This window comes from Bradyrhizobium sp. 155, assembly GCF_023101105.1.
GTDB classification, from domain to species: Bacteria; Pseudomonadota; Alphaproteobacteria; order Rhizobiales; family Xanthobacteraceae; genus Bradyrhizobium; species Bradyrhizobium canariense_D.
The window spans coordinates 57,672-115,342 of the sequence record NZ_CP064706.1 but is presented as its reverse complement, the minus strand read 5'-3'; the positions used below and the strand labels follow the sequence as shown (position 1 = coordinate 115,342).

General features: G+C 59.8%; 44 protein-coding genes, 17 pseudogenes and 1 other annotated feature (1 of these 62 only partly in view). Of the genes and pseudogenes, 32 read left to right on the top strand and 29 right to left on the bottom strand.

What is annotated here, in order from left to right; all coding sequences use genetic code 11:
• Positions 1 to 757: 757 nt before the first annotated feature.
• Both IVA93_RS40060 and IVA93_RS40055 read left to right on the top strand, forming a co-directional pair.
• On the top strand, positions 758 to 1,015 hold the full coding sequence (locus IVA93_RS40060) for a WGR domain-containing protein (protein ID WP_247790173.1): 258 nt from the start codon (positions 758 to 760) through the stop codon (positions 1,013 to 1,015).
• A gap of 133 nt (positions 1,016 to 1,148) precedes the next feature.
• Positions 1,149 to 1,316, top strand: coding sequence for a hypothetical protein (locus IVA93_RS40055; protein WP_247790172.1), 168 nt, complete (start codon positions 1,149 to 1,151; stop codon positions 1,314 to 1,316).
• A 508-nt stretch (positions 1,317 to 1,824) separates the two neighbouring features.
• On the opposite strand, the gene IVA93_RS40050 is transcribed toward IVA93_RS40055, so the two are convergent.
• Complete coding sequence (locus IVA93_RS40050) at positions 1,825 to 3,102, bottom strand: glycosyltransferase family 4 protein (RefSeq protein WP_247365802.1); 1,278 nt, start codon at positions 3,100 to 3,102, stop codon at positions 1,825 to 1,827.
• Positions 3,103 to 3,621: 519 nt separating this feature from the next.
• Here IVA93_RS40050 and IVA93_RS40045 point away from each other — a divergent pair.
• From IVA93_RS40045 to IVA93_RS40035, 3 genes are all read left to right on the top strand, one after another.
• Positions 3,622 to 4,521, top strand: a complete 900-nt coding sequence (locus IVA93_RS40045) for a hypothetical protein (RefSeq protein ID WP_247790104.1) — start codon at positions 3,622 to 3,624, stop codon at positions 4,519 to 4,521.
• Position 4,522: 1 nt separating this feature from the next.
• Entirely contained in the window at positions 4,523 to 7,003 is a 2,481-nt protein-coding gene (locus IVA93_RS40040; protein ID WP_247365813.1) for a glycosyltransferase family 2 protein, read from the top strand.
• A gap of 86 nt (positions 7,004 to 7,089) precedes the next feature.
• The gene (locus IVA93_RS40035; RefSeq protein WP_346771692.1) at positions 7,090 to 9,348 is read left to right on the top strand and encodes a glycosyltransferase family 2 protein; all 2,259 of its coding nucleotides are present in this window, start codon (positions 7,090 to 7,092) and stop codon (positions 9,346 to 9,348) included.
• A 60-nt stretch (positions 9,349 to 9,408) separates the two neighbouring features.
• On the opposite strand, the gene rfbD is transcribed toward IVA93_RS40035, so the two are convergent.
• Entirely contained in the window at positions 9,409 to 10,359 is a 951-nt protein-coding gene (gene rfbD, locus IVA93_RS40030) for a dTDP-4-dehydrorhamnose reductase (protein WP_247365816.1), read from the bottom strand.
• Positions 10,359 to 10,913, bottom strand: a complete 555-nt coding sequence (gene rfbC, locus IVA93_RS40025) for a dTDP-4-dehydrorhamnose 3,5-epimerase (protein WP_247365818.1) — start codon at positions 10,911 to 10,913, stop codon at positions 10,359 to 10,361. The genes rfbD and rfbC overlap by 1 nt, the downstream gene beginning before the upstream one ends.
• 108 nt (positions 10,914 to 11,021) lie before the next feature.
• Between rfbC and rfbA the strand changes: the two genes are divergently transcribed.
• From rfbA to IVA93_RS40000, 5 genes are all read left to right on the top strand, one after another.
• Complete coding sequence (rfbA, locus tag IVA93_RS40020) at positions 11,022 to 11,900, top strand: glucose-1-phosphate thymidylyltransferase RfbA (RefSeq protein WP_247365820.1); 879 nt, start codon at positions 11,022 to 11,024, stop codon at positions 11,898 to 11,900.
• 22 nt (positions 11,901 to 11,922) lie between these two features.
• Positions 11,923 to 12,990, top strand: a complete 1,068-nt coding sequence (gene rfbB, locus IVA93_RS40015; RefSeq protein ID WP_247365822.1) for a dTDP-glucose 4,6-dehydratase — start codon at positions 11,923 to 11,925, stop codon at positions 12,988 to 12,990.
• Positions 12,991 to 13,045: 55 nt separating this feature from the next.
• Positions 13,046 to 13,897, top strand: coding sequence for a class I SAM-dependent methyltransferase (locus IVA93_RS40010; RefSeq protein ID WP_247365825.1), 852 nt, complete (start codon positions 13,046 to 13,048; stop codon positions 13,895 to 13,897).
• Between the two features lie 3 nt (positions 13,898 to 13,900).
• Positions 13,901 to 14,854: an alginate O-acetyltransferase AlgX-related protein gene (locus tag IVA93_RS40005; protein ID WP_247365826.1), complete on the top strand. Its 954-nt coding sequence runs from the start codon at positions 13,901 to 13,903 to the stop codon at positions 14,852 to 14,854.
• A 409-nt stretch (positions 14,855 to 15,263) separates the two neighbouring features.
• On the top strand, positions 15,264 to 16,187 hold the full coding sequence (locus tag IVA93_RS40000; protein ID WP_247790171.1) for a glycoside hydrolase family 71/99 protein: 924 nt from the start codon (positions 15,264 to 15,266) through the stop codon (positions 16,185 to 16,187).
• Between the two features lie 325 nt (positions 16,188 to 16,512).
• Here IVA93_RS40000 and IVA93_RS39995 read toward each other — a convergent pair.
• Positions 16,513 to 17,618 (bottom strand): annotated as a pseudogene (locus tag IVA93_RS39995) (IS3 family transposase); the annotation flags it as partial.
• 85 nt (positions 17,619 to 17,703) lie between these two features.
• Here IVA93_RS39995 and IVA93_RS39990 point away from each other — a divergent pair.
• Positions 17,704 to 17,876 (top strand): annotated as a pseudogene (locus IVA93_RS39990) (IS630 family transposase); the annotation flags it as partial.
• Between the two features lie 39 nt (positions 17,877 to 17,915).
• Here the strand turns inward: IVA93_RS39990 and IVA93_RS39985 are convergent.
• The 9 genes from IVA93_RS39985 to IVA93_RS39945 form a co-directional block, all read right to left on the bottom strand.
• Positions 17,916 to 18,200, bottom strand: coding sequence for a helix-turn-helix domain-containing protein (locus tag IVA93_RS39985; protein WP_346771691.1), 285 nt, complete (start codon positions 18,198 to 18,200; stop codon positions 17,916 to 17,918).
• Positions 18,201 to 18,354: 154 nt separating this feature from the next.
• Entirely contained in the window at positions 18,355 to 19,455 is a 1,101-nt protein-coding gene (locus IVA93_RS39980; protein WP_247365830.1) for a polysaccharide pyruvyl transferase family protein, read from the bottom strand.
• Between the two features lie 130 nt (positions 19,456 to 19,585).
• Complete coding sequence (locus tag IVA93_RS39975; RefSeq protein ID WP_247365832.1) at positions 19,586 to 20,029, bottom strand: hypothetical protein; 444 nt, start codon at positions 20,027 to 20,029, stop codon at positions 19,586 to 19,588.
• A 40-nt stretch (positions 20,030 to 20,069) separates the two neighbouring features.
• Positions 20,070 to 24,032, bottom strand: coding sequence for a glycoside hydrolase family 99-like domain-containing protein (locus IVA93_RS39970; protein WP_247365833.1), 3,963 nt, complete (start codon positions 24,030 to 24,032; stop codon positions 20,070 to 20,072).
• A gap of 44 nt (positions 24,033 to 24,076) precedes the next feature.
• Positions 24,077 to 26,143, bottom strand: a complete 2,067-nt coding sequence (locus IVA93_RS39965) for an SEL1-like repeat protein (protein ID WP_247790170.1) — start codon at positions 26,141 to 26,143, stop codon at positions 24,077 to 24,079.
• Positions 26,140 to 27,483, bottom strand: a complete 1,344-nt coding sequence (locus tag IVA93_RS39960) for an HlyD family type I secretion periplasmic adaptor subunit (RefSeq protein WP_247365845.1) — start codon at positions 27,481 to 27,483, stop codon at positions 26,140 to 26,142. Before IVA93_RS39960 ends, IVA93_RS39965 begins: the two co-directional genes overlap by 4 nt.
• Complete coding sequence (locus tag IVA93_RS39955; protein WP_247366033.1) at positions 27,473 to 29,707, bottom strand: peptidase domain-containing ABC transporter; 2,235 nt, start codon at positions 29,705 to 29,707, stop codon at positions 27,473 to 27,475. Before IVA93_RS39955 ends, IVA93_RS39960 begins: the two co-directional genes overlap by 11 nt.
• 92 nt (positions 29,708 to 29,799) lie before the next feature.
• Positions 29,800 to 30,453 carry a class I SAM-dependent methyltransferase gene (locus IVA93_RS39950; RefSeq protein WP_247365847.1) on the bottom strand — a complete coding sequence of 218 codons (654 nt, stop codon included), beginning with the start codon at positions 30,451 to 30,453 and terminating at the stop codon, positions 29,800 to 29,802.
• A 178-nt stretch (positions 30,454 to 30,631) separates the two neighbouring features.
• On the bottom strand, positions 30,632 to 31,588 hold the full coding sequence (locus IVA93_RS39945) for a calcium-binding protein (RefSeq protein ID WP_247365849.1): 957 nt from the start codon (positions 31,586 to 31,588) through the stop codon (positions 30,632 to 30,634).
• A 364-nt stretch (positions 31,589 to 31,952) separates the two neighbouring features.
• On the opposite strand from IVA93_RS39945, the gene IVA93_RS39940 reads away from it, so the two are divergent.
• The 8 genes and pseudogenes from IVA93_RS39940 to IVA93_RS39905 all read left to right on the top strand — a co-directional run bounded on the left by IVA93_RS39940 (position 31,953) and on the right by IVA93_RS39905 (position 38,009).
• Positions 31,953 to 32,222, top strand: a complete 270-nt coding sequence (locus IVA93_RS39940; RefSeq protein ID WP_247790169.1) for a ParA family protein — start codon at positions 31,953 to 31,955, stop codon at positions 32,220 to 32,222.
• Between the two features lie 2 nt (positions 32,223 to 32,224).
• Positions 32,225 to 32,554 (top strand): P-loop NTPase family protein, encoded by a 330-nt coding sequence (locus IVA93_RS39935; protein ID WP_247790168.1) that lies wholly within the window; start codon positions 32,225 to 32,227, stop codon positions 32,552 to 32,554.
• 198 nt (positions 32,555 to 32,752) lie between these two features.
• Positions 32,753 to 33,124 (top strand): annotated as a pseudogene (locus tag IVA93_RS39930) (transposase); the annotation flags it as partial.
• A gap of 84 nt (positions 33,125 to 33,208) precedes the next feature.
• Positions 33,209 to 33,682: an IS66-like element accessory protein TnpA gene (tnpA, locus tag IVA93_RS39925; protein ID WP_247371484.1), complete on the top strand. Its 474-nt coding sequence runs from the start codon at positions 33,209 to 33,211 to the stop codon at positions 33,680 to 33,682.
• The gene (gene tnpB, locus IVA93_RS39920; protein ID WP_148750250.1) at positions 33,663 to 34,016 is read left to right on the top strand and encodes an IS66 family insertion sequence element accessory protein TnpB; all 354 of its coding nucleotides are present in this window, start codon (positions 33,663 to 33,665) and stop codon (positions 34,014 to 34,016) included. Before tnpA ends, tnpB begins: the two co-directional genes overlap by 20 nt.
• Positions 34,017 to 34,068: 52 nt before the next feature.
• Positions 34,069 to 35,640: an IS66 family transposase gene (tnpC, locus tag IVA93_RS39915; protein WP_247790167.1), complete on the top strand. Its 1,572-nt coding sequence runs from the start codon at positions 34,069 to 34,071 to the stop codon at positions 35,638 to 35,640.
• Between the two features lie 82 nt (positions 35,641 to 35,722).
• A pseudogene (locus IVA93_RS39910) lies at positions 35,723 to 36,703 on the top strand (IS701 family transposase); the annotation flags it as partial.
• An 85-nt stretch (positions 36,704 to 36,788) separates the two neighbouring features.
• Positions 36,789 to 38,009 (top strand): IS701 family transposase, encoded by a 1,221-nt coding sequence (locus tag IVA93_RS39905; RefSeq protein ID WP_247285483.1) that lies wholly within the window; start codon positions 36,789 to 36,791, stop codon positions 38,007 to 38,009.
• A 182-nt stretch (positions 38,010 to 38,191) separates the two neighbouring features.
• Here IVA93_RS39905 and IVA93_RS39900 read toward each other — a convergent pair.
• A pseudogene (locus tag IVA93_RS39900) lies at positions 38,192 to 38,952 on the bottom strand (IS5 family transposase).
• 238 nt (positions 38,953 to 39,190) lie between these two features.
• Positions 39,191 to 40,411, bottom strand: coding sequence for an IS701 family transposase (locus tag IVA93_RS39895; RefSeq protein WP_247285483.1), 1,221 nt, complete (start codon positions 40,409 to 40,411; stop codon positions 39,191 to 39,193).
• A gap of 308 nt (positions 40,412 to 40,719) precedes the next feature.
• Here IVA93_RS39895 and IVA93_RS39890 point away from each other — a divergent pair, with 308 nt between their 5' ends.
• Complete coding sequence (locus tag IVA93_RS39890) at positions 40,720 to 41,007, top strand: hypothetical protein (RefSeq protein ID WP_247790166.1); 288 nt, start codon at positions 40,720 to 40,722, stop codon at positions 41,005 to 41,007.
• Positions 41,008 to 41,028: 21 nt separating this feature from the next.
• Entirely contained in the window at positions 41,029 to 41,385 is a 357-nt protein-coding gene (locus tag IVA93_RS39885) for a hypothetical protein (RefSeq protein WP_247365861.1), read from the top strand.
• Between the two features lie 361 nt (positions 41,386 to 41,746).
• On the opposite strand, the pseudogene IVA93_RS39880 reads toward IVA93_RS39885, so the two are convergent.
• The 3 genes and pseudogenes from IVA93_RS39880 to IVA93_RS39875 all read right to left on the bottom strand — a co-directional run.
• Positions 41,747 to 42,067: pseudogene (locus IVA93_RS39880) on the bottom strand (transposase family protein); the annotation flags it as partial.
• Between the two features lie 86 nt (positions 42,068 to 42,153).
• Positions 42,154 to 42,312: a topoisomerase DNA-binding C4 zinc finger domain-containing protein gene (locus tag IVA93_RS41515; RefSeq protein WP_524536898.1), complete on the bottom strand. Its 159-nt coding sequence runs from the start codon at positions 42,310 to 42,312 to the stop codon at positions 42,154 to 42,156.
• A gap of 62 nt (positions 42,313 to 42,374) precedes the next feature.
• Positions 42,375 to 42,839 (bottom strand): annotated as a pseudogene (locus IVA93_RS39875) (IS110 family transposase); the annotation flags it as partial.
• A 222-nt stretch (positions 42,840 to 43,061) separates the two neighbouring features.
• Between IVA93_RS39875 and IVA93_RS39870 the strand changes: the two are divergent.
• From IVA93_RS39870 to IVA93_RS41510, 3 genes and pseudogenes are all read left to right on the top strand, one after another.
• Positions 43,062 to 43,632, top strand: a pseudogene (locus tag IVA93_RS39870) (DDE-type integrase/transposase/recombinase); the annotation flags it as partial.
• Between the two features lie 82 nt (positions 43,633 to 43,714).
• A complete protein-coding gene (locus tag IVA93_RS41090; RefSeq protein WP_346771690.1) occupies positions 43,715 to 44,203 on the top strand; it encodes a hypothetical protein in 489 nt (162 codons plus the stop codon).
• 679 nt (positions 44,204 to 44,882) lie between these two features.
• Positions 44,883 to 45,281 (top strand): avidin/streptavidin family protein, encoded by a 399-nt coding sequence (locus IVA93_RS41510; RefSeq protein WP_524536897.1) that lies wholly within the window; start codon positions 44,883 to 44,885, stop codon positions 45,279 to 45,281.
• Between the two features lie 195 nt (positions 45,282 to 45,476).
• Here IVA93_RS41510 and IVA93_RS39860 read toward each other — a convergent pair.
• Positions 45,477 to 45,717, bottom strand: a pseudogene (locus IVA93_RS39860) (tyrosine-type recombinase/integrase); the annotation flags it as partial.
• Here IVA93_RS39860 and IVA93_RS39855 point away from each other — a divergent pair.
• Positions 45,708 to 45,881, top strand: a pseudogene (locus tag IVA93_RS39855) (tyrosine-type recombinase/integrase); the annotation flags it as partial. The pseudogenes IVA93_RS39860 and IVA93_RS39855 overlap by 10 nt on opposite strands.
• 145 nt (positions 45,882 to 46,026) lie before the next feature.
• Here IVA93_RS39855 and IVA93_RS39850 read toward each other — a convergent pair.
• The 5 genes and pseudogenes from IVA93_RS39850 to IVA93_RS41505 all read right to left on the bottom strand — a co-directional run.
• Positions 46,027 to 46,371: pseudogene (locus IVA93_RS39850) on the bottom strand (tyrosine-type recombinase/integrase); the annotation flags it as partial.
• A 49-nt stretch (positions 46,372 to 46,420) separates the two neighbouring features.
• Positions 46,421 to 46,591, bottom strand: a complete 171-nt coding sequence (locus IVA93_RS39845) for a hypothetical protein (RefSeq protein WP_247790165.1) — start codon at positions 46,589 to 46,591, stop codon at positions 46,421 to 46,423.
• Between the two features lie 132 nt (positions 46,592 to 46,723).
• Positions 46,724 to 46,921 (bottom strand): tyrosine-type recombinase/integrase, encoded by a 198-nt coding sequence (locus IVA93_RS40715; protein WP_253075726.1) that lies wholly within the window; start codon positions 46,919 to 46,921, stop codon positions 46,724 to 46,726.
• Positions 46,861 to 47,298 carry a tyrosine-type recombinase/integrase gene (locus IVA93_RS40710; RefSeq protein ID WP_253075725.1) on the bottom strand — a complete coding sequence of 146 codons (438 nt, stop codon included), beginning with the start codon at positions 47,296 to 47,298 and terminating at the stop codon, positions 46,861 to 46,863. The genes IVA93_RS40715 and IVA93_RS40710 overlap by 61 nt, the downstream gene beginning before the upstream one ends.
• 175 nt (positions 47,299 to 47,473) lie before the next feature.
• Complete coding sequence (locus tag IVA93_RS41505) at positions 47,474 to 47,944, bottom strand: hypothetical protein (protein ID WP_524536896.1); 471 nt, start codon at positions 47,942 to 47,944, stop codon at positions 47,474 to 47,476.
• Here IVA93_RS41505 and IVA93_RS41500 point away from each other — a divergent pair.
• A complete protein-coding gene (locus tag IVA93_RS41500) occupies positions 47,943 to 48,146 on the top strand; it encodes a tyrosine-type recombinase/integrase (protein ID WP_524536895.1) in 204 nt (67 codons plus the stop codon). The genes IVA93_RS41505 and IVA93_RS41500 overlap by 2 nt on opposite strands.
• Positions 48,147 to 49,131: 985 nt before the next feature.
• Here IVA93_RS41500 and IVA93_RS39825 read toward each other — a convergent pair.
• Entirely contained in the window at positions 49,132 to 49,413 is a 282-nt protein-coding gene (locus IVA93_RS39825) for a replication initiation protein RepC (protein WP_247790182.1), read from the bottom strand.
• On the opposite strand from IVA93_RS39825, the pseudogene IVA93_RS39820 reads away from it, so the two are divergent.
• Positions 49,360 to 50,283, top strand: a pseudogene (locus IVA93_RS39820) (IS256 family transposase); the annotation flags it as partial. The gene IVA93_RS39825 and the pseudogene IVA93_RS39820 overlap by 54 nt on opposite strands.
• A gap of 289 nt (positions 50,284 to 50,572) precedes the next feature.
• Here IVA93_RS39820 and IVA93_RS39815 read toward each other — a convergent pair.
• A pseudogene (locus IVA93_RS39815) lies at positions 50,573 to 51,506 on the bottom strand (IS110 family RNA-guided transposase); the annotation flags it as partial.
• A gap of 238 nt (positions 51,507 to 51,744) precedes the next feature.
• On the opposite strand from IVA93_RS39815, the pseudogene IVA93_RS39810 reads away from it, so the two are divergent.
• The 4 genes and pseudogenes from IVA93_RS39810 to IVA93_RS39795 form a co-directional block, all read left to right on the top strand.
• Positions 51,745 to 51,946: pseudogene (locus tag IVA93_RS39810) on the top strand (transposase); the annotation flags it as partial.
• A 284-nt stretch (positions 51,947 to 52,230) separates the two neighbouring features.
• Positions 52,231 to 53,103, top strand: coding sequence for a nodulate formation efficiency C protein (locus IVA93_RS39805; RefSeq protein WP_247790164.1), 873 nt, complete (start codon positions 52,231 to 52,233; stop codon positions 53,101 to 53,103).
• Entirely contained in the window at positions 53,000 to 53,329 is a 330-nt protein-coding gene (locus IVA93_RS39800; RefSeq protein ID WP_247790163.1) for a phage portal protein, read from the top strand. The genes IVA93_RS39805 and IVA93_RS39800 overlap by 104 nt, the downstream gene beginning before the upstream one ends.
• Before the next feature lie 48 nt (positions 53,330 to 53,377).
• Positions 53,378 to 54,312 (top strand): annotated as a pseudogene (locus IVA93_RS39795) (IS3 family transposase); the annotation flags it as partial.
• Positions 53,662 to 53,778: a sequence feature (AL1L pseudoknot), on the top strand. (Overlaps the previous pseudogene by 117 nt.)
• 40 nt (positions 54,313 to 54,352) lie before the next feature.
• Here the strand turns inward: IVA93_RS39795 and IVA93_RS39790 are convergent.
• A pseudogene (locus IVA93_RS39790) lies at positions 54,353 to 55,725 on the bottom strand (IS30 family transposase).
• 43 nt (positions 55,726 to 55,768) lie between these two features.
• Here IVA93_RS39790 and IVA93_RS39785 point away from each other — a divergent pair.
• A pseudogene (locus IVA93_RS39785) lies at positions 55,769 to 56,071 on the top strand (integrase core domain-containing protein); the annotation flags it as partial.
• Between the two features lie 147 nt (positions 56,072 to 56,218).
• Here IVA93_RS39785 and IVA93_RS39780 read toward each other — a convergent pair.
• The gene (locus IVA93_RS39780) at positions 56,219 to 57,382 is read right to left on the bottom strand and encodes an LPD7 domain-containing protein (RefSeq protein WP_247790162.1); all 1,164 of its coding nucleotides are present in this window, start codon (positions 57,380 to 57,382) and stop codon (positions 56,219 to 56,221) included.
• Positions 57,366 to 57,671 carry the 3' portion of a type IV secretory system conjugative DNA transfer family protein gene (locus IVA93_RS39775; RefSeq protein WP_247365885.1) on the bottom strand. 1,641 nt of this gene lie beyond the right edge of the window, so 306 of the gene's 1,947 nt are visible here — the last part of the coding sequence; its start codon lies beyond the right edge, outside the window; it ends in the stop codon at positions 57,366 to 57,368. Before IVA93_RS39775 ends, IVA93_RS39780 begins: the two co-directional genes overlap by 17 nt.

Sequence of the window (57,671 nt, the reverse complement as noted above, 5' to 3'; positions counted from 1 at the left end):
GTGCTGATCGTTCAGACACGGCGAATAGTGTCTTCGTGGAAGGCCCGAGCTCCCTGATCACGTTGCTGTTGCCAAGGAGACAAGGCGAGTCGACGGCGGTAGAAGAACTTGCCTCAGTTCTCGCCCAGGACGAGGTCCGTCAGTCTCGGCTCATACGCTACCAGATTCGCGGGATTGCCTGCCAAGTGGCGCTTGATCCAACAACGGCATGGAGCTCAGAGGCTATGCGCAATGCGATCCGATCACTTCGACGAAGTCACGGTTCTAGCCACAAGACATTTCGAAACGGAAGCCGACCGGAGCCATCGCAGGCGCTCTTCGACGCAGCCAAGGGATTTCAATGATCTTCCGGGTGCGATGAGTCCGCGGAACGAGAAGCTCACTGGTCCCCTGTCGCAAAGGTTTCGGGCCGTGGAGCCCTCCACATCATAGCTACACGCTGAAGACGCCCGCCTGGTGGGACTGAGGTATCGAGAGAATGAACCGTTTGGGCTCTGATCGATTCATAAAAACTCATTGGACCTCGCTTCCACAGTAGGTTTGGGTCAGATGCTTCAGCCTCCACAGCTTGATGCTGCGAAGCTTACCACGGACCACGGAGCTAACCTCGTAGTCCGTACCATTCCACAGACGCGCCATGGTTCTCGCTCTCGTCGTCCGATGTCGCATCGCCAGCGTCTTCACGAGGCTGCGGAACACAACAAGCTCCAACAGCCCCAAGGCGCCCTGAAGTCATCACGAAAGCGAGTATCCATGCATGTCGAACCTCAAGCTAGGGCCACTTTGCCTTCGCAGCATCGACCCAACCCGCAACATGCGGCGATTTTACATGCTTTCGACCCAATCGACCTTGTTCGGCGGAGTCTCGCTGATTCGCAACTGGGGCCGGATCGGGACGACCGGCCAGGCGAGGGTGAAGACTTTCGATGCCAGCGCGGAAGCCGGCGAAGCATTCGGACGGCTGGAGCGCGCCAAGCGCGGGCGCGGATACAACTCTGTGGAGGAAAAAGTCTGAGCTTTCGTCAGTTTCCCGGGGTCCGGATGGGAATGAAGGTGTGGAGGGCGAGGCGACGCCGGATAGGTTATCTAATCTTCTCATGCGCGACTCGCGCATCGCACCTTGCGACTGCGGGAGCGAACAACCCGAAATGGCGATCGTGGCCGTCACGCACGCGCTTGCAGCGAAAATCGTCTATCTGGGAGCGCATATGCATTTCGTCGCTATTCAGCCCATCAGAACCGACCGTGCCGGTGATGTAGAGCCCGACCGTCTGCGCCGCCGGCTGCAAGACGTCCAGGGCCTGCCGGCAGCTTAGCAGTCGTTCTGGCAGCGCTTTGCCGGTCCGGAGTTCTGCTTCATCTTCGCTCCTGGTGGCTACGATGAGCCAAAAATATCCTCGGTAAAACCTTCAATGTGTCTCAAGAACGCTGCGGCGAAGAGGTCGGTTTGATTTACGTGGCAGATGACCTGCCCCTTGTCAGAAATTGTGCCGGGACTTAGTGTCACATTAACCGAACAAGCGGCAATCGCCTCGCCTCGCCGCCGGATATTGCAGACCATTCCTCAGTCTCGGCTCGTTACTGGGAAGTCCGCCCATTAGGCCGGCACGTCGTCCCAAAATCGGGGTCCACTTCAACGCGTCGCGTTGATCTGGGATGGTTGCAATGCTCAACGCGGGCGAATGCCGAAAGCTCGCCAACGTTCAGCCGAACTGTCGGCGCTGCGCAGCTCCGGATACGTTGGCGCGGCTCCTGTGGAGATGGCGGGCTGGCCCCAATTAGACGGCGCGTGAGCTTGGAGGTCTGGTCAGAAGTGCGGCTCGTTCAACCGGCTTCATTGCAACCGGCCGGTGCGTAGCCGCAAATGCCACCCGGAGGAGGCACACCCCTTCTTTGATTCAGAAGAAGACGCATCCGCGGCACGCAGACCTGCTCCGCATCATAATGATCGATCACGTAGTGGCGGGCGGTCGCGCGCAGCTCGGAGAACCTTGTCGGCTGTGTCAGCGCTTCAATAATCCGTTCGGAAAGTTCGTCCACCGCGAAGAATGGGACAAGCAAACCGTTTTCGCCGGGGCGGATGATTTCGCGTACTGGCGCCGTGTCAGAACCGATCACTAGGCATCCTGCACTCATCGCTTCCAACATCGACCAGGACAGTACGAAGGGATACGTAAAATAGACGTGTGCGGATGAGACCTGAAGGGCGGTAACAAAGGTGTCGTACGGGACGCCGCCCACGAAATGTACACGGGACAAGTCGAGGCGATCACGCACCTCAGCAAGGAACGTTGACTTCCAGGTCGTACCCGTCGGTGGCGGCAGACCGTAGGACACGCCGGTCCTGCCGATGATGATGATCTGCGCGTTCGGCCGCCGTCTCAAGATCTCCGGCAGTGCCCGCATAAAGATATGGTAGCCCCTTAACGGCTCGAGATTTCGCGCGACAAACGTCACAACCTCGTCGGAAGGGCGAAGGTACTGGCCATTCGGTAGTGTCAGGCGCGCATGGGGGTTCGGCCGCATGCGGGCAGTGTCGATGCCCTCATGGATCACGTCGATCTTGCTTTGATAATGTGGGGGAAAGGTCGATTTTTGCCATCTCGTTGGCGAGATCCCCATTTCGCAATCCTCGAGCGCGAGCAGAGTCGTCGCATTCTTCACATCAAGACCAATATGGCCATCAACTCCGGGCACCGGAAATTCCGGGTCAAACCCGACGTCACGCCCCTCGGGCCCGTAGAAAAATTCGCAATAGATGAGCAAACGTGCCTTGGGAAACATCGTACGCAGCGGCAGCGTCTCGCCCCATCCGGGATGGGCGAGGATCATATCCGGCGAAAACCCGGACGTTTGTAAGCTCGAAAGACTGTACAGCACCTGCTCTGCGCGTCGGCACTCAAGATCGAAGCGTCGCGCAAACGGATGCGTTCCCGACACCTCAGCTTTTGGAAGTGCATATCGGACCAATCTTACGGATGGCATCGGTCTTGAAGTCGGTGCGCCGATGGCAACGAGCTCGAAGCCAGGCTCCCTGGCCAAGGCAGCCGCTATGTTGCGGTACTGCGCCGGAAAATTGTTGTGAACGAAAAGAATTTTCATTGGCAAAAGCTCTGGGCGTGATCAACGCAAACAGGTGCGTCCGGCAGTTTCCGATTCGAGGGCTTAAATTGTATTCTGCTGTCACAGATTAAGTGAACGTGACAAACGCATGACAGCTTTGGTTGTTTCCCTGCCGTGTTGTCTATGATAAGCTGCTTAAATGCGCGTTAAATTGTGAGCATTCTGATGAGCACCAAGCAATTCCGCGTCAACTCTGAGTCACAAAGCCGCCGTTCCGATTTGATCGACCCCGATGATATCCCGGGCGTTATCGTGCTGCTGAGGCACGAGAACGAAAGGCTTCGTCAGATACCGGAGCGGCTCAGTGCAGAAGCCGAATGCATACGCCGATCTCTATTGCCCGGGTTGGCGTCCCGCCGCTCGCTTGAGAAGCGTTCCCTAAGGCATCTTGTTCGCGGACCGGTCGTCGCAGCGACGCTCCGAATCTCAGGGGATCACGCAAGATCGTCAAGCGAGAAGAAAAACTCTTTGGTTCATCGAATCTGATTGGGGGCAACGATGGATGATGTTGAGCAGCAGAAGGTCGTAAGTTTAGATCGGGGACTCTTCTTCGTGAGCTACAAGAGTGCGGACGATCTCGCTTCGCCGCCGCACGTGACAGTTGTACCGACGCAGGGACATGAAGGGCGCATGGAGTTCATCATGCATCCCGACGCAACCGAGCCGACACTTTGGGAGCCGAATTCGGGCCTGATGGTCCGGGTCAACACACCTGGCACGTTGCAGATTCAGGTTCAGCCGAAGCGACCCGGGGGATCGCGCGCGGCCATGGTTCGTATCGAGCCGATTCAGTCCGGCCGAGCGCCGCTCGCTGCGCAAGGTGAGAGCGCGGCCATGCACGCAAATGTTGCAATGGACGGTCTCAAGATCCTCGGACACGTCGCAGGTCGCGGCGATGTTGTCGTCGCGCCTAACGCATGGATTGCAGGTCCAACGGCCCCATCGCGCATCGAAGGAATTGCCCTTGAATGGCCGGAGAAGCCGGCGGGTCTCGATATTCGCTATGCGGTCCAAGTCCCCATTGGCCAGGCAGGGAGTGGCAAAATGGTGTCGCTCGGGACCTATGCCGGTACGCGTGGACGAGCCTTGCCTATTACAGGCGTCGTGCTGGAAATTAGTGGAGCCGCGGGATTCGAGTGCGTGGCGGAAGCGACGTTCTTGAACGCGCCGACCTTGCGCGCCGTCGGTAAACGCGTCGTTCTGTCGGGGCCGACCAGCCGCGAGCCTCTGGTTGGCATTCGAATCGGCGTCAACCGATTAGCAGCCCCGGACAATGTCCTCGTTCCCGCAAAACCGTCTCGAAAGCCGGTCGGCTCCAGCCGGGTCCGCGTCTTCCGCAGCCGGGCGCGCCAAGAGAGCTCCATCGGCCAGGGGCAATCCGAAAATGGAGCCGCGTAGCGTGGGTGAGCGATCGGCTGGGTCGGACCACCATCGCAAGATTCGCGATGTTTCCTTCCTTGTCGGGCCTCACGCGCATATCGCCCTCGAACGCCTCGCAGCCGAGGCGTTGACCACGAAGGAGTTCGCGACGGCGCTCAAATACGCCGATCGACGCATTCGAGTTTCGCCTCCACCAGCAGCTCACTGCTTCGTTCTCCGCGCCGAAGCCGCTTGGAGGCTTGGACATAGCGAAGCTGCGCTGTCCGATCTTGCGCGGGCGCTTCTTGTCGATCCTTACGATGTCGGCGCCAACCGCCGGATGCTGGCATGGGCTGCCGACGAACGGCGACTGGCCGCAGCCGCTCAACTCATATGCCGCGAAAGCAGTCCGGCTATCCTTCGAGCTGCCATCGCGGAGCTGCGGCGTGCCGGGGGCCGCCATTGGGCGGCCTGCTCTGTATTCGACAATCACGTGACGGGCTGGGTCGCCTGGACCAACGCCATTTCCGTCGAAGTGAGCCTTGCAACCGAAGACGGCACGCTGACGAGCATTTTCGAACCCAATCCGTTTCACCCCCTGGCGAGCGCAGATGTGCAGGCAACAACCTTCTTGGTTCGGCGGCCACCGTCCACTACAGCTCAAATCGTGACGCTGAGATGCGGCGAAGACCTCGTCCAGGTTCGACGCGTGGCGCCCAACCTCACCTCGACGATGAACCTCCGAGCCGCTCGCGATCCTTCCATCAGACTCGGAGCGAACGTCGACCTGCCGACCGTTATTGTCCCCGTCTATGCGGATGCGCGGGCAACGATCGAATGCTTCGAGAGCCTCGACAAGGCAAGGCGTCCACGAGGGACTGATAAGGACGCCTTTCAGGTTCTCGCCATCGACGATGCTAGTCCGGAAGTGGAGCTGCAGCGCCATCTGAGCGAGCTTGCAGCGGCAGGCAAGATTCGTCTCCTCGTGAACCCGGTCAATCTCGGCTTTGTCGGCGCGATCAATCGGGCGCTGAACGAGATCCAGAGGGGCGACGTAGTACTGCTCAACTCCGACACGCTCGTTCCGCCCGGCTTCGTCGATCGGTTAGCCGACGTGGCATATTCGGCGCCAAACATCGGAACCGTCACACCACTTTCCAACAACGGCGACATCTTTTCCTTTCCAACGCCAAACGACGTTAATCCGATGCCGCGCTATGACGAGATTGTCGCAATCGATCGCGTCGCCAGCGCAGCTAATGCGGGGAACGCGATCGACGTCGCAAGCGGCATCGGATTCTGCCTCTATGTTACACGCGCCTGCCTCGACAGTGTGGGCCAGCTCTCGGACAATTTCGATCGCGGTTATCTCGAAGACATCGATCTCTGCCTCCGCGCGCGGACCAACGGCTTCCGGAATGTTTGCGCGCCGTCGGTCTATGTCGGACATCACGGCTCGAAATCTTTTCAAGAGGAGAAGCGCGGCCTCGTGCTTCGCAATCTCAGCGTTTTGGACCAGCGATTCCCGGACTACCGGGGGGAATGCCGCGCCTTTGAAATCGCCGATCCGTTACAGCCGGCGCGCGCCGCGCTCGAGCGTGCGCTGCCATGGCCGGCTGAGCCATCGGTACTAGTTCTCGCGGGCGAGCGGACCTGCCCTGCCGTGACCGACGCGCGGATTCGCCATCTCCGCCTGCATGGCGAGCGCACGGTCCTGCTCTCGCGGGACGACAACGTGCTTCACCTCCGAGCTGCCGACGGAGGTTTGCCGCAGACCACGCGTTTGAGGCTCGACATAGAGGCAAATCTCGCCAGCGCTGGCGACATCCTGGGGCGGCTATCCCCATCGCGTGTCGAAATCATTGAGCCAAACCCGCCGCCGTGGCTCATCGAGCTGATCCGGTGCCTCGATGTTCCGATCGATCGCTGGCTGATATCGGCGAGCATTGGCGAGATTGCTTCCCTGCCCTCCGGCACAACTCCACTTTTCGTTCCCAGCAAAACGGCAAAGGCCTATGCACAAAGCAGGTGGCCCGATCGCAAGATCGTGCTGCATGACTGGCCCACATGTTTCCTGACACTGCCGCCAATCTCCGCCGATGACAAATCCCTTGTAATCGTTCCCTCGACGCCAACGCTCGCATCCCTGCGCATGATAGAAACATTGGCCGAGCGCCTGTGGCGGCGCGAGCCATCGCTCCCGATCGTCATCGCCGGGGCGACCTGCGGCGATGATCGCCTGATGTCACGGCCCAATATTTTCGTCACCGGCGCGATTGCCGCGGACGAACTTGGCGATGTCCTGAGACCGCATAATCCGGGCTGGATCCTCACCGATTTTGAGCAGCCCATCTTCGGCCATCCTCTCGTCGAAACCGCCAGACAGGCGACAAGGCCAGTCGCCTACCGCGACTGGTCCGGCGGCGCGCCAAAGCCCCGCAAAGGCGACCTTGCCATTTCTGCCATTGTGAACGCGGCAGCGCTTGCCGACCTCGTGGTCGACTGGGTCACGCAGTCCTGAGCATGTCGCCTCTCTCTCGCCACCCATCCGAATCGTCGATCGGACCAAAGTTCGTCAGCCGGCTCGAGCTCGCGCGCGATGGCACGTTGTCCGGCTTCGTCTACGACGCCCAGGTGCCGGAGCGCCGCTATAGCGTCGACATTTTGCTCGACGGCCTGGTGTTCAGCACAACCTATGCCGACGCCTTCGTTCCCGAGCTTGCTGAACAAGCGCACCAGGCGAGTTGCGGATTCGCGATCACGATTGAGCCAGATCTGCTGCGCGCCGCACGCACCCTCGAGGCCCGCCTCGCCAATCTTGGCACGCCTGTCGGCCAACCGGTCGATTTGGAGGGCGAGTACGCAAATCGCGCCGATCTGCGCAAGAGGTGCCAGTTGCGCTGGCTCGGCGGGCTGCATTTCCAGGGCTGGATCGATAGCGACTCCGCGCTCTTTCTGGAGGCAATCGTCGACGGAGAGGCCGCCGCCCAGGTTAATGCAACCGCCTGGACGCATGTTGGCGATGCTGCGGCACACCGGAATGCGCGCGCTTTTGATTTCTACGTCCCGCAACGCTTTGCCGACGGGCGCGTTCACCGCGTTTCGTTGCGCACGGAGGATGGTGAGCCAATTCCAGCGACGGCCGTCTTTGTCGCCTTTCCCGACGGCCTTGCCGGAATGATCGACGCGCTCGGCGGCTACGGTGCCGAGCGCCTGCGCGGCCAGCTGTATGATCAATTGATTCCCGCCTCGCTTCCGTTCTCCTACTACGTGAATTGGCGCGATCGCTTTCCGCTGCCGATGCCGCGAGCAAGTGGCCTTTCGCTCGCGGTCGTCGTCGCCGGCGCGCCCGGCGCAGAGCAAACGCTCGCCGCGCTGGAGACCCAGACCCACGAAAGCTGGACGGCAGGCGTGATTGACGGGGAGCTACTCTCCGTCGACAGCGACGCTCTGTTAGAGTTTTTGGACGGCGCCGCGTCCGATTCACATCACGTTGTCATCGCGATGGCGGGTGCGGTGCTCGAGCCGAATGCCCTTGCCCGCATTGCCGCAGCATTCGACGCCTATCCGGATGCGATCGCCCTGTACGGCGACCTCGATTTTCTCGCCGAGGACGGCCGGCTCTGGCCGCTGGCCTTTCCTGCATTCGACTACGAAAGGATGCTGGAGCAAGGCTATTGTGCGCATCTGTTTGCTGTTCGACGAGACGCCCTGCTCGCCGGCCTTGAGGCCCGTCCCGACAATCTTTACCGCCTCTTCAACTGCCTGCTCGATCACGCTGGTCCACGTGAGGACAACATCCTTCATCTGCCGGGCGCACTGGCGACGCTTCCTAAACTCGATCGAACGTACGCCAGCCATCAGCTTGCCGCGGCGAGCCGAATGCACCTCGACGCGCGTGCCGTCAGTGCCGACGTGAACCCGCAACAAGTTAACCTCTTTCCTGCGGTTCGAATTGGTCGAGCGAGTCCGCGCCAGCGCGTGACAGTGGTCATCCCGACCCGAGACCGTCTCCCGCTCTTGCGGACCTGTATCGACAGCATCGCGCCGGCGGTTGAGTGCTGCCGCGCAGATATTCTCGTCGTCGACAATGACAGTGTCGACCCCAAGACGATCGCCTATCTTGCAGGCCTGGCGAGTCGCGGCGTACGGACTTTGCGGGTCGAAGGTCCCTTCAATTTCGCGAGGCTGAACAATCAAGCCGCAGCAACCCTCGACAGTGACGTGCTCTGTCTCCTCAACAACGACATCGAGGCGAGTTCCAAAGACTGGCTCGAGGAGATGCTCACGCGGCTCGCCGAGCCTGATGTCGGTGCGGTCGGCGCGCTCCTGACTTGGCCTGGCGGCGTCGTCCAGCATGGCGGTGTCGTCCTGGGAATGAATTTCGCGGCGACTCACGCCTTTACCGACAGGTTCGGTGATGATCCCGGGTTTCTCGATCAGCTCCTTGTGGCGCACGAATGCAGCGCCGTGACTGCGGCCTGCCTCGCAACCAGACGCAGCGACTATCTTGCCGTTGGGGGGATGGACGAGACGCGCTTCGCGGTCGCCTTCAACGACGTCGACTATTGCTTACGATTGCGCCAAGCGGGCAAGCGTATCGTCTTCACGCCGCATGCGAAGTTGGTTCACGCCGAATCGGCCAGCCGCGGGCGGGATGATCGCGCCGACCGGCGCGGCCGTTTCGAACATGAGCTTAATCTGCTTCGAGCGCGCTGGGGTGAATGGCTCAACGAGGACCCTACCTACAATCCGCAGCTCTCGCGCGACGGGCTTCCCTACAGCGGCCTCGCCTGGCCGCCCGGGCCACGCGCCCCTCGCTACAATCATCTCAAACCGGCGCGCGACGTGCCGTTGGGGTTCTGAGGCGGCGACTCATCGTCCTTCAGGCCGCCGCACGCCCCCTTCGCTCGATCCGCCCTTCAATCACGAACAGGCTCGCTGCTGGAGCTGGCGCGCCGGGTCGGCGCGTGCTGCTTTTTCTTGCAAGGCAACGAAATCGTCGAGTTCGACCGACAATGCCTCCTGCCAATTCGGCGTGGTCATTCCAAACTGTCTCTTCAGGCGCGACAGGTCGAGCCGCGAATTGCGGGGCCGCATCGCCTTGGTCGGGAAATCGGCCGTGGCGATCGTAATGACGCTCTCCACCTCGAGTCTTAGGCCGCGCGACCTAAGGCCGGCGATGATCGCGCTCGCAAAACCATGCCAACTGGTCTCGCCGGCGCAGATGAGATTGACGACGCCGCCTTTGCGCGCAAAGAGCTCATTAAGGTTCGACAGATTTGGCAGCACGATATTTGCAATGGCGTTGGCGATCGTTCTCGCAGTGGTCGGCGCACCGATCTGGTCAGCAACGATGCGCAGCTCTTTGCGCTCCGCCGCAAGCCGCGCGATCGTGCGTAGGAAGTTGGCGCCCTTGGCGGCGTAGACCCAAGAGGTACGTGCAATCAGATGTGGACCGCCTGCTGCGCAAATGGCGGTGTCACCCGCGAGCTTGCTCGCGCCGTAGACCGACAACGGCCGCGTTGGACTATCCTCGCGCCATGGCGCCTTCCCGGAGCCGTCGAAGACGTAGTCTGTCGAAAAATGCACCAGCGGCACGCGACGTTTTGCAGCCCATTGGGCGATCACCCCGGGTCCCCCGGCATTGATGCGGAATGCGAGCTCGCGCTCGTCCTCGGCGCGGTCTACGGCGGTATAGGCCGCGGGATTGATGATGAGATCCGGCTGGAACGTGTCGAGCGCCCCGACGAGTGTGTCAGGCTTCGACAGATCGAACTCGTTGAGGTTAGGCGCGATGATTGTGCCAAGTCGAGCCAGGATTGGTTGCAATGCACCTCCGACCTGCCCGCTGGTTCCCGTCAATAGTATCCGCATCAGACTTGCCCATACAATGGAAGGTTTTTGATGTCGGCAAGCAGCGGCGCGTCCGCGTCCTTGGCCGAGAGCGACGGCTTTTCGATACTCCAGTTGATACCAATCGCCGGGTCGTCCCAGCGGATCGAAATCTCGTTCTCCGGACTATAGAAATCATCGCATTTGTAGAAAAAGTCCGCGGTCTCTGAGAGCACCAGGAAACCGTGCGCGAACCCGCGCGGAACCCATAGCTGCCGCCGGTTCTGCTCGCTCAACTCGACGGCAACGTGGCGTCCGAAATTCGGGCTCCCGACGCGGATGTCGACGGCGACGTCGAGCACCTTGCCCCGCAGCACGGCGACCAATTTGCCCTGGGTAAGGGGATTTTGCAGATGTAGACCCCGCAGCACGCCGTAGCGCGAACGGGACATGTTGTCCTGCACGAATAGCCGCGTGATACCGCATGTGATGTAGCGAGTGAACCGATAGCTCTCGACGAAGAAGCCACGGTCGTCGCCGAAGAACTTGGGCTCGATGATGAGAACTTCGGGAAGCTCGGTCCGGATCACATTCATTTCGGAGCACTTTGAATTTGCCGACCGACCCGATCTTTGGATCGTCGTCACAAAGTTGTACTCTTCACATTATATGTTATGGTTGTGATAAGTAAACTGTGAGGGACAATGAAAGGCATCATTCTCGCAGGCGGCACCGGCTCTCGCCTTTATCCCGTGACGACCGTCGTCTCGAAGCAACTTCTGCCGGTCTTCGACAAACCCATGATCTACTACCCGCTCTCCACGCTAATGCTGGGCGGTATCAGGGAAATTTTGATCATCTCCACGCCGCAGGACAAGACGCTTTTCGAGCGCCTGCTCGGCGATGGCAGCGAAATCGGCTTGCGTTTCTCCTACGCTACACAAGCGACGCCGCGCGGACTTGCCGACGCGTTCATCGTCGGACGGCATTTCATTGGCGATGATCCGGTCGCCCTTGTGTTAGGCGATAACATTTTCTACGGGCACAGCCTGCCTGGAATGTTAACTAAGGCATCCCTGCGCAACAAAGGCGCTACCATATTCGGTTATGTCGTCAACACACCCGAGCAATATGGCGTTGTCGAGCTCGATCAGGCCGGCCGCGCCCTTTCGATCGAGGAGAAGCCGAAACAGCCGAAGTCCAACGTCGCGGTGACCGGCCTCTACTTCTACGACAACGACGTGGTCGACATTGCCGCACGCATCAAGCCGTCGGCGCGTGGCGAGATCGAGATTACGGACGTCAACAAGGCCTATATGGATCGGCGCGATCTCTACGTGGACGTGCTCGGTCGCGGCTTTGCCTGGCTCGACACCGGTACGCATTCCTCGCTCGTGGAAGCCAGCCATTTCGTCCAGATCCTCGAGCAACGCCAGGGCCTGCGCATCGCCTGCCCAGAAGAAATCGCGTTGCGACAGGGCTACATTACGATTCAAGCGTTCGAGCGGGTGGCCGCGAAAACGGCCAAGAGCAGCTACGGCGAATATCTACAATCTGTCGCACGCGCGCACAGAGCAGCCTGATTCGGCACACGGAGTAGAGATCATGCGTTTGAAGGGGGTGACCATCTTCGTGACGGGCGGGGCCGGGTTCATCGGCTCCGCGGTCGTACGACATCTCCTGCGCAACAGCCACGCACGCGTCGTCAACCTCGACAAGGTCACCTACGCCGCGAACCTTGGTTCCCTGCCCGGCGCGACGGAAAACCTCAACTACGCCTTCGAGAAGCAATGCATCTGCGACGCGCCGGGTCTGCGCCGACTGTTCGAGCACTATCAGCCCGACGCTGTGTTGAACCTTGCCGCAGAGAGCCACGTCGACCGCTCGATCGACGGCCCCGGCGAATTCATCCAGACCAATATTGTGGGAACGTTCACACTACTCCAGGAGGCCCTACGCTACTGGAGGACGCTATCTCCGGACAAGCGGACGCGGTTCCGCTTCCAGCATATCTCCACGGATGAAGTGTTCGGCTCGCTCGGCGAGGAAGGCTTCTTCACGGAAACTACGCCCTACTCGCCCAATTCACCCTACTCGGCAAGCAAGGCCTCATCCGACCACTTAGTGCGCGCCTGGCATGAGACCTATGAGCTGCCAACGCTCCTGACCAACTGCTCGAACAATTACGGCCCCTATCACTTCCCAGAAAAGCTGATCCCGCACATGATCATCAAGGGCCTGGCCGGAGAGCAGCTTCCCGTCTACGGCGACGGAAAAAATGTTCGCGATTGGCTCTATGTCGAGGATCACGCCAAGGCCCTCACACTCGTGCTTGAGCATGGAGCCGTCGGCGAGACCTACAATATTGGTGGCCGGAACGAGCGCACCAATCTCCATGTGGTTGAAAGCATCTGCGATCTCCTCGACGAGATTAGTCCTGGTCAAGCCGGGCGGCGCCGCGATCTCATCACTTTCGTCGCCGACCGCCCCGGCCACGATCGCCGTTACGCGATCGACGCCTCGAAGCTCGAACGCGATCTCGGCTGGCGCGCGGAGGAGACTTTCGAGACCGGCATTCGCAAGGCCGTGCACTGGTACGTCGATCACCAGCCGTGGTGGCGGGCGATCCTTGAGCGCGGATATCAGGCCAAGCGGGTTGGACTCATCCAGTAGCCTGAGCGAAGTAGCTTTCTGCTCAAAGACCGGCGTTCGCTCAATCGAGGAAGAGATGCACAACACCGAGATCAACAAGATATATGAGACATATGCACCCCTTACCGACCAGGAATGGCGGTCCGATCTGGTCAGTAGCGTCAGAGAGCCGTCGATACGAGGCATCGCCTTTCCCTCATTCCCGTCAGCGGACCTGCAGCGCCATCTGCAAGGAAACTCCAATGAAATGGCGATCAGAGGCGCACTCAGCTTTCGTGACCACTGCGTCAGCGTCTTGAACGCCAACGGCGCGCCCCTCTCCAAGGACAGCATCCTGATCGCTTTGGAACCGGCTGGGGCCGCATCGCGCGCTTTTATGAGGGATGTGCCTGCGGCGGATATCTATGCGGTCGAACCGTTCGACTTCATCGTCGAAGCGCGCCAGGCGAACAGCTTCGTCAAAACCGACCCGTTGCCACCGCTCCCGTTCCGTGACGGATTTGCGACCCACTTCGTCACTTGGTCGACTTTTTCACACTTTAACCAGCACTATTTTGATCGGTGGATTTCCGAAATTGCCCGAGTTCTCAGACCAGGTGGAATTTGCTTCATAACAACTCTCGGCATTCGATTCTTGGAGGACCTGAAGGAAGCACACCGAAAGAAGATCAATGGTCAAGAGATACACTTCTGGATTGATCTCATTCTGAAGCGGCTTCCCCGTGACACGATAGACACCGCAATATCGGAAGTCAGGTCCGGCAATTTCTTTTGGCTGCCCTCGGACTCAGGGGCGCGCAGCGAGTTTGCAGAATGCTTCGTTACGGACAGATATCTCTCCGATAAGTTCTCCAATCTATTCGCTGTCATCGACTATGCTGATCACGGACAGTTGGCTCAAGATTGCATAGCACTGAGACGAAGGTAGAGCGTGGTGCCGCAGCTCTCACAAGACGTTTTCGAGGGAGACGACGGCCATCTCTTCTTGGTCGGTGGCAGCAACGACGTCGCCCGTCTTTTCTCCGAATCCGACCACAATCTCCAATTGATCTGCTCTGCATGGAAAGCTCTCCTGACCAGCAGAAAGAGAGCTGCTACGGATAAAGGAATCAAATATCTACACTGCTTTGTTCCAGACAAACTCTCGATTCTCAGGACGAAGGCACTCCCCGTCACCTCGCAAATGAGATTTCCGGCCGAAATCCTGGAAGAAAGCGGTGATGCCGAGTTGCGCGGATTCTTGGTGCCGCTAACCAAGTATCTCAGAAAGCAGGCAGGCAACTACGAAGTATTCCATCGAACCGATACTCATTGGACGGTGGAGGGTTGTTTCAGCGCCTACCAGATGCTGTGCTCATACATGGCGATACCGCAAAAGGCAGATCTGATCATGCGGAACGCACCAGTCCGCGAGGGTAGCTGGGATCTCGGCTCGAAGTTGACGCCCAAACGGTTGGAGATGATCCGGTTCGGACGTTTTGGCATTGGTGCATCCCGGGTCGAGGCCAACGATATCGTGACCGCGCGTGAAACCGGCCAAGTGCCGAACGATCTGTTGCTGCACGTCGGATCAATCGTCGAATATCGCAATGAAAGACACCCTCTGGCGAAACTGCGGATTCTCGTGTTCGGTGATTCCTTTTTTGAGTATCGGCCCCATATGCTCACCGGAATGTTTGCCGAGACTGTCGATGCCGTGATGTTTGTCTGGTCATCCGCCATCGACTGGAAATTGGTCGACGAGTTCAAGCCGGATATTCTCTTAACGGAGATTGCGGAGCGATTTGTTCGCGTCGTGCCCACGGATGACGTCGATATCAGGCGCCATGCGACCGACAAACTTCAGTCTGTCTTGCGTTCGCAATCCGAACGGAGAGCATCATAACCTGACACGGGAACCACACATGACTCCAAGTGTGAAACAAACTTCGGAGGTGCGAGTTTTCCCCCTCACGTTCTGCGAGGCGTTTGCAGCTTGTTGTGGAATGATCAACAGCCGCGTGGACGTTCTCCAAGGCAAATGAATGGGCCCGCCCATCTGGTCGTAACCGCAGATGTCAGCCATCTCGTACCTATCAACGCGTCGGACTCTTCTGCGAGGGTTTTTCGCCAGCCTTCTGCTTCCCACCCGCAGTTCCGCAAGAACTCGATGTCCGACCTTCGGAGCGATAAGGTGGGACGCACAATATTGCGACACGAGGGGAGAACCCTGTTATGAAGAAGAGAAAGCTCTGAGCCCCCAACACTGGCAGTTTCGTGCGCCGCTCCATAGCCGTCTGACCGATTCCAAAACGTTGCAATTCAACGCTACCGAGGCCTCGTTCGACCAAGAGATACGGGTCGCTCATGCGGCCGGTCTCGGCTATTGGGCATATCTAGCTTACGGCAGAGATGGCAAACTGGACCTCGCGCACTCGATGATGCAGGGACTGAAGTACCATCGTCGAAGCGGCATTGCCGATCAGATGAGCTATTGTCTGATAGCGACCTTGGACACGCTAGGTCGCGCTAACGGATTCGACGAAGCGACAAAACGCATTCACGGTCTCTTTTCGGATCACAACTACCAGAGAACGCAGGACGGCAGACCGCTTCTATTCCTCTACTACCTCGATGCCCTATTGCCCTCATACTGGAATGGTTCGCTAGCCGAGCTCGGGAAATCGATGTCTCACCTGCGAAATCAGACGACTTCTTCGGGTGATAAAAATCCCTACATCGTGCTTCTGCACACACCGGCTACTACAGCTGAAACGGTCCGAAAGCAGATAGGCGCTGATGCCATTTCGGCATATGGGATAAATTTCGGGCCAAACAGGTCTGGAACCTATCCCGAGCTCCAACGGCACGTCGAACATTATTGGGAAGATGAGTTGGCTCACAGTTCGGGCAGTGTGGTACCGACCGTCATGGTCGGTTGGGATTCGCGGCCGCGAAAGGAGACCCCTCCCGCTTATGACAAACGGGATGATACGCGCATCGACAAAAGTGCGCATGTCGCCATCGCAACCCCTAGCGAGTTCTCTTTCGCCTGCCGACAGGCGTCGCGCTTCATGTCGAGTCATCCGGACCGATGCCCCTATCAGATTGCGCTGGTCTATTCCTGGAATGAATACAGCGAAGGTGGAGCACTGGCCCCGACCTTGGGTGATCCGTCCGCCTCAATGCTGAGAACTGCGAGCGAGGTTCTGGAGGCTTGTCGCGCGGGAGAGAACTAAACAGCACACGCGGCTCCAGGTCCACGACGGTACCCGCGATCAGCCTCGGCTTTACAAATCAGATCGTACGATAGCAATAATTTGCAAAATTCTAGGGTCTGTACCTAATTTGCGCCACGTGATTCTCTTGTCCGCATATTTTGATTCGGGGACGAGAGAGCTGGCCCCGGTTGTTTGGACAGCGCCCCGCGGGATTTAAGTGGGTTCCTGCCGGGTTATGCTGAACGCGGGGCCTTACGATTTTGTCGTTGCGTCGGGAGGGCGTAGCCCGACCAGAGCGACGACAAAAATCGTCGGCGACGGTCATGCGGCCATCACCATAGCTTGCGTACCAGTAAGCCTCATCGGGCGTGCGCCCGTGAAGGCTCGAGTGAGGGCGTCCCTGATTGTAGAAGGCCAGATACTTGGCAATTGGCGCTCGCGCCTCGGACACGCTGTCGTAGGCGCGGAGATAAACTTCTTCGTATTTGACCGTGCGCCAGAGCCGCTCGACAAACACGTTGTCGCGCCAGGCGCCCTTGCCGTCCATGCTGATGGCGATCTTCGCGTCCAGCAGCACATCGGTGAACTCGAGGCTGGTGAACTGGCTGCCCTGGTCCGTGTTGAAAATCTCGGGCCTGCCGTGCTTCGCCAACGCCTCCTGGACCGCTTCGACGCAGAAGGCCGCCTCCATTGTGATCGAGACGCGATGGGCCAGGACCCGTCGGCTGAACACATCGACGACCGCCGCGAGATAGACGAAGCCACGCCGCATCGGAATGTAAGTGATGTCCATTGCCCACGCCTGGTCGGGCCGCTCGATCTTCAATCCGCGCAACAGGTACGGGTAGATCTTGTGACCCGGTGCCGGCTTGCTCGTGTTCGGGCGACGATAGACCGCCTCGATCCCCATGCGCTTCATCAGCGTCGCGATGTGGCGGCGACCGGCGTATACGCCTTCCCGCCGCAGCAACGATCGCAGCATACGCGCTCCCGCGAAGGGATAATCGAGATGCAGCTCATCGAGCCGACGCATCAAGGCAAGGTCCTCGGCCGAAACTGGCCGAGGTTCATAGTAGACCGTGCTGCGAGCCAGCTTCAGGACCTTCGCCTGGCGCACGATAGAAAGATCATGACCGCGGTCGATCATCGCTTTGCGCTCAGCAGGCCCGCCTTGGTGAGCGCGCCGGACAAAAAATCGTTTTCCAACGCCAGCTCGCCGATCTTGGCATGTAACGCCTTCAAATCGACCGGCGTCTCGGCCGATGCCTTGTCATGCCCAAACACGCCGGCGGCGCCTTCCAGGAGCTGGCTTTTCCAGATCGTGATCTGGTTCGGATGAACATCAAACAGTTGCGCCAGCTCCGCCACCGTCTTGTCGCCTTTGACCGCAGCCAAAGCAACCTTCGCCTTGAATGCCGGAGAATGCGTCCGGCGGCTCTTCTTCGTCATCTTCGCTCCTGATTCGCGGCAAGAATCCTCGCCGCTGTCAGGCAGAAAATCCACTCAAGCTACTGTCCGAATTTGCGGAGCCAGCTCTATCTTGCAAGGGCAGTCGCTCAGCGGTGCTTCCTTCACAAGCCTCAAACAGCTTCAGGAACACATCGATGCCTACGTCAACGCGCACAACGACCAATCCGAGCCCTTCGTCTGGACCAAGAAACGGTCCGCCAACGTCCTTTCAAGGGTCGCCGTATCACTCAGCTCTGATTCCGGCCCCGCGTTCAGCATAACCCGGCAGGAATCCACTTAAATCCCGCGGGGCGCTGTCCAAACAACCGGGGCCAGCTCTAGAATCCGGCTGTCGGTCGTCTTCGTATAAATCGGCTGCTTGCCCGGCCGCGGCTTGTCTTGCAGCCCTTCAAGGCCATGGTCGGCATAGCGATGCCGCCAAAGGCTGACAATCCGCGGCTGGACTCCGACTTCTTTGGCGATCGAGCGGGTGCTGCGCCCGTCCGCCGCCAACAGAACTATCCGCGCCCGCTTCAAATCGCGCTGCAACGTCACCGGCGAGCGGCAACACGCCTCAAGCACAGTACGATCTTTCCGCTAAAGGCGGACTTCTCTTGCTTCAGGGATCATCCATATCTTGAATCACGACTCACGATCCAAGAAAAGTGGGTACTAGGTAGCGCGTCTTGTACCCGGCAAGGAAGCGATGACTCGTCACTGTACGCACACGCTTCCGTCAGTTCTTGACGATGAGGTTGTTAGCCGAGAGAAATCGCCTGTATGCTGGATAGAGCCCTTGATAGCGTCGCGCGAGACTGCCGAGCCCAACACGACTATAGAGTTGCGCCACATCAATTTTATCAAGATCAACGATGGAGACGAATGGCATACCCAGGAACCGACACATATCCTCGGTCCTTGTATCGTGACAGATGACAAGAGCAGGAACGCCGCGTTGTAGAGCGACCATGCAGCCGTGAAAGCGACTCCCGAACACGAAATCGTAGTTCTGAACGGTATCGAGCCAGTCATCCAAGTCGAAGAAGACTCGCACGTGATCGGCCGCCCACTTCCGCACGTCGGCCTCGGGGGCGACGTTCGCCAAGAACGTTGCAATTTCCTTTAACGCTTCTTCAGAATTTCGCGCCTGCTTGTCTGCCAGACTGATCTCGGCCTGCTCGCTCTGAGCAACGAAATCCGCATTCCAGGATATTCCCGTGCCGTAGATTTCGCGCACGAGCCGAAGCATCCTCTCCTTGTCGAACGAATGACCGACGACGTCTCGCGACGCGTTGATGGAAAGGCGCTTGACCTCTTCAAACGGCCGCCGGGGGATATTCATGCCGTGAGGTCCTCCCATGTAGTAAGAAGGGCAGCCGGTCACAGTCACATTGTGTACACCGCGAAGCGCGAGAACTTCCTGCGTGTAGGGGCCGCGAACGCCGATGCTGACGGCACGTTCGGCAATAACCTTCACGAACCGCTCGGTGCCAGGCATCAAGCTTATGTTCGGATCGTAGTTGCTTGATTGAGCTCCGAGACCAACTACCGCCACCGCCAAGTCGGCGCGCTCGATATATTGAGCCATGCCGCCCAAATCGAATTGTGGAAACAGAAAGTTGGCCGCCGCAACGACAATCATATTGAAGCGCTCATGCACTGCCCTGGGATCGATACTGTGATCCCACGAGAGGTCGTCGTAGACGATACGATCAAGCAGCCCGCGCGCAATCAACTGGTTCCCGGTATTACCTCCGGTCTTCGCCAATTTTGACATCGGATCTTCGCCAACTTCCGCAGAAAAGCTCGGCGTTGCTCCAAGCAGAAAAAGTTTCACTGTGCTCCTCCGGAGGCGATATCGATCCTAAACCAATATGTAGCGCGCTTATTCCCACCCATATTGCTATTGACCACCATCATCTAAATAAATTTGCGGCCACAACAAGGACCGTCACTGCACCTTCATCCTACCTTCCCTTGATTGCTGATTTCCATTGCGCCGCCTCCCCCTCGTAGTCAGCCGCAGGCGATCGCCCTTCGCCGCCACCAATTGATAGAAAGTGCGCCTCCGCTGATTTCACCCGACCATCCCTTACTGCTGCCGCGACGTCGGGGTATTTGCCGAGATACCATTCGGCATCCACGGCCGGCCCTCCTCCACGGCGGCCCTCAAAGTATCCGAAGCCTATGTAGTGCATGAGTGCACTCTCGACCTCTCCACGAGAAAGGGCTTTTGCGACGTCGGGATTCTCGCGCAAATAGCTGTCCTCGTCGAACTCGGCAGCGGCTATGGCGATCTGTAACAACAGCTTGAGCAAGCCTGCCGGCACTTTGACTTGGCCGGAACCATCCAAAGCGGACTTGTCGAGGTTTAACGCGCTCATCAAGGATTCAGCAGAAGGTACAAACATCAAGTCACCCAAAAACGCCCCTTAGTTGCAGTAACCGCGATCACGTCTCGGCCGCAGTGCGCGCCGCAGCTTTTGCTGTCCGCTTCGGCTTCTCAGCGTCGGCGGCTGTCGCCAGCAATTGGGCCGACACTTCCTGGAGATAGACCGCCTGGGCTCCGAGTTCCCGCTCTCCAAAGCGGAGCCGGTCTCGAGTCAGACGGTGTATGGTGCCGATCTCTTCGATGTGCCTTTGCGCCTTCAACGAATGGGTGACGCTCGCCGCATGGCGGCGGTGAACGTTGAGGGGATCCGCGATATAGGCGATCTTCGCGCCCGGCATCTCAAGGGCCTCGAGATAGAGCAGCCAATCGCCAGCCATTCGGAACTCTTTAAGACGCTCACGGCAGGCATTGAGCGCGCGCAACAGCGCCTCTCGGCGCCACAGGACCGAGCTGACATTCAGAATCGTATTCCGGACGCCGAGGTAGCGGGCCACGAAGTCGCCACCATCGAACACCTCGGTCCGCGACAATGCGCCTGGCTCGATTGTAGCGTAATAAGGCTTGTAGCTCGCATAGAGATGGGCTCCATCGGCGTCAATGGATTTGGAGTCGGTGAAGCCGAATGCGATGTCGGGATCACCGCTCATCAATGCGAGCAGACTGGAGATGAAGGTCGGCTCCGAGAGATCGTCGGCCTCGGCGATCCAAAGGAACTCCCCCTTTGCCATCTCGGCAGCCTTGGCCCATTGTGCGAACACCGAGCCGGAATTCTGTTCGTTGATCACAAGCGTCAGATCGCGCTGGCGCTGATCCGCAAGCTTCACGATAACGGAAATGCTGTCATCAGACGAGCAGTCGTCGAGCACGATGACCTCCTCGACCGGATGGTTCTGGTCGAAAATGGTGTAAAGCCGCTCCGACAGGCAGCGGGCGTAGTTGTAGTTCGGCACTGCAACCGACACGGTGGGTAGCGACGGAACTGCAAGCCGCAAGAGATCGCGGACATAGTCCGCGAAAGCGAACTTGGTCTGAATGATTTCGACCATGCGAGTACGCTCGGCGTCCGATGGCGTCGAGCGCAGAAAAGTCTCCACGGTCTGTGCCATCTCCGGCACATCGCAATAGGGCACTACGCGGCCGACGTTCTCCTTGAGAAGGAAGCCGGGGATGCCGCCAGAGCCCTGGAACGCCACGACGGGCACGCCGACGCTGAGCGCCTCCAGCGCCACCGTCGGGAACGGATCCTCGCGCGAGGTCAGCGCGTAAACGTCGGACGCGGAATAGAGCGCCTGCATGTCCGAACGATAGCCGGCGAGATGAAAGTGGCCCGTGGCCTCCGCTCGCTTGATCTCCGGTCCGAGCCATTCCAGGAGACTGGGATCGACGCCGCCTGCCCAGCAGAAATGGACATTTGCATTGCGTCGTCGAACCAGATTCCAGACTTGCAAAAACAGGTCAAAGCCCTTGCGCAGATCGGCATAGCCGACGCCGAGCACCATCTTATCGGCAGCCGCGATGCCAAATTCGTTGCGAACGAGCCCGGCTTCCGTCGGCGCCGGTTCGATCTGCTTGTAACTGCCCTGCGCGCGAATGAGGAAACGCTCATCCGTCCCATCAAGCCCAAGCGCTTCGATGAGCTTGTCTCGCACGAACTCCGAGGCGAACACCACGCGATGCGCACTCCCAATCGCCGCGCGCGCGACCTCTTCCAGGTGCTTCTCGTGCAGGATCCGCGGCAATTCGTGGACCAGGGAAACGGTCCGAAAGCCCATTTCGACGAGGAATTTTGCGGCGCGCCCGCTCGCGGCCGTGTTGGCGATGGCCGCTGTAAAGCCCTTTTCCCGGAACTGTCGTAGGGTTGCAGGGATCTCGGAAGCCTGCTTGAGTACGGTGAGCGGCGCGACCGCGGCGTATTCGACTTCCATCGCTCCGCCCTGAAGCAGGAGAAAGTCGATCTCGATATTGAAGGCGCTGCGCAGCGTCTTGCCGATGTTCAGCAAGAGATGCTGCGCGCCGCTGGGAAACGCATCATGTCCGACTAGCAGAATCTTGGGCACTGACAGATCGCGGGTCAAGCCAGTGGCCGCCCGCGCGGTGGCATTCAGGTAAGCCGAACCGAAATGGAGATCGGGCTCGAGATACGCGCCCTCGCACCATTCGTTCCAGGCGTTGATACAGACGAACGATTCGCCGAAAAAGGTGTGGGTCTGCGCCTGCTGGACCAGCGCTGACAACCACGCCTCGTATTTCTGCGGGGTCGAGCCCTGGATCACGAGGCCGGAGCCTTGCCGGCGCGCATCGTTGTCCCAACTCGGCACCACCGTCTTGATCAGCGGAAACGTTGGACGCGGCTCATCAAGCGAATATTTGGCGACGTCGTCGTAACTGTAGATTTGCCCCGCATAGGTATCGTCCAGGATCTTGGCCTCGGAGTTCACCAGCGGCACATATTTGGTAAGCTTGTGCGGCGGAAATTCGATCGCACCGTCCATGCCGTTCGCAGTTGGATCGTGATCATCAAAACTCTGGCTCATGATGATGATCGGATCTTCGTTGAATCTCTTCGCGAAGATCGCGCGCCAGCGCGCGATAACGGCTGCCGTGTCTGGAATGAGGCGGGGCCGATAAATCATCAGGAGCGGACGGCCCTGGACACGGATGTAGCGTTTGTCCTTGAAGTGCCGATTGAAGTCCGACAACAGGCGCTCGTCATCGCTGGACAGGTAGTCCTGCCAAATCAGGACCTCGCCCTCCATGCCGTCCCACCGCCGCGTCCAGTTCTCGTTGGCCCACATCAGGCAGAACGGCATGTTGATATCGCGCGTCTTCAGGAATTGCTCCAGCGGCTTTTCCAGAAGGCGCTTGCCGTTGAACCAGTAGTAGTAATAGACGAAGCCGTGGATGCCCGCCGCCTTGGCGAGCTTCGCCTGCTTGCGCAGGGTTTCGATGTCGGCGAGAGAGTAGAAACCCAGGTCGCGCGGAATTCGCGGCTGGTAGTGATCCTTAAACCGAGGTATGCCGCGCGCAATGTTCGTCCATTCGGTGAAGCCGGTGCCCCACCATTTATCATTCTCAGGGAAAGCGTGAAACTGCGTCAGATAGTAGGCCAGCACCTTGGCGCGCGGCTTTGCGCCGGCGGGCAATGGACGCAGTTCCTCGAACAGCGGGCTCGGACGGGTGAACCGCTTGATCTCGGCTGGAATGGTGGCTTCGTTCTCCGGAGGTGACGGATAGATGCCATCCTCGTGGCGATGCTCGAGATAGTGCAGAAGCGGATTCTGGTCCGTCTTACCCTTGAAGTAGCGCTGAATGTAAAACTTGGTGTCGAACTCTGCCGACGGGTTGCGCCCTTCCTTATAGCCATGAAAGATGAAGTGCTCGAAGGGATCGACGCCGGCGGCTGCGACGTCCTCATAGGTCTGACGATAATATTGCGCGTCAAATTCCGGGATCGGACTGAACGGGCCCAGGCAGTTCTTCAGATAGTGCGCGAGCGGGCTCTCGCCTTCCGGAATGCCGTACTTCTCCCGATACCAGGCCGGCTGAAAATAGGGACTTGGCCGCCGCCCATCGCGCTCGCCGATCGTCGCATAGTGCAGGAACGGATGCGCCTCCGCGTCCTGCACATCGGGATAGGTCGTGACGTACCAGATCGGGTCGAAGATCGGATTTGGCTTACGACCTTCCCTGTAGCCATAGAGAAAGAAATGCTCGAACGGATCGGCGCCGACCGCGATCACGTCCGGATAACTCGCGGCGTAGAAATCCTCGTCAAACAGACCGAGGCCCTTGAGGGTGCGCGCGGCATCTGCAAGGTCGGCGGCCGGCGCTGGCTGCTCGACTTCGCGCGGCGGCTCCGTCTGCCTGCTCGCCGGCCCCTCGGCGGCGAGCTCCTTCGCAGAACTGTTTAGCTTTGTGGCGCCCGGCTCTGACCTGGATTGCAGCCTTGCGGCGGCGCTGCGCCTCGCCCGGGGTTCTCTTTGACCGGCGTCGCGCGCGAGCTTCGAAAGGAAATCAGGCATTGTTACTCACTCATGCATTGGGCGCTTCGTTCCGCACTGGCAGACTAGCGCAAAGCTTCTGTCTCCAGTGTGAAAGTCCCTTCGCTTGTCGCGCCGATCGACTGGAGGCGTCGCACGGCGCCTTCATTGCGTTGCCGAGCCGCGTATTGATACCAATTGACCGCTGCGTCGCGATCTTGCGCGGTGCCTCGGCCCGACATCAACGCGTCGCCCAGCGCAACCTGCGCTTCCGCCATGCCTCGCTCGGCGGCCCTTTGAAACCATTCCGTCGCCTTCGTCACGTCAGCCTCGCGCCCCTGTCCCCTCCCGAGCATCACGGCAAGGTTGTACTGCGCAACCGTATGTCCCTGCTCTGCAGCGGCCTCGTACCAGTTCACCCCCTCTGCAAGATCGAGGCCCACTCCGCAGCCTGTGCAGTACATGACGGCGAGCTGGAATTGTGCGGCTGCATGCCCCGCGCGCGCCGCCTTGGCCATCCATGATGATGCTGTCTGCGCATTCCCCACCCCGCTCTTCGGATCCAGATGGAGAAGCCCCAGCATGTACTGCGCCTCGACATGGCCAGCATCCGCCGCGCGCGTGAGCCATGGAGTGGCGCCTAGCATATCGGCGGTTCCGCCGAACTTACCCATCTTCAGCGCGCCCAGTTGAAACGCCGCCGGAGGATGACCGGCCTCCGCGGCGTCTCCCAGCAAAGAGTGCGCGCGTGCAACGTTATCATCAGACGCATCCTGATGAAGCAGGAAGAGCGCGTAGGCGGTCTTGCCGTCAGGATCTCCGCTACCGGCGGCCCTGCTCAACCATTCCGACGCCATTTCCTGATCTTCGGGAACGCCCGCACCGGTCGAATAGAGCTTTCCGAGTTGCACCTGTGCGGCGCTGATGCCGCGAACTGCGGCACGCTCGAACCATTTGATCGCGGCCTCCACGTTGCGCTGAACGCCGGAGCCGTTGAGATAGAAGATCGCAACGTTGAATGCCGCAGTGGCATGGCCATTTTCGGCCGCGCGCTCGAACCACTTCGCGGCCTGACGAATGTTGGGCGGGACGCCGACACCAGTCGCATAGAACCGGCCGACGAAGAATTGCGCCTGCACATCGCCCCGCTCGGCCGCCTTCTCGTACCACACCGCCGCCTCCCGCAAATCGGGCTCGGCATCGGCTCCGCTCGAATAGAATCCCGCGAGTGCCTGAATTGCCGGAAGGTAATCCTTCCGCGCCGCCTTGCGCAGCGCGGTCTCGGCGCGATCGAGGTCTTTGGCGACGCCCTTGCCGCTGAGCCGTAACAGGCCGATGTTGTAGAGTGCGATCGGATCATCATGCGTGGCCGCACTCTGGAACAGGCGCGCAGCCTCAGTCGGGTTCTCGGGCAAGCCCATACCCTTCAACGTCATGAATGCGAGCCCAATCTGCGCCCTCACGTGATCCTGCGCGGCGGCTTTGCCATACCAGAACGCAGCCTGCGCGAAATCGACGAGTACGCCGCGTCCCTGATAATAGACATCGCCGAGCGCGAACTCGGCCGGTGAAAATTTCTGATCGGCCGCCGCCTGATACCAACGAAGTGCAGCAGCGAGGTCCTTCGTGCACCCCTGCCCTTCGCTGTAGAGATTGCCCAGGATGGTCTGAGCATCCGCTTTGCCGGCTTCGGCCGCGGCCGATATGCAGCGAAACGCGGCGCAAATATCCATCGCGACACTGGTCCCGTGCGGGAATATCAGGTGATGCACATTCGATGCGGTATCGCCCAATCGCGCGGCGGAGGACTGACGCCAGGTCTCCGGCCTATTCAGTCCGAGGCTGGCGTTGACACCGTACAGATAAATCAGGCCGAGTTGATATTGCGCCTCGGCGTGACCTCGCTGCGCCGCGCGTTCGTACCACACCGCGGCATCGGGAATGCTGACCGCCACTCCCTGGTTCTTGGCGTAGAGCATGCCGATCCTATAGTCCGCTTCCGCGTCGCCGTTCTGCGAGGCACGCGTCCAGAACTTTAGTGCCTCCAGATAGTGACCGCGCTCGAACGCTGCCTCCGCCGGACCAAGCCGCCTTTCGTCAGATCCGTGAGCGGGCCGAAGCCATTGGAGGAGCGACCGGGTCAATGCTGTCATGGCTCACGCATGGCCTCACGGATGCCCTTCAGCATTCCGCCAAGCAGATACATTCCGACTGCCCGCGTGCCGACATGGACGTCTCCCGCAAGCGTCATGCCAGGAATCAGGCGGAAGGTTTTCGGGACATCCTTGAAATTGGTCGAGTCCACCGAGCATCGCGCCTTGTAGTACGCCTCGATAGGCTTTCCATCGTCGTCGGTGGTGAAGGCGCCCTCGCTGATCCAGCGCACTTTGCCCTCGGCTGTACCATGCTCCGCGGCATTGAACGCATCGATCCGCATCGTGCAGGGGTCTCCGGGCCGGATAAAACCGACGTCGCGCGAGGCGATGCGAATTTCAGCCTCGAGCTTGGTGTCGGTCGGCATCAGAGTAATGAAGGGATCGCCGGGCTTCAGCACCGACCCGACCGAGAGCCTTGCCATCGTCAACACGACCGAGTCTTCGGCGGCGGTCAATCGGACCAGATCCTGGTGCCTGAGCGCCTTCTCATAAGAGGCTTTCGCCTCGTCGAGCTTGTTGCGGGTCGTCACGAGATCCTGACTCAGTTGCGCAAACCATTGCTGCTTGAAGGCGTCCCGGTCCGCGATTGACGCGGCGAGCGTATTCTGGGCTTCGATTAGGCTGTTATGGGTGTTCTCCAGGGTCCGCAGCAATTCAAGCCTTGTGTCCTGGGAGATAAACATATTGAGCTGCGAGCCCGTGCCGTGCTCGGCCAGCGTCGTGCGCATGGTCTCGATCTTCTGCAAGATCTCGTCACGCTGCCGATATCTCGCATCGTCCCCGCGAAGCTTCTCCATCGTCGCCTGCGTCTGCTTAATCTTCGAATCGAAACTATTGATCTGCGCGGTATATTGCGCCATCCGCTGATCATAGAGCGCCTTCTGCAAGGCTGCGTATTTCTGGTAGTCCGGATCTGGCTTGTTCGCAAAGACCAGCGGATGCTGGTTCAGCTCAGCTTCATCGCGCGCCACCTGAGTCTCGAGACTAGCGATCTGCAACTTCGCCTGGGTCAGGTCCGCCGACGTAAAGGTCGCGTCCAGGGTCGCAATAAGCTGTCCTGGTTGCACCTGCGCGCCTTCCCGCACGTCAATCGTCTTAATGATCGATGGATCCAGCGCCTGAAGGACGCTGATCTGTCCCACCGGCACGATCCGCCCCCCGACGCTGGTGATGACGCGATCTATCCGCGTCAGAGCGAGAATGGCAACGATCGTGACCAGGAAGGCCGAGAGCACAAACAGCGTTGCTCGCGCGATCAGAGGCTCAGCCTCCTCTCGGATCGCATCCGTTTCCGATTGAAATTGGCGAACGGTCGCAAGCGCACCATCAGGAGACAAGCGTCGGACTCCCAAGTCTTGACCGATCGTTGCGGGCTGCCGGCGCCAAATGCGTGTTCTGCTGATACCACAGCGAGCTGTAGATATCGTTGCGCGCCAGGAGCTCCTCATGCCGCCCGATATCGTCGACCGCACCACGATTAAGCACGAGAATTGCGTCCGCCTTTGTCAGGGACGACAGGCGATGCGAGATGATGATCAGCGTCCGGCCATGCGCGATGCGCGTTATGTTGGCGTTCACGATCGCCTCGCTATCGGCGTCGAGCGCGCTTGTCGCCTCATCGAGAATCAGGATGGGCGGGTTGACGATCAACGCACGCGCGATCGCAAGCCGCTGCCGCTGCCCTCCCGAGAGGTTCGGCGAACCTTCATAGATATGCGTCTCGTAGCCACGCGGCAGCTTGTCGATGAATTCTTCCGCGCCCGCCAGCCTCGCCGCCCTGACCACATCATCGAATGACGCGTCCGGCTTGGCCGCGGTGATGTTTTCGCGGATGGTTCCACTGAACAGAAAATTCTCCTGGAGCACCACACCTACGTTACGACGGAGATGGTCGATGTCGTACTCGCGAACGTCGATACCATCTATCTTGATCAATCCCTCATAATCGGAATGCAGCCGCTGCAGCAGACGCGTAATCGTGGTCTTGCCGGATCCGCTCTTGCCCATGACGCCCAAAGTAGTCCCCAGCGGGATTTCGAAGGAGATGTTGTTCAGCGTCGGCGATAGCGCTCCCTTGTATTTGAAAGTGACGCCGGAGAACTCCACCTTGCCCTCGAGCGGCGAACGCACGCCATGGCCGGTACGTCCCTCTTCCGCTGGCCGGTTGACGAGATTGCCGACGATTGCAACCGCACTTCGCGCCTCGTCGTATTGATTGATGAGCTGTGCCATCTGCATCAGCGGACCCGAGACGCGCTGCGACAGGAGCAGGAATGAGAACAGCGCCCCGATATAGACCGGGTCGTTGCTTTCGAGCGCGAGATAGACGCCGAGCGCATAGGAGCCGCTGACGGCCAGCCGCTCCAGCGGACGCACCACCGACTGGATGGCGTTTCCAGTCATGCCTTCCACGAGCCGGGCCTTGGCAACGCGTGCGACCAGAACATCCCACATGTGGCGCTGCCGCGTATCGAGCGCAAGCGACTTGATCGTCCGGATGCCATTCAAGGTCTGAACCAAAAATGCGCCCTGCGCGCCCTCCGCGGCCAGCACGGCAGTCGACGCCTTGCGGTAATTCGGCAACATCAGGACGAGCCACGCGACGATCAATGCCGACAAGGCGAGAACCACGAACGCCATGACGGGGCTGAAGAAGAACATGACGGGCAGGAAGAACATCAGCGTCGTAGAGTCGAGAATGGTGCCGAACAATTGCCCCATCAGGAACGAGCGGATGCGAAAGACTTCGCGAATGTCGCGCGCGACGAGGCCGACGGCCGTCTGCTCGAAATAGTCGATGGGAAGATTGAGGACTTTTTCGAAGACGTAGGTCGACAATTTGACGTCCAGTCTAGTCGTCAAGCGATGGACAAGGAACTGTCTCAAGAACGAGAACGCCGCCTCGAAGGCTATAACTCCCAGCATCGCGACGCAGAGCACATAGAACGTGTTGTACGCCTTGTAGAAGATCACCTTGTCCGACAACAAGCGCCAGAACATGATCGGCGCCAGTCCGAGAAGCCCGAGGATCACGGCGGCAATCGCGACGTCGCGGACCATGCGGCGTTCGCGAAACAAGAGCGCGGCTACGAGGCCGAAACTGAACGGCTGCGCTTCGTCCGATATCTCGTAGTTGCGCTTGATCAGGACGAGATCGCCGGACCAGATATCTTCAAATCGTGGTTGGTCGATCACGAGCAGCGCGTCTTCCGCGGCATTCGGATCCCTCAGCACGATGCGCCTATTGTGGGCATCTCCCTCGACACGCAGGAGCACCATGTGGCTCCCATTGCGAAGCCGAACGATGACCGGGAGCGCCTTCTTTAGATGAGACAGTCCGCCCCAATCGAGGTTGACACACTTCGCGCGCATGCCCGCTTTCTCCGCGCAGCGGACAAGCTGATGGAGTGTGACGTTCTCGTCCGGCAGAAGGTTGTCTTGAATGAGCTGTGAGGACGTGAGGTGCAGCCCGTGCTGTCGTGCGACGATGGTCAGGCACCCCAGTGCCGATGCGGGTGCTGCATCGGCAAGGTTCTGGTCATCGACACCGTGGACGGTCATGGACGTCAAGCTACCTGCTATCTATGTTAATACTTTCACGTTACACTGTGAGCATAACATTTCGCGGCAAAAAGGCCAGCAGCACTCATCGTTTAAATTGTGAGGAATGGCCGGCCGCCCACACAGATATGCCAGGCCTGGGCTTCCTGAAAATTGAAGCCGGATTCTAACAAAGACCTCTGGATGGCCTCGCCGTCGGCCTCGGGCATCAGCGCGAGCGCACAAACCTCGAAATTTTGGGTGCTGACCGAAACGGTCGAAAACCCGGCCATCAGCAGGAGATTACCGAGGCGCTCGGCCGTAAATCCGGTGCGGTGGGCCATGTGGACGCGCCCCTCCTCGATCGCGCGCGAATGGCCGTAGAGCATGTCGAGCGGTCTGATCGGCCCCGCCGGCGAATGATAGGCTATCGCGGCAATGCCATGCTCGACGATGAATTGAGCGATCGATTCCACATCCGGGCTCATGATCAAGGCGAAACCATCGGGCTTAAGGATCTGGTGGAACTGCCGCAATGTAGGGTAGACCTCGTGGGCATACAGGTGCTCGAGCACGTGCGATGTCCACACCGCGTTAAACGACTGAGGCTTGAACGCGCCACTCAACTCAAGGATCGAACCGATCACATCCGGTTTTACGCTCGGGTCGATATCGAACCGGGTCTCTTCCCAACCATGGTTGAGCATCATCCGGGCGATGCGCTGTGCCGTACCAGATCCTGAGCCCGCGTTGAGCAATCGCTTCATCGTGAGAGACTAATCCGCGCTCGCGCCGGGCGCGGTGAGAGGGCCAGATGATAACATTAGCAAGCCAAAACACAGGCACCAGCGAAAGGACATCGTACATAAGATGCGAAAGCGCTCAGCTCAAAGGCAAAGCCCCGCCATGAGCGGAGCTTTCTCAGCGCAGCTTGCAGGCGCCGGTTCAGAGCGTCGGCAGCTGCACGTCTCCATCGGTGAAGTGAAGATATTCGACGCCACTGACCACCACCGTCTGGCTGTCCCCGAAGTGCAGCGTGTAGGATTGTGTCTTCTCGTCGACGTCGACCTTGGTGACCTCAAAGGAGGAGCGATCGGCGAAATCCACGGTGTCGGAGCCTGCGCCGCCTATAATCGTATCATTTCCAGTGTGGGTCTGAAGATGGAATGTATCGTTGCCGTTTCCTCCCAGCAGCGTCGAGTTCGCTCCTGGCTCGCCGTAGACCCAGAAGACGTCATTGCCGTCACCGCCGTCAAAGACATCGCCCTGGACGCCAATTAGCGTATCGTTGCCATTGCCGCCGAAAAGCGTGCTGTGGCCTCCTGACGATAGATCTTGCAGAATGTTGTTGCCGCTGCCGCCTTTGAGCAGCTGAGCGCCGGTGCCCGCCTCAAGATAGTTGTTACCGCTGCCGCCGTCTAAAGTGTCGTTGCCGCTGCCACCAAAGATACTGTCGTTGCCCGCACCGCCGAACAGTGAGCTGTTACCGTGACCGCCGCGGATCGCGTCGTTGCCGCTACCGCCATAGACCGTGTCGTTCCCATAATCATAAAGGTTTACGCTATCGGAACCTTTTCCCATCGCGATGAACACATCATTATGCCCGCCAATCACATTGAGCGTCTTGCCCCCAGCGTCATCGAAAATAATGGCTTTCAGGTTGGGCGTGGTCTCGACGGTGGTTGACTGCGCAATGTCGAGGATCTGAACGCCTGTTGGAACGGTCCCCGAGAATGGTCCAGACTGAAACGCGGCCTTCGAAGTATCCCCAGGATGATCGCTATACACTCCGCTACGTTCCAACGATTCGATCAGTGCCGACCTGACGCTCGCCTCAATGTGATTTCCGTTTTGATGGAGAGATCGATCCAGTTCGGTTTTGGTCAGGTAAGATATAGCCATGGGACGCCTCTTTCGGTTCGTATTGGGGACGAAGCGATGCTCCGATTACATCGCGGTGCTTCACGCTGGATGAGAAGGACCATTCAGTCGCCCCTCAGGTCAGTCGCCCCTCAGGATTGCGAAGATAACAAATCCGTCACACATTAAACTCCGAGACTCTAACCGCCGCCGGAGGAAAAACTCAGTGGCAGGTCAGAGGATGCCATGTGACCATCCTTTCCATCAATTCCCAAGGTTGGTAGTTGACTGGGGCCTAAGCAGCCATTGGGCAACGTATAGCGCGGTTTATCGTTCGTGGCTGGGCCTCTATTTGGTTGTGAGTTCCACGTTCGCTTTTGATGCGATTCATGATGAGGAGTGGTAGGTGACCGCATTGGTAGGCTCAGCGTTTTCGGCGACTCATGCGGTTCATCTCGTTGTCAACCGGGAAGCGCAGGATATGTATGTCCTTGCTCTGGTCACCCAAAAAGGCGGAAGCGGCAAGAGCACGCTGGCTGTTGGAATTGCAGTTGCAGCGATGGAGAACGGGCGGCGCGTCGCAATTGTTGAGGCGAATCCACAAGGCACGATTTCAAAATGGAAAGAGCGGCGCGGCGCCCGCGGGTCGTTCGGATCTCCGATCCCGCCGAAATAGAAGTGGCTCTCGTCAGCCTCGAAGCTGAGGCAATTTGCGCTTACGGTCATCGTACTGCCGCCACGAACAATGCACTGGCGGTGCTCGCCATTGCGAGGGCCGATCTTTGCCTGATCCCGATGCGCCCGAGCCTGGCCGACATCGAAGCTGCGATACGGACGCTGATTGCTATTCGTAAGCTCAACCGCCGATTCGCTTTCATCCTCAATCAGGCGCCGCCGCGGGGGCTGCCGCTGAGTGAAGCTGCAACATCGCTCAATTCGCTCGGGGTGCTTGCGCTTCCCTATGTCGGACAGCGCAATGACCACAGGACGCGCTTGGGTCAGGATTAGGCGTGACCGAGTTTGCACAAGAGGGAAGAGCCTCGGAGGACGTTCGTGAGCGAGCTGTGGCGCTGGGTCTTGAAGAAGCTTGTCGAGGGGTCGTTAGGTCATGAGCCACACACTAAAAAGGTGCCCTGCTAGGCTAGCACTACTTTGGCAGATTGGTGATTTTGCCGCGATTTATAGGATTCCCGAATCAATTTTTCAATGATTCATGGGTGGTCGGCTCTTGGAGGGCTGACCATGCCGGGATGGGAAGACGAACTCGAACGCTGGCTGATGCCGTTCTTGGACCGGCTGGGTCATAAGACCCGACAGCGGATGTGTCCTCTATATGTTGCGGGATTGATCGGTCCTGGCGATCGCAAGAGCGTTCAGCCGATGGCGGAACGCCTTGCCACGAGCAACTACGACCAGTTGCACCACTTCATTGCGGACGGCGTCTGGAACGCGACGCCGCTAGAGACAGAGCTGCTCAACCAGGCGGACCGACTTGTCGGCGGCAGGGATGCGGTGCTGGTTATTGATGACACCTCACTTCCGAAAAAGGGTGAGCGATCGGTCGGTGTTGCGGCTCAATAGTAAGCGCGAATTTCCCGGCACCTTTTGCTTTTGAGTGCTCTGATGCATGAGGTGTCCACCAAATTAGGTGGACACCTTGTGATGGCAGACGATGATCAGAAACTGCGGGTCAGGCTTGTTGGTCGGAACGGTCGCCGGCGCTACGAGGCGGCATCGAAGGAGCGTCTTGTCGCGAGTTGTCTTGAGCCTGGCGTTTCGGTATCGAGACTTGCGCTCGAACACGGGGTCAACGCGAACCTGCTTCGGAAATGGATCAAGAAGCACACCGCGACCAGGTCTCTCCCGCGGTCTTCCCCATCGGCGTTCATCCCGGTTCAACTTGAGGGGGCTTCCGATCGCGCCCTGTCGCGGGGGAGCAGCGTGGCGATGGTGGGTTTGCCGGCGGCTTGCGATGAAGTGCGCGGGTCGGAACCCAAGGGGACTACAGCTTTTTGTTCTCCGGCCAAAGTGAGCGCGTCGCTGCCGAACGGCGTGAAGGTCGCGCTGGAATGCGGCGATGTGGATGCATTGACGGCGATCATCGGAGCCCTGGGCCATGTTCAGACTGGGCGGTGACCTGCAGGTCTATCTGCACCGTGAGCCGATCGACTTCCGGGCTGGCATCAACAGCCTTGCGGTTCTGGTCCAGGAGACGATGGCGCTCGATCCGTTCGCTCCGGCGGTTTTTGCGTTCTGCAATCGCCGTTGCGACCGGATGAAGTTGCTGTTCTTCGACCGGTCCGGCTTTGTGCTGGTCCTGAAGCGGCTGACCGAGGACAAGTTCCGATGGCCGCGCCGCCAGGAGGCGGTCGTCACGCTGACGACCGAGCAATTGCACTGGATCCTTGACGGCATCGATATCGATGCGATGGTCCGCCATCCGGTGCGGCAATATCAGGTTGCCGGCTGAGCTCTCGACTTGAGCGGTTGACGCGTCGGTACGGTTCAGATTCAAGAATCCGATGAATCGAACCGGCGAACCGAGTGTCGAAGCGCTGTTGGCGCGCATTGCTGCGCTGCAGGTGGAGAATCGTCAGCTCACGGAGCGCGTCGTCAGGCTCGAGGAAGAACTGGCGCTGGCACGCCTGCATCGTTTTGCGCCGCGCAGCGAAAAGCACGTCGACCGTCTGTTCAATGAAGCCGAGCAGGCCGCCGACGAGGATGATGCCGGCAGCGAAACGGACAATATCGCCGAACTTCCGGACACGGGCTTGCCACCCGTCGAAAGCACAACGGGAAAGAAGCGCGGCCGCAGACCGCTGCCGGCGAACCTGCCGCGTGAGCGGGTCGAGTATGACCTGCCCGACGATCAGAAGGCGTGTCCTTGCTGCCGTGGCCAGATGCATCGCATGGGCGAGACTGTCACCGAGCAACTTCATATCGAGGTGAAGGCGAAGGTTTTACAGAATGTGCGCTTCAAATATGGGTGCCGCCATTGCGATCGCACCGGGATCAATGCCCCTGTCGTGACCGCGCCGATGCCGACGCAGCCCTTGCCGGGCAGCGTTGCCACGGCCTCAACGCTGGCGTTCGCGCTGGTTCACAAATATGTCGATGGCACGCCGCTCTACCGTCTGGCGCAGGCCTTCGAACGCGCAGGTGTTCCTGTCAGCCGCGGCGCTTTGGGTCACTGGGTGATCGGCTCGAGCGAGAAGCATCTGCATCGCATCTCAGACGCCCTGAAGCTGCGGCTCAGACTGCAACCTCTCATCCATGGCGACGAGACGACGGTTCAGGTCCTCAAGGAGAAGGACAAAAAAGCCACCAGCACATCGTACATGTGGGCTTATCGCAGCGGCCAGGGCAGTCACGAGCCCATCGTTCTTCTGGATTATCAGCCGGGCCGCGGCCAGATCCACCCGCAGGCCTTCCTCGGCGATTACCGTGGCATCGTGATGAGTGACGGCTATACCGCATGGCGCACGCTGGAAGGGACCACCCACATTGGATGCATGGCCCACTCCCGACGGCGCTTTGTCGATGCCCTCAAGGCGAGGAAGAAGGGCGGCGGCCCGCCAGAGCAGGCGCTGCGGTTCTTCGAACAGCTTTACCGGGTTGAAAGGCAGGCGCGGGACGAAAAACCAGACAGAGGCGAAACGCCAGATCAATGCATTCGCCGCTTCCGCCAGCAACACAGCATTCCCGTCCTGAACGCCCTCAAGGAATGGCTCGATCAAATCGCCCCGAAGGTCTTGCCCGACAGCAAGCTTGGCGATGCCGTATCCTACACTCTGAACCAATGGTCATATCTGACGCGCTACACGCAAGACGGCAGGATGCCGATCGACAACAATCTCCTGGAGCGCGATATCAGAATCTTTGCCACTGGCAGAAAGAGCTGGCTGTTCAGCGACACCGTCGAGGGAGCCAGGGCCAGTGCCGTCGTCTACAGTCTGATGCTGACCTGCCGCGCCTCACGCGTCGAGCCGTTAGCCTGGTTGCGCCACGTCCTCACCGAATTGCCTCAGCGCGCGGGCGACGCCGATATTACCGACCTGCTGCCCTTCAACTTCCCCAAAACCGCCGCTGCCTGAACGGGTCAGATGCCGCCCTCGATACGAAGGCCATCCGTCAAAAGCGCGGGCGTCACCGTGCGGAGAAAATCGCGCTTACGCTCAATACGCGTCGGCTCTCGGTAAAACTGCAAATTGCCAAACGCTGGTGTCTTTAACGCTTGCGCGCGGGGAAGTGCCCGTGATGGTCGCGTTACGTCTCTTTCTGCCTGACAGCTGGACAAGTGACATGCCTCGCTTGAAGCGCGCTCGCGTGCCAGTCGAACACCGAACGCCGCGGTCCAAGCCGGAGATCGCTTTGGCCGAGATTGACCGCGCGATGGCAGCCAACATACGCTTTGGATGTGTGCTGGCGGATGCAGGATACGGCCTCAGCGCGCCGTTTCGACAAGGGCTAACAGAGCGCGGGCTGGCCTGGGCGGTCGGTATCCCTCGGCACCAGAAAGTGTATCCGGTCGATGTGAAGCTCATTTGGCCGATCACCAAAGCCCGTGGCAAACCACGAAAGCACCACGTGCCCGATATCTTATCGATTGCGGCAGAACAAATGCTGGCCAGCGCCAAATGGAAAACCGTGAGTTGGCGCAGCGGGACGAAAGGTCGGCTCAAAGCCCGATTTGCTGCTCTCCGTGTCCGCACCGCCGACGGCCCTCCGCAGCGGATATGGGATAAAGGTCAGCAGCATCTCCCAGGCGACGAAGCCTGGCTCATTGGCGAGCAACGTGCCTCCGGGGAGAAGAAATACTATCTCGCCAATCTTCCGGCGACGACGGATCTGCGCACGCTGGCCGCCACCATCAAGGCACGGTGGATTTGTGAGCAGGCGCATCAACAGTTGAAGGAGGAACTTGGACTTGATCACTTCGAAGGGCGATCATGGCAAGGTCTTCATCGCCACGCCCTTATGACAATGATTGCCTACGCCTTCCTGCAACATCGTCGCCTCGCAAACGCGGGGCGAAAAAAAAAGAATCAACGGGCCTCCGCCTCAACCGACTATGCCCGCCGTACGTCACGCCATCGTCGATCTCATCCTTCGGCCGCCGCCCCAGCAGTGCCCATATTGCCGAAAGAAAATCCTTGAAAAACAGCGGCGAAAACACATTCCGCCAAAGTAGTGCTAGCATTACAGTTGCTTTTGTTGCGGGCTTCTGAATCCATGGGCAACCATGATTCGAATGTCGTGGGCGCGGGCCGCGTCGGTTGAGGCGACGCTTGCGTTGTGGGCGGCGTCGCTTCGAGAGATCAAGCAACGGATACGTCCGTTGTTCACGCAAGAGCGTGTTGCGACGAATGCAGGTCTGTTCCTGGAAGGTCTGCTCGGAGATGAGCAGCGCAAGACCGGTTGGATGCGCGCGGAGGCGGCTGGCGATCCCGGCCCATGGCGGCAGCAGGCGATTCTGGGTCGTGGAGACTGGGACGCTGATGCCCTGCGCGATATCGTGCACGACTATGTCATCGAGCATTTGGCGGATGACGATGCGGTGCTCGTGATCGACGAGACCGGTTTTCTCAAACAGGGCAAAGCGTCATGCGGAGTGGCGCGGCAATACACTGGTTCGGCAGGAAAGATCACGAACTGCCAGATCGGCGTCTTCGCTGCCTACGTTTCGCGTCATGGCCATGCGTTCATCGATCGCGCGTTGTATCTTCCGAAGGAATGGACCGACGATCCAGATCGTCTGGAAGCCACATATGTGCCTGCCGATGTCGGCTTTGCGACCAAACCAAAGCTTGCGACGAGAATGATCGCACGCGCGATAGCCGGGTCTGTACCATTCAAGTGGGTTGCCGGTGATACCGTCTACGGTGTTGGCAACATCGAACAGCAACTACGTCGGGCAGGCAAAGGCTACGTGCTTGGGGTCAGCAGCGCTCATGTGTTTCGATCCTGGGGCAAGCGACCGCCGGTCGCCGGTACGGCTGCAGACCTCGCCCGGACGCGGCGCTCATCCGACTGGAAGCGCCTGTCGGCGGGAGCCGGAACCAAAGGACCGCGGCTGCACGATTGGTGTTATCTCGAATTGGCGGATCTCGAGGCCGAGCAGTCCAACAGTGCAAATGACGGTTTGTGGACACGCGGTCTACTGATCCGTCGTCGCATTGCCGATGATGACCTCGCCTTCTTCACCACCTGGTGCCCAGCGGGAACAGCCATTGAAACGCTGGTCGCGGTCGAAGGCCATCGATGGGCGATCGAGGACAGCTTTGAAACGGCGAAAAACGAGTTCGGGCTCGATCACAACGAGAGCAGATCCTGGCATGGCTGGCACCGTCATGTGTCCTTGGTGATGCTCGCCTTCGCCATGATGGCCGCGATCCGACATCGCGCTAATCCGCCACCGCCCAAAAAAACGAAACGGCGCCCCCCGGCAAAAGCCAAAACATAACCACCCCACCACTGATCCGTTGGTCAATCCAGGAAATCCGCCGCATTGCTATCAGACTTGCGCGGAAGCGGATTCAACCCGCACACATCATCGCATGGTCCTTCTGGCGCAGAGCTCACCAGGCTGCCGCTCAACGCGCCCACTTCAAATCAAAAAAGCAACTGTAATGCTAGGGTTCAGACTCAATTGATCCAATAAGCGACGAGAGCGGCGAGGTGGACGGCGGCCAAGAAGTTTCTGGCAAGTTTGTCGTAGCGAGTAGCAACACGCCTGAAATCCTTGAGCCGGCAGAAACAGCGCTCGATAACATTGCGCCCTTTATAGAGGCGCTTGCTGAAGCTGTGGAGGGTTACCCGGTTGGATTTGTTTGGAATGACGGGTTTCGCGCCGCGATTGACGATTTCGGCGCGAAAGCCGTCGCCATCGTAGCCTTTGTCCCCAATGAGGGAAGACATGGGCGGCGCGAGCTTCAAAAGGGCCGGCCCTGCGGCAATGTCTGCGGCTTGTCCCGGAGTGAGATGAAATGCGCAAGGTTTGCAATCAGGGTCGCTCAGCGCGTGGATTTTCGTGGTCCGCCCACCGCGCGAGCGGCCGATCGCCTGTTCACACTCCCCCCTTTTCCGCCGCTCGCCGAGCGATGCGCTTTGATCGAGGTGGAGTCGATCGACAAAGCCACTCGGTCCTTGCCGCAGCGGGCGAGCGCTTCAAAGATCGCCTGCCAATGTCCGCGCTTAGCCCAGCGATTGAACCGATTGTAGATCGTCGTGTAAGGGCCATAGTCGGACGGGCAATCGCGCCAGCGTGCGCCGCACTGGAGCATGTGAATGATACCGCTGATAATGCGTCGATCGTCTTCGCGCGCCGGGCCGGTCTGGTTCGTTGGCAGATGCGGCTCTATCTGAGCCCACTGCTTGTCGTTGAGCCAGAACAGTCCTTTGCGCATCGAAGTCCCCCGTGCCGAATCAACTTAGCACCAGGGAATCAGAACTCGCTAATTAGGTACAGACCCTAGCATTACAGTTGCTTTTTTGATTTGAAGTGGGCGCGTTGAGCGGCAGCCTGGTGAGCTCTGCGCCAGAAGGACCATGCGATGATGTGTGCGGGTTGAATCCGCTTCCGCGCAAGTCTGATAGCAATGCGGCGGATTTCCTGGATTGACCAACGGATCAGTGGTGGGGTGGTTATGTTTTGGCTTTTGCCGGGGGGCGCCGTTTCGTTTTTTTGGGCGGTGGCGGATTAGCGCGATGTCGGATCGCGGCCATCATGGCGAAGGCGAGCATCACCAAGGACACATGACGGTGCCAGCCATGCCAGGATCTGCTCTCGTTGTGATCGAGCCCGAACTCGTTTTTCGCCGTTTCAAAGCTGTCCTCGATCGCCCATCGATGGCCTTCGACCGCGACCAGCGTTTCAATGGCTGTTCCCGCTGGGCACCAGGTGGTGAAGAAGGCGAGGTCATCATCGGCAATGCGACGACGGATCAGTAGACCGCGTGTCCACAAACCGTCATTTGCACTGTTGGACTGCTCGGCCTCGAGATCCGCCAATTCGAGATAACACCAATCGTGCAGCCGCGGTCCTTTGGTTCCGGCTCCCGCCGACAGGCGCTTCCAGTCGGATGAGCGCCGCGTCCGGGCGAGGTCTGCAGCCGTACCGGCGACCGGCGGTCGCTTGCCCCAGGATCGAAACACATGAGCGCTGCTGACCCCAAGCACGTAGCCTTTGCCTGCCCGACGTAGTTGCTGTTCGATGTTGCCAACACCGTAGACGGTATCACCGGCAACCCACTTGAATGGTACAGACCCGGCTATCGCGCGTGCGATCATTCTCGTCGCAAGCTTTGGTTTGGTCGCAAAGCCGACATCGGCAGGCACATATGTGGCTTCCAGACGATCTGGATCGTCGGTCCATTCCTTCGGAAGATACAACGCGCGATCGATGAACGCATGGCCATGACGCGAAACGTAGGCAGCGAAGACGCCGATCTGGCAGTTCGTGATCTTTCCTGCCGAACCAGTGTATTGCCGCGCCACTCCGCATGACGCTTTGCCCTGTTTGAGAAAACCGGTCTCGTCGATCACGAGCACCGCATCGTCATCCGCCAAATGCTCGATGACATAGTCGTGCACGATATCGCGCAGGGCATCAGCGTCCCAGTCTCCACGACCCAGAATCGCCTGCTGCCGCCATGGGCCGGGATCGCCAGCCGCCTCCGCGCGCATCCAACCGGTCTTGCGCTGCTCATCTCCGAGCAGACCTTCCAGGAACAGACCTGCATTCGTCGCAACACGCTCTTGCGTGAACAACGGACGTATCCGTTGCTTGATCTCTCGAAGCGACGCCGCCCACAACGCAAGCGTCGCCTCAACCGACGCGGCCCGCGCCCACGACATTCGAATCATGGTTGCCCATGGATTCAGAAGCCCGCAACAAAAGCAACTGTAATGCTAGTCAGACGCGCTGTGCGCGACGCTCGCTAGTGGAGCTTACCGCGGCTGCGAGCCGAGCCGTTGAGGATGGCCTGTTTGTGTTGTCCGGCGGGATTGCTGCAGCCAATCCGCGATCGGAGCACACAGGCGAGAAGACGTGTGATCAAACAAGGCTTGGGAGGCAAGCGACGGCTCCGCGTCCCGTTGCGGCGCTTGGATCTCGGAATGCGGCGCCGCTGAAGGACGAACTCCTAAATTCCGACACTACCACTGAGATAATGGTGAAGATTGCCAATCTCGTAGAGACACGGGTGGGGGGCGAAGCGCCGTCGAAAGACATCGGCTCCGGTCTTGATAGCAATCTTTTGACCGATCTCAAAGAAACCGCAACGGGGTTCCGCGCGGATGCGGCCGAGTTGATCGTGCAGAAGGAGCCGGCTGACAGCGCGGGGCAGCCGCAACCGCAATACATGCGGCGGCTCACTGACGAGGCAGTCAGATTGCTGGACGATCTCCAGAGGGGCAAGCTGGAGAATCAGGCGAACTTTATCCTGAGCGAATGCTTCTGAGAAGCAGCCAGCGCGTTCTCTATGATCAATCAGCAGCTCAAGCGCGACGGTTATGCCGCGAGCATTGATCCATCAATCTTCATCTGGCTTGCCAATATCACGGAACTGGAGACGCGCGACGCCGGGACCATGCGGCTTGAGATCGTACCCAACCTCCGAGATCATCCGAGCACGTACGCGCGCCAGGTCGCTCAGTTCATCTGGCACCTTGTCGAGAGGCAAGGCTGCCCGCTACAGGCCGCATATCGAGCGGCGCTCACGAAGCTCACCATAAGCGCGAGTTTCGCCGAGACGGCCTATGCCTTTTTGCAGCCGGTCTTCAAACGGGCGGGACCGCACGTGAAGATGCTGACCCGCATTTCAGATCCAGAAATGTAAAGCTAAGCTGCGCAATACGGCGTCTTGATTGTTGCTCGTACTGCTCCAAGGCGTCATCCCATGGGACTTTCCGCTCCTTCGGGCCCCATTCGTCAGCATTGAGATAGAGGCACCAACGTCTGTTTGGTGCCGTTGAAGAATTCAATTGTTGGACAGGGGAGCTTCCATCGAAAGTCCCTATTCGCGAAGGTTCGCAGCGTACGCGCCTCTACTAGCAAGATATCTATTCATGCATGTTGGTGGCCTCAGATCAAGATCGGTCAAATGTTGTGCAATCACGTTCGCCCACTCCACAGTCAGTCCTTTAACGACGCAGTAAGACTGGGACGCGGACTCATAAAGGCGCAGCCAATCGCCTGATTCACACGAGTTGAACGAAGGCAAGGTAGTGTGGCGACGAGCCTGTCGTAGCGCGTCGCCGCGGGACGACATTGCGTGAATTTGTTGAAGAACCGCTTGACGCGGTTGCGCGCGAAGGGCCGAAGCAGAGCGGATCGCTGCTGCGATCGCGATCCGGCGGGATGTTGTCCCACGCGCCCGTCGGCAAGCTCCCTGATCCAGTCGGTGTCATAGCCGCGGTCTGTAAGCAGCATTGATCCTGATTCCAGACGAGACAGCCGGCAAACCGAGCGTCGCGGGCCTCCCCCGGGACCCAATCCAGCCGCATCGGCAGACCATTGCTGCGGTTGATGCGTTTTCGCTCGGCGAGGCTAAACTGCGATGTGCGCTGCACCGAGAGGCTCAGCATTTCCGACGGTGTGCCCGACGCTATACATATCCCTCAGAATTCTCGGTGTTTTGGCAGTGGTCCGGATATCCAGAGCACCCCCAGAATTCACGATGGTCGCCCCGAATTTGTTCCGATCTCATCGATCGCCCGCAGGCGGGACAGGCCTTGCGCGAAAAGACGCGCCGGTCTTTTGCCAAGGCGCATTACTCTGATTTCGCCAGCCCGCTCGCGGTTAGCGTCCGCACACGTTCCCCGGTGTGTTGCCGGTCGTATACTCCAGCAGACGCTCGCGCTGACGCACGTAGGCTCGCACTTCGGCAATCTGCCCTTTGGGTCGAAAGCTGGCTCGCAGCAACCCGAACGAATGGAGCCGCTGCAGCCACTGCGCGTCGCTGACATCGGTCTTGCGCACCGGCACGTGCTTGGCATCGCGCGCGTTGACAAGAAACACAGTGAACCCCGGTGCATCGAGAAGCTCGAAAATCGGGATCCAGTAGACACTGGTCGATTCCATGACGACGGTCTCGACGCCGCATTCTGTAAACCAGTCGACCAGCCGATGCAGATCAGCCGTGAAGGTACCAAAGCTGCGTACCGGCTCAGGTGCGCGATCTGCCCTGACGGCAGCCATGTGCATGGTCGCGCCAATGTCGATGGCAGCCGCGTTCGGGTGCACCATGGGCATCGTGCGGTCGGCCCTGGATTTCGATTTGTTGCGGTTCATCTCCAATCCTCCTGCTGACACGGCGGAAGGGCTGGGCTGCGCAATTTATTCAGATTCCTAGACGGGATCGCCGGGACGGCGTCACCACTCTCACGTACGCAACAGCCCATGGACCAGGGGTTTTAGCGGGGTCACATGCCACCAAAATCATATCGGCCGCTCCCTTCCGGCCGCAGTCTAGCGGCGATGCGTTTCTATCCCACAGGGAGCGAGCAGCGCTGAGACCAGTTTTTTAGAAGGTGCGCTCACCAAGGCGGGATTGCTGAGCGCAAAGCGATGATCGACCGCGAGCACGATTTGTCGATCACGAAGCAAGCGGAAGTCTTGCAGATCAGCCGTGGCAGCGTCTATTACCTGCCGCGCCCGGTGTCGGACGCCGATCTCGCGGTCATGCGGCGTCTCGATCGGCTGCATCTGGAGTTTCCTTTCGCCGGTTCGCGGATGTTGAGAGGCCTGCTGGCTGCCGAGGGGTGCAAGATCGGCCGCCGGCATGTCAAAACGCTGATGCGGCGGATGGCGATAGAAGCGCTCTATCGCCGCCCCCGAACCACGAAGCCGGAGCCCGGCCACAAGATTTATCCGTATCTGCTGCGCGGCATGGAGATCACGCGTCCGAACCAGGTCTGGGCGATGGACATCACTTACATCCCGATGGCGCGCGGCTTCGTGTATCTCGCTGTCGTGCTCGATTGGGCTACCCGACGAGTATTGTCATGGCGGTTATCGATCACGATGGAAGTGGCCTTCTGCGTCGAGACCCCTGGAGGATGTCTTGGCGCTGCACGGCCGGCCTTCCGCGCGGACTGGCGGCAATCAAGTTTTGGACACGCAAGAAGTTCAAGGGGACGACGGCGCTGAAGCGGAAGATCAATCCAATGCGTGTTCCGATCGAGCAGAAGGAGAGTATCCGCTGCCTGGAGAATGTACGGCAATCGACCGACCTTCTCGCTGCCCCTGGACGATGCGTTCATATTGGTGATCGCGAGAGCGACATCTATGAGCTGTTTTGCCTGGCCGAGGAGGTTGGAACACACTTCTTGGTGCGAACCTGTGTTGATCGGCTTGCCGGGGACGGCAATCATACAAATGCCGACGAAATGGATGAGGTTACGGTCAAAGGCCTACATCGGATCAAGGTCAAGGACGACAAAGACGATCCGGATGAGGCGCTTCTCGAAATTCGTTTCCGCAAGCTTCGAATTCTGCCGCCGATCGGTAAGCAGAAGAAATATCCCGCACTCACTCTGACCGTGATCCATGCTCAAGAGCGGGGAACGCCGAAGCGGCGAAAGAAGATCGAGTGGAAGCTCCTCACCGATCTCTCGGTCCAATCGCGCAACGACGCCGTCGAGAAGATCGAATAGTACGCGTTGAGGTGGAAGATCGAAGTCTTCCATAAGGTCCTCAAATTAGGCTGCAAGGCGGAGGACTCGAAATTGCGCACCGCTGAGCGTCTGGTCAATCTGATCGCTGTTTTTTGCATCGTAAGTTGGCGCGTCTTCTGGATTGACGATGCTCAATCGCTCTTCGCCGAATGCCCTACCGCAGACGGCGCTGACAGATCCCGAACTCAGGCTTCTTGATCATTTGGTCAAAGACAGGGGTGGCGATCGCCCTCGGCGAAGCACGCTCTCGCACTATGTCGTCAAGATCGCGCGGCTCTGAGGATATTTGGCCAGAGCCAACGATCCGCCTCCAGGAAATACCGTTATCGGGCGCGGACTATCACGGCTGACTGATATCGAACTGGGAGCCGCGATCGAGGCAAAAGATTATGGCTAATTGAAAGTGTTGAAACATCACGAACGAGCCCTGTCTACTACCAGATCTCGTCAGTGATTGTTTGCGAACTTAATGCTTTGCTATGATCGCCGGTCTGTAAAGGCGGCCTGTTTTGCGAACGCGACTGAATCCTCAGGCCATCCTGTTCTGTCGAGCGCGGGTGGAGCGCCGGGGTGGGCTTCCATGTGCGCAGGTCACTGCCCTTTATGAGCCGGATCTATAAGCGGTCTAGCATTTTGAGCTGCGGCCTAGGAGAACACTATGACACGCTTGTTTGCGTTGCTTCTCGTTTCGCTCGTATCGCTACCGGCTTACGCGCAGTTGCCGGTCCCCTCTACATGGGTAAATCAGAGGGGCTCGGTTCTTTCGATACAGACGCTAGATGCATCGACAGGAAATTTCACGGGAACGTATGTGAATAACGCGACTGGATTTTCGTGCCGGGGACAGCCTTACGCTACGGCGGGAAACGTCACGGCGGACAAAATAAACTTCTACGTCAATTGGACGTCACCCACGGCTTCGACCTGCAGAACAATCACGATCTGGACTGGCCGCGTAGCTGGCAACAAAATTCCAACTCGATGGAAGCTGTACTACGTGGGAGCGGACTGGAACTTTCATAAAATGATTGGCCGGGACTTCTTCACGATGAGGTAGACCAAATCTGGTGCAAGTAAGCGGAGTCTGTCTCGCCGTACGCCGCCGGCGGAGGAAGACTTCGCCAAGCTGTGTAGACCTCAGCGCGTGCAGCAGCTCCCCTCAATCTACAGAGTTGCTGCGCCACCTCTTGCAGTCATAGCCGCTTGGCAGCTCGAAGATGGAGTACTGACCGCTCACCCGGACGATGGGGAGCCGTCTTCGTCAGCGGTGTGCATCGCTCCTTGCGTCCCTTTCCGACGCATCGGACATGCGCACCGCGACCGAGAGTCACCGCATGGCGTTCCAGCCCGACCAGCTCCGAAAGCCGCAAGCCTGTTTGCACTGCGAGCAGCAATAGTGCGTAATCGCGCCGTCCGAGCCAGGTCGACTGGTCGGGGCGGGAGACGATGGCATTAATCTCCTCGCGCGTGAGGAAATGTAGCTGCCGTTTATCGCTCGATCAACTGGTACCGCGCTGGGCAAGACATAGAGCAGCAACTGCCCGTGCTATCGACGTTTCTGGGCCATGCCTATGTGCGCGACACCCTGTCCGCCACGCCGGAGTTGATGAGCCATGCCGCGCGACGGCTCGACAAGCGTTGGGAGGCACGGTCATGAGCGACTCCTGCGATCTTCCCGCGCTCATCGAACGCTGGTTCACCGATCGGCTCATGCGGCACCGCGGCGCGAGCGCGAACACCATCGCATTCAACGTCTGGACCGCGAAACGGTGACGCAGGTCATGAATGCGGGGGCCGTTGCGCTCGCGCTTCCGCCGAAGTCCGATCTGCCGCGAAAGCCGCCAGAAGACGCGATGCACGTACTGATGCAGCAGACGGCCACCTTGTTCGGCCACGAAGAAACAGGGGCTCCGCGGCGGAGCAAGATGCGCATCCCGGCGCGCCGAATAGTCTCTGAGCACGGCGACCGTCGTGGCGTGAAGCGGGACCAGCCGCGACTTGCCGAACTTGCTCTCGCGGATGGTGAGCACGCCCTGGTCGAGATCGAAGTCATCGCGGCACAGGTTGAGCGCTTCGGAATGGCGAAGCCCTGCCACCGCGATCAGCCCGAACAGGCAATGATAGGTCCAGCGGCGCAGAGCGTTCACTGGCGGTAGTGCCAGGGCCGCGGCCAACAAAGCCTCGATCTCGGCGTCACTATAGATAGGGCTTTGCCCGCCGGGCAGCTGGCACGAGGTCCGTCGGCGGCACTTCGGTCAAAGGATCGAAATGGGCAACATGCTGGGCAAAGAAACGCACGTCGGTCAGGCGAATAGCCCAGGTTGGCTGCGTTCCGATCTGCGTAATCCACTCCATAGCCAGCGCCACGGGTGATGGTCTCCGCACCGCGGGCTCCCATGAAGCTGCCGAACTCCGCTAGGCGGCGTCCCGGACTATCATATTTATAGCCCAGGCCCTGTCGCATCCGGATATAGCGCTCGAGCACGTTCCGAAGCCGGCTCATTGCACACCTCCCGGCCAGGGCTGGCTCAGCGTGCGGAGCGTCTCGATATCGAGCTTGGCGTAGATCCTGGTGCTATCCGTGCTGTGGTGGCGGAGCAACTGTCCGATCTCGTTGAAGCTCGCCCCTGAGCGTATCAGGTCTGTCGCGAGGCTATGCCGGAAAAGGTGCGCGCCGTGATGAGCGTAGCCGTGAATGCCAGCCGGCCGAGGGCCGGCTTGGCGATCTTCGTGATGGCGCAGCCGGATGTAAAACCGACGTGCGGCGCGAGCATCCGGAGGAACAGATGCCGGCTCGTCGACGTGGGCCGTCCTTGGCGGAGATAGGCAACGAGAGCCCCGCCGACATCGCGACGTAACGGCATGACCGCCGTGCGGCGCCCTTTGCCATGAACGAGGATCTCGCCCGTGCTCCAATCGAAATCATCGAGCGTAATGGCCACGACCTCGCCGGCGCGCAAACCCAGCTTGGCGAGGACCATGAGGATGGTATAATCCCTGAGACCCATCGGCGTCGATCGGTCGCAGCCATCGAGAACCTGCTGAACCTTGTGCGGCGGCAGGAATGTTGGCAACCTGCGTGGCGCCAGCGGCGGATCGACGGCACGCAGTCCGCCAAGGGACTATCAATACGCCCTCGCAAATGGAGGTAACGCAGTAACGCGCGCAAACTCCAGCACATCGCCTTGCCGCTGTCCGCAGCGCCATCGAGGGCGTGGCGCTCGACATACCCGATGACGAGCTCCGGATTTAGGATCGTGAACTCGCATGGTCCCTCCGGATAGATCTCCTGTAGGAAGCGTCGCGCGAGCAGCGCGCGGCGTCGCTGGCGCTATGGGACAGGCCTCGGTCGTTGATGATGTAGGCAGAGAAATCTTCAACGATCCGCTGTTGCTCGGTGAGCTCGACCGGAGCGGAGAGCGCGATCAAGCCATTGTCTCGTAACACCGAAAGCAAGCGCCGAAGTGCCGCCCGGTCGCCCGCGTTAATGGCCCAATGTTGAGATCGATGGTCGAAGAACCGTTCCACCCGGTCTTCGTCCAAGCTCCTGGGATCATGCCCGCCGCCGACGTGCCAATCCATCAGATCACGAATAGCCTCAGCTCGTGCTGCGAGCTTGGCTGAAGGAACCGCCCAGGCGAGGTGCCACAGCCTTGTTTCCCAACACGCACGGCGGCCAGCTCTGCACAGACCGGCATCCAGTCGCTGCTGAACAAACATGTCGCGCTGGCGTGCGCTGGCTGCGTTTCTCTGCAATCGACGGGTTTCGCCGCATGTCCTGCGGCACACCGCCGCCATGGAGCTGCTGCAGGCGGGCGTCGACTGTTCAGTGATCGCGCCTTGGCTCGGCCATGAGTCGATCGAGACGACCCAGACCTATCTCCATGCTCATCTCGAGCTCAAGGAGGCCGCGCTTGCCTAACTCAAACCGCATGACCGCCAGAGGGCAAAACGATTCCAGCCCAATGACCGGCTGCTCGAGTTCCTGAACGCGCTCTGATGTCTCAAAAAATGCCGAGAGCCAAATGTCGCAATTCGGTGCCTGCCTTGAGAGCGAACCTGCGCTCCAACGGCGCTCGGCATAGTTCGCCGGTCGGCATAAACCTGTAAGCTCATCGATATCGAACCACACGCTTAGTCGATGTCGGCTTAGTAAAGATGCGCCCTATCGAAGTGATGAGGGCTGAGCTACCGTCGTTCGTTGAGATCGTTGGAACGCACCCTCTGTTCGGGCCAGGAAGCGCCCGCAATGGAATTGCCGGACTTAAGATCGCGCTGTGCCCTGTGCGGGGCCGCTCGGTCCTCAAAATCGGGGCTTTCCTGCGATGCATGCTCGGGCTCACTGTGCACATTGTGTCGCGGGAGGAGCACGATCGGGAAGCCGCGATTGTTCAGGGTATCACGCATCTTGTCGCCAAGGTTCTCGTGCGCATGGAGCCTCTGCCGAGGCGATTGACAACGGCGAGCTTCGATCATCTGATCCAGGCCACAGAAATGGTCAGACACGACGCCCCAAGCGTATTTCTCGCAATCGAGCGCGAGAATCCTACGCCGCCGGAATTCGGGAACGCGTTTTTTCACTCGCGGAAGCGACGCGCCCGATGTTGGATCAGCACGACTGAACTAACCCGCATTCTTCATACTATTGACGCCACGTTGTGATGATGTGCAATTGTTCTGCCCGACTGAATGCAGACAGCACGGAACCGCGGCGCCAAAGGCGCTGCCGACCAGAGGGTTTGTTGGGCTCTCCGGTGAGTCTTATAGCACCTTCATAACGGCTTGATTTCGCGAAGCGGATCATTTCGTCCACCACGGCACCATCATCGAGACGAACGTTGAGAGCTATCGCCGCCGTACTGCGCCCGTTGATGTCGTCACCATGACGACACGACTCACCCAGCACCTCACGCGCCTCGTCCGGCGCTGGGGCTGATCGCCAGCGTCGGCCGAGCAACCTCCGCGGCGGCCAGCAAATCCTTCCATTGCCGAATTTCGCCCCCTTTGATCAGCCAGTGCATGTTGGGGCAGGCATCCGAGCTATCGCTGAAAGTGGTGACGGCGGGAATCGGGAAGGCGGCATATCGTGGGGGTGCTTGACGCCTCCACTTCTCCACCGAAGGAGCGATATGCCGTTGTCCAACGATAACGTCATCCATCTGATTCAGCCAGGAATCTTCGACGATCAACTCACAGAAGTCTTGCGCAATGGAGTGCGTGCCCTGCTGGCCCAGGCGGTCGAGGCCGAGGTTGCAGACTTTCTAGGCCAGCATGCCGATTTGAAGACCCGGGACGGCCACCAGCGCGTGGTCCGCCACGGTCACCTGCCGGAGCGCGAGGTGATGACCGGCATCGGTCCGGTCGCCGTCCGCCAGCCGCGTGTACGCGATCGCGAAGCGGACGCCGCCGATCCTGGCCGCATCCGGTTCTCGCCGTCGATCCTGCCGCCCGACATGCGCCGGTCGAAGTCGATCGAGACGCTGCTGCCGATCCTTTACCTGAAGGGTATCTCGACCGGCGACTTCTCTGAGGCGCTGGCTGCGCTGCTCGGCAAGGATGCTGCCGGGTTGTCGGCATCCGCCATCGGTCGCCTGAAGGATGGCTGGCTCGACGAGCACGCCGCGTGGCAGAGGCGCGATCTGTCGGCGAAGTGCTACGTCTACATCTGGGCCGATGGCATCCATCTCCAAGCGCGCCTCGAAGACGAAAAGCAGTGCATCCTGGTGCTGATCGGCGCGACGCCGGAAGGCCGCAAGGAACTGGTCGGCTTCACCGATGGCGCCCGCGAGAGCGCGCAGGACTGGCGCGATCTGCTGCTCGATCTGAAGCGGCGCGGGCTCGACGTGGCGCCGCAGCTTACCATCGCAGATGGCGCACTCGGGTTCTGGAAGGCGGCTGGCGAGCTGGCGTTCGACGCCTTCATCGAGAGCTACACGCCCAAATACGAGAAGGCGGCCGACGGCCTGCGCAAGGATCGGAACACCCTACTGGCGTTCTACGACTTCCCGGCCGAGCACTGGAAACACCTGTGGACGACGGATGAGATTGACAAGCGATTTTTGGGCCGAGACGACGATTGCGGAAATAGCTGCACGTCCATTCTTTTGTTCGGCCGGGCCGCAGGTCATTCTTCCGTCCCGGCCATCAATCTTGCAGCCGCCGCGCGCAGGGGCGGTCAAGGCTGGCCGCACTTGCGGCCACCGCAAGGCTTGGCCTTGACCGGCACGAGCACGGTGGCACGCTGCATGGAACGGGACTAGCCAGACTGGAAGTTGCCGTCAACTGCGATTATGGTTGTCGGGCGCGGGCGACCTCGTGGCGAAGCGTGACGCGTGGGCTGCAAGCGTCAGCGGTGGCCACCGCGACGATCTGATGGCCGCGCCGGGCGCGGATGCGGACGAAGAACGCATGCAGCGGACCGGGCGCCTTGGCCGCTGCCCAGGCCGCCTCGACCAGCATGGCGCGCGCGTGACTGCGGCCGATCTTGCTGATGCGGCCGTGATGGGCGGCGCCCAGTCCGGACCCGCGGGTTCAGCCCAAAATAGCTCACCAGCTTCTGCGGGCTGTTGAACCGGCTGATGTCGCCGATCGCCGCCATGATGCCGGCTGCGACCGCCAAGTTGACGCCGGTGATCGTCATCAATCTGTTGACCGCGGAATCGTCGATGGCGTCCTGCGCGATCTCGCGGTCGAGCAGGGCCAGATCTTCCGCCAGCCGGTCAAGCTCGCGGACGTGCCGATCGATCGCCGCGCGCTCATCGTCCGGCAACGGTTGGGCGGCCAACCACGCCCGGCCGCGGCCGTTGAAAAGATCGGCATGCGGGCACTTCGGGATCAGGTGCGCGTGCAGGATCGAATGCACCTCGTTCTTGAGCCGCGTGCGATGCCGCACGACCTGGTAGCGCCGCGCCACCAGCCGACGCTTGCGTTCCGTCTCCGCGTCAGGCGTCCAGATCTGCGGCAGGTACCCAGCCGCCTGCAGACTGGCGAGCGTGCCGGCATCGATCTTGTCGGTCTTGACGTGAGCCTGGGCGATCGCCTTCACCTGCAGCGGATTGGCGATAATCACCCGTGCCACGAACGGTGCCAGAACCCGCGATACCGCCATGCTGTTGCCGGTCGCCTCGACCACCACCTCATCACTGGCCAGCAGGGTCTTGCCAAATCCCTCCAACGCAGTCCGCGTCATATCAATGCGGCCCGCATGTCGGAGCCTGCCATCCTCCCAAATCACCACCTCCCCGAAAGTTCGGTGGACGTCGATGCCAATCACCCGTCGCATTTGCACCTCCTGCTTGATATGACGGGAGCTGCGGGCGACACGACAACTACGGATTCGCGCTCCCAGCGCAACCGGGCGAGTCGCAGAGGCGGCCAGCTACTAACTCGAGCTCGCGGCTCATCGAATGCATCGGCCTGCCCGCACATCGTGCTCCCGGTGCCTCTGTCCCGATGGTCGCACCATACGCCACGACGCAGAACACCGCAGCGGAACGTTGGCACCGAGAAATCTCATACCGGTTACCAACATGCTGGAGCGCGCCAACGAGGATATTTGGCGGCGCACCAATGTCGTGCGAATCGTCCCCAATGCCGAGAGCGGCCTGCGGCTTGTCGGTGCACTCACCGTCGAGCGTCACACCTGGGCTCGAGGACCATCGCCATCTGGACATGGATCTGCTCCAGGAACAAAAGAAGCAGGCCCTGCGCCAGGCGGCCTGACCATGCTCAGGGCCACAAATGGGATGGGCCACCCCTCTCCTCCGCCGTCGCTAGCCCGCTGCGACGGCGGCTCCGAGGGGATGGCTTAGCCGGACCCCCATGATTGGTTCTGCTGAACATAACGCACAGAACGTTTTCGGCCTTTGGCTTCTCGCAAAAGAAGTGGCTTCTCCGCTGCATGGCCCGCCGGACAACGCCCGGCGGCCAACCAATCCTGATAGGTGTGTCGCAGGTCTCTTCGGACTTACGATGCGACTTGGAGCGGCTGCGTGGAGAGCGGCTGCGTGGAGTACGTCGGGGTAAGAGAAATGACTGCAAGGCGCTTACTTTGGTTCGGCATCGGTCTCGGGGGTTGTCTTGGCTTTGGCTTATGGCTGGTATTGCCCGGCGGGCTGGCTGGTAAGGACGATGGTGCCGGTAAGGACTATGGTGTCCGTTCGGACGGCGACGCCCTAATTGACAAGGTCAGATCAACTTGGCGAGCGCAGGACGGTGAGACGGCGGAGCAAATCTTCGCCAAGGTCTCGATGGTAGCCCACTTCGTTCCCAGGGGGTGGGAGCTTGGGCCAAAGACCGACACCGGCGAGCTCGTTGTCTTTTCTTGGGCCAAACGTGGGTCTGATGAAGGAAAGGACGAGTATACGGTCACATGGGAAGTGGCACCCGATGGCAAAGTGAAACTTGTGGCTCCGTATGCAAAGCCGATGGAACTGGGATGGCAGGCGTTCGCACTTTCGCTCGTTTCTGACGAAGTAACAAACAAGGAAAGAGGCGTGAAACGTCGCTTCCTGCGTGATCCCGCTAGCTTCAACTTCGTGACGACCCCTCAAGGCAAGCTGGGCGATCTTCTGCGGCGCGGCCGCTGCTATATCGGTGAGCCGGTCGGAATGCGCTACTTGTCCAAAGTAGACGAGCAGCAAACTGGGAAGGGCGTCCTGTGGCGCGTGGAGCTGCCGGTCGACTGCAATACTCCCGGACCTAGTCATGTTGCCCGTGACGGAGTCATCATTTTCGAGAAGCGCGAAGAGCAAGATTGGGAGCCACAATCCTTCTTTGCCACGCTTATCGCTGCTTATCCACCCGACTCTTGGTCTGAACTTGCAGATCCGAAAGACCAGCAAGCAGTCGAGGGGGCCCGAAAAACATCACCCAAATGAAAGCAGTAGACAAGCACGAGGCCCGGGCCGTCTATCATGGATAGCTACTTTCACCGCCGAGGTCATTACGTCATGGCCGCGCGAGCTTCTGCGCGCCCGCGCTCGCGACATACTGCGGAATAACCCGCATGCGAATGCCGCCATCGAGAGTTTCGTCGGCAACGTGATCGGCGCGGGCATCAAGCCGTCCTCGCTCGAGGACCCACAACCGCAAAGCGGTGATTGAACCGCCCCCGGGTTTGCCGGAGGCTCCAACTCCTGAAAGGATGGAGCCATGACGAGCAACACGACGAACAAGTTTTCGCCCAAGGTCCGGGCGCGCGCGGTTCGGATGGTTCTGGATCACGCCAGCGAGCATCCGTCGCGCTGGGCGGCGGTGACATCGATTGCGGCCAAGATCGGCTGCACGCCGCAGACGCTGCATGACTGGGTCAAGAAGGCCGAGATCGATAGCGGGCAGCGGGCCGGCGTTCCGACCGACATGGCCGAGAAGCTGAAGGCCCTCGAGCGGGAGAACCGCGAGCTTCGGCAGGCCAATGAGATCCTGCGCAAGGCAAGCGCCCATTTTGCGATGGCGGAGCTCGACCGCCGGTCCAAGCCATGATCGCTTTCATCGACGATCATCGTGGGGCGCATGGGGTCGAGCCGATCTGCAAGGTTTTGCCGATCGCCCCCTCGACCTACCACGCCCATGTCGCCAAGCGGCGCGATCCGGCCAAGCTGTCGGCGCGCGCCAGGCAGGATGCTGCTCTGAAGATCGCGGTTCGACGCGTCTTTGACGAGAACTTCTCCGTCTACGGCGTGCGCAACGTCCGGCCCCAACTCAAGCGCGAAGGCTTCGATGTCGCCCGTTGCACGGTGTCGCGGCTGATGCGGGACATGGGCCTACAAGGGGTCATCCGCGGCAAGCCCGTCAAGACCACGATCAGCGACAAGGCTGCGCAATGCCCGCTGGATCACGTCAACCGCCAGTTCAAGGCGCCAAGGCCGAACGTCCTCTGGCTCTCCGACTTCACCTATGTCGCGACCTGGACCGGCTTTGTCTACGTCGCCTTTGTGATCGACGCCTACGCCCGCAGGATCGTGGGCTGGCGAGCCTCGCGCACGGCGCATGCAGGCTTCGTTCTCGATGCGCTGGAACAGGCCCTACACGATCGCCGGCCGGTTCATCGCGGCGGGCTCGTGCACCACAGCGACAGAGGCAGCCAAGGCGGATTCAAACGGTCGTCGCAACACCAGTGACTTTCACTCATGACAGCAGATCGTCAAGCGCCTCCGCTGGCGTTTTCCAGCCTAGTGTCTTTCTCGGTCGGGCCTTGAGAGCCGCTGCCAAAGCGGATATCTCCTCGGCGCTGTGGATGCTCAGGTCTGTGCCTTTCGGGAAGTACTGCCGCAGCAACCCGTTGGTGTTCTCGTTAGTGCCGCGCTGCCAAGGGCTTTGCGGGTCGCAGAAGTAGACCTGGATACCCGCATCGATCGTGAGACGATCGTGCTGAGCCATTTCGGCCCCCTGATCCCAGGTTAGCGAGCGACGGAGCTCTTCAGGTAAGGTGATGACGGTGCGCGTGATCGCGTCGCGCACGGCTTCAGCCCCGTGTCCCGCGAGCGCAGGTCCGTTCTTCACGCGCGGAGCTTCGCCATGTCCCGCCAACCGGGGAAGGTGCAATAGCATCGTGAAGCGCGTCGTGCGCTCGACCAGCGTGCCGATTGCCGAGCTGCCAACGCCGAGGATGAGGTCTCCCTCCCAATGCCCCGGCACTGCTCGATCGGCAGCTTCAGCAGGACGTTCACTGATCATGATCTCCGGGGAGACAAAGCCCTTGCCTCGCCTGCGTACGCGCGCTCTGGGCATCCGTAATACACGCCCTGTTCGCAAGCAGGCCGTCAGCTCGCGGCGTAGCGCGCCGCGGCCCTGAACGAAGAGAGCTTGATAGATAGCTTCGTGGCTGATGCGCATCGTCTTGTGGTCCGGGAAGTCGATCGGCAAGCGTCGGGCAATCTGCTCAGGGCTCCAGGCTTTGGCCCATCGCCGATCCTTGCGCGGGCCATGCCGGCGCCCCTTCCACGGAACGGAGGGACCAGGAACGGGAGCGCCGGTCGGGGCTACGACGCCGGCAGCAAGTTTCTCCTCCACATAAGTGCGCAAGGTCGCATTGAGCGCAAGCTTGGTCGGCTTGGGCCGGCGAGCGGATCGATCCGCATGCCATTGGGCAGTTGTTGCCCGATACTCCAACCCGCCGCCGCGGGTGCCGCATTGCGCCGCAGTTCACGGGAGACTGTCGAAGCAGCCCGCCCCAGGCGACGTCCGATCTCCTGTATGGAATGGCCCTGCACCTTGAGAAGTGCGATCTCCTCGCGCTCAATCAACGAGAGGTACCGCCCGGAGAGCGCCTTTGCCGAAGATCTGAACATCGCTGGTGGCATGCCGCCCGCCTTTCGGAATAATCTGCTTCCGACAGGTTGTGACAATCCGGCTTCGAGTGCAGCATCTTCGCTGCTTAACCCAGCGGCAATCGCCCGCCAAAATTTATTCTGTTCATTGCGCCCCGCAACAGAGGGCCGTCCTGGCGACGGCAATGGGGCTCGTCCTGACCGCTCCGATCTGCGCCTTACAGCGTTCATCGCAACCTCCAAACTCCGAGTGTTGCGACGACCGTTTGAATCCGCCCAATACGTATCCATTAAGTACACCGAGCGCTTGGCTGAAGCTGGTGTCGAGCCTTCTGTCGGCAGCGTCGGAGATTCCTATGACAACGCTCTCGCCGAAACCATCAACGGTCTCTACAAAGCCGAGGTGATCCATCGGCGCGGACCATGGCGCAGCTTCGAGGCCGTCGAGTTCGCGACGCTGGAATGGGTGGATTGGTTCAACAACCGACGCCTCCTCGAGCCCATCGGCAACATCCCGCCGGCCGAAGCCGAGCAACGCTACTACGCCATGCTGGAACACCCTGCCATGGCGGCATAACTTAAACCAAATGGTCTCCGGCAAACCCGGAGCGGTTCAGTCCTGTCTTTCATGCGTGCGTCGCCGCGAACAGACGCCGGCTTGTTCAGAGCTAACGAGCAAGATCAGGTCGACGCGCGAGGCTGATTGGTAGAGTGACCTTTCACACTAGCGCTCACGATCTTGCATTCTCATGCGTTCGCCGTGCTGGGCTATGCGAGTTTCCCTATCTCCGTCCAATTGATGGCGATCCTGAACGGGTTCGACGACCATCGCCCGAGCAAGCGAGTGCCCTTTTTCGAGGTGCTGGGCTATACGTTCCTTGGCCGCTTCCCTGATACTCTGGCGCGCGCGCTCGTCTTCCGGAAATGCCCGCTCTAGCATCCTCTCGACCACCACCGTTTGCGACTGTGCTGCGACCAGGTCGGGGTTGCGCGCCACCGCGTGCCGATCTGCTGTGCGAAACGTCTCTGCCATCACCCGCCAGCGGTTACGCGACACCTGCGGTCGCTCGACCCGCGTCTGCCCGTTGGCGGCATCAATCACCTTGATCTCCTTTGTGACATGTTCGACGCCGTCCCTGCGTACCTGAACGCGATCGCCTGGTCGTGCCTTGCTATCGGCCGTTGCCTTTCCAAGACCAACGCCCCATACCTGATGCTGCCGTCCATTCTCGAGCTCGAGAGCAACATAAGTCGAAGCCTCGGCGTCCTTGCGATTGCGATAGCGGGCTTGGCCGACCTCGATCAGGCGTCCCGATATGCCTTTGTCGTAGTCGAACCTGAACGCGCGCTCACCTTTCTCAGTAGCCGAGCGGATCTCGGGCGTGCTCGAACGGGTCCGGTCCCAAATTTCTCGCCGATCAGCGAGCGTCTGCCGGTCAAGCTCAGTTGGCTGATAACCCTGAACCTCCAATCCGCGCGCGCCAGCTTCGAGCCAGGCCTCCCGCCGGAATTCCGCGGAGCCGCGAACCTGGAGAGACTCCCATTGCCGATGTTGCGCAACGGAGACCATGTCGCGGATTACCTCGGCTGCGGCCAGGCGCGTGACCAGACGATCTTCGGTGACCTTGAAGGCGAGATACTCGCCGCGCTCATCGGCATAAAGCCGCGCCTCCCGGGCTGGCCCGTCTTTTTCAAACTGACTGGCCACCACGTAATATTTGCGACGGATACGATCGGGGAGTGCATTTTGATCAGCTGTCGCGGAGGACGACTTGCCAGTCGACGCTGACTTCGCTGACGAAGTCTCTCCCGACTTGTCACGATCGCGGCCGGGGCCATCCTGCCGTTTGAAACTGAAGTCCTCGCTGTCGTCAAGCATGCCGTTCATGCTGTCTTCCGTTCTGCTTGCGGCCTGACCGCCGCGCCGGCGGGATGGCTTGGGCGTCGATGTAATTCAGGGTCCAGGCTTTCATCTCGTCTTCAGAGAGTCCTTCAATATCCACCTCCACGTCACCGAAGTCGAAACTGGCGCCGGCCGGAATTGTGGAGGGATCGGCCACCTCGTCGTCGGTCATCGGGCGGGATCCAAATACCGCGCGAAGCTCGGCGACCTCGGAGCGAAGCTCCTTGATCTCGGCGTCAAGCAGTGCGGTCGAGCGGCCTATCGGCAGCTTTGG

Coding starts and splice junctions, on each gene's coding strand:
- tnpA (WP_247371484.1), top strand. CDS start 33,209: ATGGCAGACGATGATCAGAAACTGCGGGTCAGGCTTGTTGGTCGGAAC.
- rfbC (WP_247365818.1), bottom strand. CDS start 10,913: ATGAATGTGATCCGGACCGAGCTTCCCGAAGTTCTCATCATCGAGCCC.
- IVA93_RS39895 (WP_247285483.1), bottom strand. CDS start 40,411: ATGATTCGAATGTCGTGGGCGCGGGCCGCGTCGGTTGAGGCGACGCTT.
- IVA93_RS39780 (WP_247790162.1), bottom strand. CDS start 57,382: ATGAACGGCATGCTTGACGACAGCGAGGACTTCAGTTTCAAACGGCAG.
- IVA93_RS39975 (WP_247365832.1), bottom strand. CDS start 20,029: ATGTTTGTACCTTCTGCTGAATCCTTGATGAGCGCGTTAAACCTCGAC.
- IVA93_RS40055 (WP_247790172.1), top strand. CDS start 1,149: ATGGCGATCGTGGCCGTCACGCACGCGCTTGCAGCGAAAATCGTCTAT.
- tnpC (WP_247790167.1), top strand. CDS start 34,069: ATGAATCGAACCGGCGAACCGAGTGTCGAAGCGCTGTTGGCGCGCATT.
- IVA93_RS39950 (WP_247365847.1), bottom strand. CDS start 30,453: ATGAAGCGATTGCTCAACGCGGGCTCAGGATCTGGTACGGCACAGCGC.
- IVA93_RS39970 (WP_247365833.1), bottom strand. CDS start 24,032: ATGCCTGATTTCCTTTCGAAGCTCGCGCGCGACGCCGGTCAAAGAGAA.
- IVA93_RS40060 (WP_247790173.1), top strand. CDS start 758: ATGTCGAACCTCAAGCTAGGGCCACTTTGCCTTCGCAGCATCGACCCA.
- IVA93_RS39955 (WP_247366033.1), bottom strand. CDS start 29,707: ATGACCGTCCACGGTGTCGATGACCAGAACCTTGCCGATGCAGCACCC.
- tnpB (WP_148750250.1), top strand. CDS start 33,663: ATGTTCAGACTGGGCGGTGACCTGCAGGTCTATCTGCACCGTGAGCCG.
- IVA93_RS40010 (WP_247365825.1), top strand. CDS start 13,046: ATGCACAACACCGAGATCAACAAGATATATGAGACATATGCACCCCTT.
- IVA93_RS39905 (WP_247285483.1), top strand. CDS start 36,789: ATGATTCGAATGTCGTGGGCGCGGGCCGCGTCGGTTGAGGCGACGCTT.
- IVA93_RS41090 (WP_346771690.1), top strand. CDS start 43,715: ATGCGTGTTCCGATCGAGCAGAAGGAGAGTATCCGCTGCCTGGAGAAT.
- IVA93_RS39965 (WP_247790170.1), bottom strand. CDS start 26,143: ATGACAGCATTGACCCGGTCGCTCCTCCAATGGCTTCGGCCCGCTCAC.
- rfbA (WP_247365820.1), top strand. CDS start 11,022: ATGAAAGGCATCATTCTCGCAGGCGGCACCGGCTCTCGCCTTTATCCC.
- IVA93_RS41500 (WP_524536895.1), top strand. CDS start 47,943: ATGTCGCGCTGGCGTGCGCTGGCTGCGTTTCTCTGCAATCGACGGGTT.
- IVA93_RS41505 (WP_524536896.1), bottom strand. CDS start 47,944: ATGTTTGTTCAGCAGCGACTGGATGCCGGTCTGTGCAGAGCTGGCCGC.
- IVA93_RS41510 (WP_524536897.1), top strand. CDS start 44,883: ATGACACGCTTGTTTGCGTTGCTTCTCGTTTCGCTCGTATCGCTACCG.
- rfbB (WP_247365822.1), top strand. CDS start 11,923: ATGCGTTTGAAGGGGGTGACCATCTTCGTGACGGGCGGGGCCGGGTTC.
- IVA93_RS40045 (WP_247790104.1), top strand. CDS start 3,622: ATGGATGATGTTGAGCAGCAGAAGGTCGTAAGTTTAGATCGGGGACTC.
- IVA93_RS39885 (WP_247365861.1), top strand. CDS start 41,029: ATGATCAATCAGCAGCTCAAGCGCGACGGTTATGCCGCGAGCATTGAT.
- IVA93_RS39945 (WP_247365849.1), bottom strand. CDS start 31,588: ATGGCTATATCTTACCTGACCAAAACCGAACTGGATCGATCTCTCCAT.
- IVA93_RS40050 (WP_247365802.1), bottom strand. CDS start 3,102: ATGAAAATTCTTTTCGTTCACAACAATTTTCCGGCGCAGTACCGCAAC.
- rfbD (WP_247365816.1), bottom strand. CDS start 10,359: ATGCGGATACTATTGACGGGAACCAGCGGGCAGGTCGGAGGTGCATTG.